The sequence below is a fragment of the Pseudomonas sp. MF7453 genome (assembly GCF_016405455.1).
Classification (GTDB): domain Bacteria; phylum Pseudomonadota; class Gammaproteobacteria; order Pseudomonadales; family Pseudomonadaceae; genus Aquipseudomonas; species Aquipseudomonas paralactis.
This window is the reverse complement of record NZ_JAEKCN010000005.1, coordinates 1-55,828: the sequence shown is the minus strand read 5'-3', so window position 1 is coordinate 55,828 and position 55,828 is coordinate 1. Positions and strand designations below refer to the sequence as shown.

54 protein-coding genes (1 of these 54 cut by a window edge) are annotated in these 55,828 nt (G+C 59.8%); 22 read left to right on the top strand and 32 right to left on the bottom strand.

Annotated elements, in window-relative coordinates:
- On the top strand, positions 1 to 342 hold the final stretch of the coding sequence (locus JFT63_RS09655; protein ID WP_044270265.1) for a cytochrome c oxidase subunit 3. Its footprint begins 546 nt before the window's first position; only the last 342 of its 888 coding nucleotides appear in the window; the start codon falls outside the window, past its left edge; its stop codon occupies positions 340 to 342.
- Between the two features lie 6 nt (positions 343 to 348).
- Here the strand turns inward: JFT63_RS09655 and JFT63_RS09650 are convergent, their stop codons facing one another.
- The gene (locus tag JFT63_RS09650; protein WP_032878566.1) at positions 349 to 552 is read right to left on the bottom strand and encodes a twin transmembrane helix small protein; all 204 of its coding nucleotides are present in this window, start codon (positions 550 to 552) and stop codon (positions 349 to 351) included.
- A gap of 32 nt (positions 553 to 584) precedes the next feature.
- Between JFT63_RS09650 and JFT63_RS09645 the strand changes: the two genes are divergently transcribed.
- Genes JFT63_RS09645 through JFT63_RS09625 form a run of 5 tightly spaced genes read left to right on the top strand, consistent with a single transcriptional unit; the run spans position 585 to position 4,508 of the window.
- Entirely contained in the window at positions 585 to 1,349 is a 765-nt protein-coding gene (locus tag JFT63_RS09645) for an SURF1 family protein (protein WP_186559039.1), read from the top strand.
- Positions 1,315 to 1,899 (top strand): hypothetical protein, encoded by a 585-nt coding sequence (locus JFT63_RS09640; protein WP_186559038.1) that lies wholly within the window; start codon positions 1,315 to 1,317, stop codon positions 1,897 to 1,899. Before JFT63_RS09645 ends, JFT63_RS09640 begins: the two co-directional genes overlap by 35 nt.
- Positions 1,900 to 1,909: 10 nt before the next feature.
- Positions 1,910 to 2,989 carry a COX15/CtaA family protein gene (locus JFT63_RS09635; RefSeq protein WP_057701802.1) on the top strand — a complete coding sequence of 360 codons (1,080 nt, stop codon included), beginning with the start codon at positions 1,910 to 1,912 and terminating at the stop codon, positions 2,987 to 2,989.
- Positions 2,977 to 3,876, top strand: coding sequence for a heme o synthase (gene cyoE, locus JFT63_RS09630; protein ID WP_198843850.1), 900 nt, complete (start codon positions 2,977 to 2,979; stop codon positions 3,874 to 3,876). Before JFT63_RS09635 ends, cyoE begins: the two co-directional genes overlap by 13 nt.
- Entirely contained in the window at positions 3,873 to 4,508 is a 636-nt protein-coding gene (locus tag JFT63_RS09625) for an SCO family protein (protein WP_198843849.1), read from the top strand. Before cyoE ends, JFT63_RS09625 begins: the two co-directional genes overlap by 4 nt.
- A gap of 132 nt (positions 4,509 to 4,640) precedes the next feature.
- Here the strand turns inward: JFT63_RS09625 and JFT63_RS09620 are convergent, their stop codons facing one another.
- Genes JFT63_RS09620 through JFT63_RS09610 form a run of 3 tightly spaced genes read right to left on the bottom strand, consistent with a single transcriptional unit; the run spans position 4,641 to position 7,144 of the window.
- The gene (locus tag JFT63_RS09620) at positions 4,641 to 5,411 is read right to left on the bottom strand and encodes a MetQ/NlpA family ABC transporter substrate-binding protein (protein ID WP_198843848.1); all 771 of its coding nucleotides are present in this window, start codon (positions 5,409 to 5,411) and stop codon (positions 4,641 to 4,643) included.
- 51 nt (positions 5,412 to 5,462) lie between these two features.
- A complete protein-coding gene (locus JFT63_RS09615; protein ID WP_005783435.1) occupies positions 5,463 to 6,137 on the bottom strand; it encodes a methionine ABC transporter permease in 675 nt (224 codons plus the stop codon).
- Entirely contained in the window at positions 6,137 to 7,144 is a 1,008-nt protein-coding gene (locus JFT63_RS09610) for a methionine ABC transporter ATP-binding protein (RefSeq protein ID WP_057701798.1), read from the bottom strand. Before JFT63_RS09610 ends, JFT63_RS09615 begins: the two co-directional genes overlap by 1 nt.
- A gap of 265 nt (positions 7,145 to 7,409) precedes the next feature.
- Here JFT63_RS09610 and katE point away from each other — a divergent pair, with 265 nt between their 5' ends.
- A complete protein-coding gene (gene katE / locus JFT63_RS09605; RefSeq protein ID WP_198843847.1) occupies positions 7,410 to 9,551 on the top strand; it encodes a catalase HPII in 2,142 nt (713 codons plus the stop codon).
- Positions 9,552 to 9,666: 115 nt separating this feature from the next.
- Here the strand turns inward: katE and JFT63_RS09600 are convergent, their stop codons facing one another.
- The 4 genes from JFT63_RS09600 to zur are packed head-to-tail and all read right to left on the bottom strand — an operon-like array spanning position 9,667 to position 12,457.
- On the bottom strand, positions 9,667 to 10,386 hold the full coding sequence (locus JFT63_RS09600; protein WP_005783438.1) for a PA5502 family lipoprotein: 720 nt from the start codon (positions 10,384 to 10,386) through the stop codon (positions 9,667 to 9,669).
- Positions 10,387 to 10,423: 37 nt separating this feature from the next.
- Complete coding sequence (gene znuB, locus JFT63_RS09595; RefSeq protein ID WP_057701796.1) at positions 10,424 to 11,212, bottom strand: zinc ABC transporter permease subunit ZnuB; 789 nt, start codon at positions 11,210 to 11,212, stop codon at positions 10,424 to 10,426.
- Positions 11,205 to 11,975 (bottom strand): zinc ABC transporter ATP-binding protein ZnuC, encoded by a 771-nt coding sequence (znuC, locus tag JFT63_RS09590; RefSeq protein ID WP_005783440.1) that lies wholly within the window; start codon positions 11,973 to 11,975, stop codon positions 11,205 to 11,207. Before znuC ends, znuB begins: the two co-directional genes overlap by 8 nt.
- Positions 11,975 to 12,457 (bottom strand): zinc uptake transcriptional repressor Zur, encoded by a 483-nt coding sequence (zur, locus tag JFT63_RS09585; RefSeq protein WP_005783442.1) that lies wholly within the window; start codon positions 12,455 to 12,457, stop codon positions 11,975 to 11,977. The genes znuC and zur overlap by 1 nt, the downstream gene beginning before the upstream one ends.
- Positions 12,458 to 12,515: 58 nt before the next feature.
- On the opposite strand from zur, the gene JFT63_RS09580 reads away from it, so the two are divergent.
- A complete protein-coding gene (locus tag JFT63_RS09580) occupies positions 12,516 to 13,445 on the top strand; it encodes a zinc ABC transporter substrate-binding protein (RefSeq protein WP_198843846.1) in 930 nt (309 codons plus the stop codon).
- Between the two features lie 124 nt (positions 13,446 to 13,569).
- Here the strand turns inward: JFT63_RS09580 and JFT63_RS09575 are convergent, their stop codons facing one another.
- Positions 13,570 to 14,523, bottom strand: coding sequence for a homoserine kinase (locus JFT63_RS09575; RefSeq protein ID WP_057701794.1), 954 nt, complete (start codon positions 14,521 to 14,523; stop codon positions 13,570 to 13,572).
- 55 nt (positions 14,524 to 14,578) lie between these two features.
- Positions 14,579 to 14,869, bottom strand: coding sequence for a DUF2782 domain-containing protein (locus JFT63_RS09570; RefSeq protein ID WP_057701793.1), 291 nt, complete (start codon positions 14,867 to 14,869; stop codon positions 14,579 to 14,581).
- 74 nt (positions 14,870 to 14,943) lie between these two features.
- Between JFT63_RS09570 and polA the strand changes: the two genes are divergently transcribed.
- Entirely contained in the window at positions 14,944 to 17,739 is a 2,796-nt protein-coding gene (gene polA / locus JFT63_RS09565; protein WP_198843845.1) for a DNA polymerase I, read from the top strand.
- Between the two features lie 268 nt (positions 17,740 to 18,007).
- Here the strand turns inward: polA and yihA are convergent, their stop codons facing one another.
- Positions 18,008 to 18,649 (bottom strand): ribosome biogenesis GTP-binding protein YihA/YsxC, encoded by a 642-nt coding sequence (gene yihA, locus JFT63_RS09560; protein WP_198843844.1) that lies wholly within the window; start codon positions 18,647 to 18,649, stop codon positions 18,008 to 18,010.
- A 192-nt stretch (positions 18,650 to 18,841) separates the two neighbouring features.
- Between yihA and JFT63_RS09555 the strand changes: the two genes are divergently transcribed.
- The 6 genes from JFT63_RS09555 to JFT63_RS09530 all read left to right on the top strand — a co-directional run bounded on the left by JFT63_RS09555 (position 18,842) and on the right by JFT63_RS09530 (position 24,322).
- The gene (locus JFT63_RS09555) at positions 18,842 to 19,063 is read left to right on the top strand and encodes a hypothetical protein (protein ID WP_005783453.1); all 222 of its coding nucleotides are present in this window, start codon (positions 18,842 to 18,844) and stop codon (positions 19,061 to 19,063) included.
- A 33-nt stretch (positions 19,064 to 19,096) separates the two neighbouring features.
- The gene (locus tag JFT63_RS09550) at positions 19,097 to 19,723 is read left to right on the top strand and encodes a c-type cytochrome (RefSeq protein ID WP_057701790.1); all 627 of its coding nucleotides are present in this window, start codon (positions 19,097 to 19,099) and stop codon (positions 19,721 to 19,723) included.
- A 167-nt stretch (positions 19,724 to 19,890) separates the two neighbouring features.
- Positions 19,891 to 20,526 (top strand): thiol:disulfide interchange protein DsbA, encoded by a 636-nt coding sequence (gene dsbA / locus JFT63_RS09545; protein WP_057701789.1) that lies wholly within the window; start codon positions 19,891 to 19,893, stop codon positions 20,524 to 20,526.
- Positions 20,527 to 20,536: 10 nt separating this feature from the next.
- Positions 20,537 to 21,415: an endonuclease/exonuclease/phosphatase family protein gene (locus JFT63_RS09540; RefSeq protein ID WP_057701788.1), complete on the top strand. Its 879-nt coding sequence runs from the start codon at positions 20,537 to 20,539 to the stop codon at positions 21,413 to 21,415.
- On the top strand, positions 21,412 to 23,457 hold the full coding sequence (locus JFT63_RS09535) for a GGDEF domain-containing protein (RefSeq protein WP_057701787.1): 2,046 nt from the start codon (positions 21,412 to 21,414) through the stop codon (positions 23,455 to 23,457). The genes JFT63_RS09540 and JFT63_RS09535 overlap by 4 nt, the downstream gene beginning before the upstream one ends.
- 88 nt (positions 23,458 to 23,545) lie before the next feature.
- Positions 23,546 to 24,322 (top strand): N-acetylmuramoyl-L-alanine amidase, encoded by a 777-nt coding sequence (locus JFT63_RS09530; protein ID WP_057701786.1) that lies wholly within the window; start codon positions 23,546 to 23,548, stop codon positions 24,320 to 24,322.
- 105 nt (positions 24,323 to 24,427) lie between these two features.
- Here the strand turns inward: JFT63_RS09530 and JFT63_RS09525 are convergent, their stop codons facing one another.
- Together JFT63_RS09525 and algB are read right to left on the bottom strand one after the other, a co-directional pair.
- On the bottom strand, positions 24,428 to 26,215 hold the full coding sequence (locus tag JFT63_RS09525; RefSeq protein ID WP_198707108.1) for an ATP-binding protein: 1,788 nt from the start codon (positions 26,213 to 26,215) through the stop codon (positions 24,428 to 24,430).
- Between the two features lie 10 nt (positions 26,216 to 26,225).
- Positions 26,226 to 27,572: a sigma-54-dependent response regulator transcription factor AlgB gene (algB, locus tag JFT63_RS09520; protein ID WP_032878543.1), complete on the bottom strand. Its 1,347-nt coding sequence runs from the start codon at positions 27,570 to 27,572 to the stop codon at positions 26,226 to 26,228.
- 392 nt (positions 27,573 to 27,964) lie between these two features.
- On the opposite strand from algB, the gene JFT63_RS09515 reads away from it, so the two are divergent.
- The 5 genes from JFT63_RS09515 (at position 27,965) to JFT63_RS09495 (ending at position 32,348) form a co-directional block, all read left to right on the top strand.
- Positions 27,965 to 28,249, top strand: coding sequence for a hypothetical protein (locus JFT63_RS09515; protein ID WP_057701784.1), 285 nt, complete (start codon positions 27,965 to 27,967; stop codon positions 28,247 to 28,249).
- Positions 28,250 to 28,326: 77 nt separating this feature from the next.
- Positions 28,327 to 28,491, top strand: coding sequence for a DUF1328 domain-containing protein (locus tag JFT63_RS09510; RefSeq protein WP_003187386.1), 165 nt, complete (start codon positions 28,327 to 28,329; stop codon positions 28,489 to 28,491).
- Positions 28,492 to 28,493: 2 nt separating this feature from the next.
- Positions 28,494 to 28,961, top strand: a complete 468-nt coding sequence (locus JFT63_RS09505) for an inhibitor of vertebrate lysozyme family protein (RefSeq protein ID WP_057701783.1) — start codon at positions 28,494 to 28,496, stop codon at positions 28,959 to 28,961.
- Between the two features lie 727 nt (positions 28,962 to 29,688).
- Entirely contained in the window at positions 29,689 to 31,020 is a 1,332-nt protein-coding gene (gltP, locus tag JFT63_RS09500; protein ID WP_057701782.1) for a glutamate/aspartate:proton symporter GltP, read from the top strand.
- Between the two features lie 98 nt (positions 31,021 to 31,118).
- On the top strand, positions 31,119 to 32,348 hold the full coding sequence (locus tag JFT63_RS09495; RefSeq protein WP_057701781.1) for a nucleoside recognition domain-containing protein: 1,230 nt from the start codon (positions 31,119 to 31,121) through the stop codon (positions 32,346 to 32,348).
- A 92-nt stretch (positions 32,349 to 32,440) separates the two neighbouring features.
- Here the strand turns inward: JFT63_RS09495 and JFT63_RS09490 are convergent, their stop codons facing one another.
- The 19 genes from JFT63_RS09490 to JFT63_RS09400 all read right to left on the bottom strand — a co-directional run bounded on the left by JFT63_RS09490 (position 32,441) and on the right by JFT63_RS09400 (position 52,751).
- Positions 32,441 to 33,052, bottom strand: a complete 612-nt coding sequence (locus JFT63_RS09490) for an ABC-type transport auxiliary lipoprotein family protein (RefSeq protein ID WP_057701780.1) — start codon at positions 33,050 to 33,052, stop codon at positions 32,441 to 32,443.
- Positions 33,049 to 33,987 carry an MlaD family protein gene (locus JFT63_RS09485; RefSeq protein ID WP_198843843.1) on the bottom strand — a complete coding sequence of 313 codons (939 nt, stop codon included), beginning with the start codon at positions 33,985 to 33,987 and terminating at the stop codon, positions 33,049 to 33,051. The genes JFT63_RS09490 and JFT63_RS09485 overlap by 4 nt, the downstream gene beginning before the upstream one ends.
- A 1-nt stretch (position 33,988) precedes the next feature.
- On the bottom strand, positions 33,989 to 34,792 hold the full coding sequence (locus JFT63_RS09480; protein WP_057701778.1) for an ABC transporter ATP-binding protein: 804 nt from the start codon (positions 34,790 to 34,792) through the stop codon (positions 33,989 to 33,991).
- A complete protein-coding gene (locus tag JFT63_RS09475) occupies positions 34,789 to 35,937 on the bottom strand; it encodes an ABC transporter permease (protein WP_186558998.1) in 1,149 nt (382 codons plus the stop codon). The genes JFT63_RS09480 and JFT63_RS09475 overlap by 4 nt, the downstream gene beginning before the upstream one ends.
- Positions 35,938 to 35,991: 54 nt before the next feature.
- Positions 35,992 to 37,023, bottom strand: coding sequence for a DUF5924 family protein (locus JFT63_RS09470; RefSeq protein ID WP_057701776.1), 1,032 nt, complete (start codon positions 37,021 to 37,023; stop codon positions 35,992 to 35,994).
- A gap of 69 nt (positions 37,024 to 37,092) precedes the next feature.
- The gene (locus tag JFT63_RS09465) at positions 37,093 to 38,478 is read right to left on the bottom strand and encodes a M16 family metallopeptidase (protein WP_057701775.1); all 1,386 of its coding nucleotides are present in this window, start codon (positions 38,476 to 38,478) and stop codon (positions 37,093 to 37,095) included.
- Positions 38,479 to 38,536: 58 nt separating this feature from the next.
- Positions 38,537 to 40,195 (bottom strand): Na/Pi cotransporter family protein, encoded by a 1,659-nt coding sequence (locus tag JFT63_RS09460; RefSeq protein WP_057701774.1) that lies wholly within the window; start codon positions 40,193 to 40,195, stop codon positions 38,537 to 38,539.
- A gap of 212 nt (positions 40,196 to 40,407) precedes the next feature.
- On the bottom strand, positions 40,408 to 41,175 hold the full coding sequence (locus tag JFT63_RS09455) for a TerC family protein (RefSeq protein ID WP_005783489.1): 768 nt from the start codon (positions 41,173 to 41,175) through the stop codon (positions 40,408 to 40,410).
- 64 nt (positions 41,176 to 41,239) lie between these two features.
- The gene (locus JFT63_RS09450) at positions 41,240 to 42,547 is read right to left on the bottom strand and encodes a CitMHS family transporter (RefSeq protein ID WP_003187405.1); all 1,308 of its coding nucleotides are present in this window, start codon (positions 42,545 to 42,547) and stop codon (positions 41,240 to 41,242) included.
- Between the two features lie 379 nt (positions 42,548 to 42,926).
- The gene (locus JFT63_RS09445; protein ID WP_186558994.1) at positions 42,927 to 44,888 is read right to left on the bottom strand and encodes a DUF7844 domain-containing protein; all 1,962 of its coding nucleotides are present in this window, start codon (positions 44,886 to 44,888) and stop codon (positions 42,927 to 42,929) included.
- Positions 44,885 to 45,205 carry a DUF2388 domain-containing protein gene (locus JFT63_RS09440; RefSeq protein WP_057701772.1) on the bottom strand — a complete coding sequence of 107 codons (321 nt, stop codon included), beginning with the start codon at positions 45,203 to 45,205 and terminating at the stop codon, positions 44,885 to 44,887. The genes JFT63_RS09445 and JFT63_RS09440 overlap by 4 nt, the downstream gene beginning before the upstream one ends.
- 26 nt (positions 45,206 to 45,231) lie before the next feature.
- Positions 45,232 to 45,540 carry a DUF2388 domain-containing protein gene (locus JFT63_RS09435; RefSeq protein WP_198843842.1) on the bottom strand — a complete coding sequence of 103 codons (309 nt, stop codon included), beginning with the start codon at positions 45,538 to 45,540 and terminating at the stop codon, positions 45,232 to 45,234.
- A gap of 105 nt (positions 45,541 to 45,645) precedes the next feature.
- Entirely contained in the window at positions 45,646 to 45,966 is a 321-nt protein-coding gene (locus JFT63_RS09430) for a DUF2388 domain-containing protein (protein ID WP_032878532.1), read from the bottom strand.
- A 329-nt stretch (positions 45,967 to 46,295) separates the two neighbouring features.
- Entirely contained in the window at positions 46,296 to 46,511 is a 216-nt protein-coding gene (locus JFT63_RS09425) for a DUF1127 domain-containing protein (protein WP_043048367.1), read from the bottom strand.
- Between the two features lie 318 nt (positions 46,512 to 46,829).
- Positions 46,830 to 48,323 carry an acetyl-CoA hydrolase/transferase family protein gene (locus JFT63_RS09420; RefSeq protein ID WP_198843841.1) on the bottom strand — a complete coding sequence of 498 codons (1,494 nt, stop codon included), beginning with the start codon at positions 48,321 to 48,323 and terminating at the stop codon, positions 46,830 to 46,832.
- Positions 48,324 to 48,502: 179 nt separating this feature from the next.
- Positions 48,503 to 49,939, bottom strand: coding sequence for an NAD(P)(+) transhydrogenase (Re/Si-specific) subunit beta (locus JFT63_RS09415; RefSeq protein ID WP_198843840.1), 1,437 nt, complete (start codon positions 49,937 to 49,939; stop codon positions 48,503 to 48,505).
- Positions 49,939 to 50,262: an NAD(P) transhydrogenase subunit alpha gene (locus JFT63_RS09410; RefSeq protein ID WP_005783507.1), complete on the bottom strand. Its 324-nt coding sequence runs from the start codon at positions 50,260 to 50,262 to the stop codon at positions 49,939 to 49,941. Before JFT63_RS09410 ends, JFT63_RS09415 begins: the two co-directional genes overlap by 1 nt.
- 15 nt (positions 50,263 to 50,277) lie before the next feature.
- Positions 50,278 to 51,399: a Re/Si-specific NAD(P)(+) transhydrogenase subunit alpha gene (locus JFT63_RS09405; protein WP_198843839.1), complete on the bottom strand. Its 1,122-nt coding sequence runs from the start codon at positions 51,397 to 51,399 to the stop codon at positions 50,278 to 50,280.
- Between the two features lie 452 nt (positions 51,400 to 51,851).
- Positions 51,852 to 52,751 (bottom strand): LysR family transcriptional regulator, encoded by a 900-nt coding sequence (locus tag JFT63_RS09400; RefSeq protein WP_198843838.1) that lies wholly within the window; start codon positions 52,749 to 52,751, stop codon positions 51,852 to 51,854.
- Between the two features lie 156 nt (positions 52,752 to 52,907).
- On the opposite strand from JFT63_RS09400, the gene JFT63_RS09395 reads away from it, so the two are divergent.
- A complete protein-coding gene (locus tag JFT63_RS09395) occupies positions 52,908 to 54,089 on the top strand; it encodes an acyl-CoA dehydrogenase (RefSeq protein WP_057701766.1) in 1,182 nt (393 codons plus the stop codon).
- A gap of 13 nt (positions 54,090 to 54,102) precedes the next feature.
- Entirely contained in the window at positions 54,103 to 55,323 is a 1,221-nt protein-coding gene (locus tag JFT63_RS09390) for a CaiB/BaiF CoA transferase family protein (RefSeq protein ID WP_057701765.1), read from the top strand.
- Positions 55,324 to 55,828 lie beyond the last annotated feature (505 nt).

Below are 55,828 nucleotides of genomic sequence, written 5' to 3'. Positions count from 1 at the left end.
CTGCGCAAAGGTCATCGCGGTGCGCTCAAGCTTTGGCTGGCGATCACCGTGCTGCTGGGCCTGGCATTTCTTGGGTTCCAGGCTGAGGAATACATCCATGCTTATAAGGAGTTGGGCCTGACCCTGGGCTCAGGTGTATACGGCGCTACGTTCTTCATGCTGACGGGCTTTCACGGCGCCCACGTGACCATCGGCACCCTCATTCTGTTCGTGATGCTGATGCGCATCCTGCGTGGGCATTTCAACGCCGAGCATCAGTTCGGCTTCGAGGCGGCCAGTTGGTATTGGCACTTTGTGGATGTGGTGTGGATCGGGTTGTTTTTCTTTGTTTATGTGCTGTGAGGCGGCTTACCAAGGCGCATGAGAGACCAGTTGGCCGCTGAAAAAGCCCCAGGCGATCAAGCCCACGGTGATCACGGCCAGTACCACACGCACGGTCAAGGCAGTGACGAGGCGGTTGGAGTTGCCCTCGTCCTTGACCAGGAAGAACAGGCCACTGAACAGGCTCACGACAGTCGCGATCAGCATCAGGGCAATGGCTGCTTTGAGCATGGTCTGGCTCCAGGGCTGCAGAGGGAGGGGCGATGAGATCCAGTATAGCCAGTGCCATGCAGCGCTTTCGTCCAGGTGTCGCGCCGACACTGGTGGTGCTGGTGCTGTTACCGCTGATGGTGAGCCTGGGGTTCTGGCAGCTGTCTCGTGGGCATGAAAAACAGCTGTTGGTGGAGCGTTACGCCGAGCGCCGCGTCGCCGAGCCGATCAGCAGTGCGCAGCTCGGTGATATGGCCGACCCGGCCTTTCGCCGCGTCCATCTTCGCGGGCAATTGGACGGCGCGCACAGCGTATTGCTGGATAACCGTATGCGTGACGGCAAGGCGGGTGTCGAACTGCTGCAACCCTTTCAGGATCAGGCCAGCGGCCTGTGGCTACTGCTTAATCGCGGCTGGTTGCCGTGGCCGGACCGGCGTACGCCGCCGGCCTTCTCCACCCCTGAGCAGGCATTGAATCTCGACGCCTGGGTGTACGTCGCCCCCGGCGAGACCTTCCAGCTGCATGCCGACCCTGCCAGCGCGCAATGGCCGCGCTTGCTCACTGCGCTGCACCCCGCCGCGCTGTGGGAAGAGCTGGGGCGCAGCGGCTTTGCCTACGAGCTGCGTGCCGAGGCGGGCCCCGGCACGTACGAAACCACCTGGCCTGTCGTTGCCATGGGCCCGGAAAAACACCTGGCCTACGCCGTGCAGTGGTTCGCCATGGCGCTGGCGTTGCTGGTGCTTTACCTCTACCTCGGATGGCACAACAAAAAGGAGAAGCCCCATGGGAGCGGCCATGAATCCACCCAGCACGTCTGAAGCACCGGACCGGCGCAAAGGGCGCTGGCAGCTGATCTTGATCCTGATGATGGTGATCGGCCCGATGGTGCTGGCCACCTTCATGTACAAATTGCAGTTCTGGGTGCCGGACAGCCGCAGCTATCACGGTGAACTGATCGGTAATGGTCAAACCCGTGCCGATATCGGCGTGCAGGCTGATGAGGATCGTTGGCAACTGCTGGTTACCGCGCCCACCGCCTGCGCCGCCGATTGCCAGCAACTGGTGTACCTGGCGCGCCAACTGCAAATCAGCCTTGGCCGTGATGCGTCCCGCGCCAGCCATGCCCTGGCGGCTGCACAACCGCTGAGCACCGACTACGAGGCCAAGCTAAAAGCTGAATACCCGCAACTGCAGCGCTACCCGCTGGATGTGTCGACCTTTGCCAGGAGCGCCGCCGCGCCCGGCGAGTCGCAGCTGTGGATCGTCGACCCCCACGGCAACCTGGTGCTGCGCTACGACGCCAGGGTCAAGGGCAAGGACTTGCTCAACGACCTGCGCCTGCTGCTGAAACTGTCGAACATCGGATAAGGGCACCGTTATGGCCAAGCCTGGATTTCGCCTCGCGCTGTTTGCCACCTTGTTGGCGCTGATTGTCGTGCTGCTCGGTGCCTATACCCGCCTGACCCACGCCGGGCTCGGCTGCCCGGACTGGCCCGGCTGCTACGGCTTTATCAGCGTGCCGCAAAGCGAAGCCCAGTTGGCCCATGCCGAACTGCATTTTCCGGATGCGCCGGTGGAGGCCGACAAGGGCTGGGCAGAAATGACCCATCGCTACTTCGCCGGCACCCTGGGTTTGCTGATTGCGCTGCTGGCGGCGCGTGCGTGGAGCCATCGACGTGACCCGGGCCAGCCGGTGAAATTGCCACTCTTTGTGTTAGTGGTGGTGCTTGCTCAAGCGGCGTTCGGCATGTGGACGGTGACGTTAAAGCTGTGGCCGCAGGTGGTGACGGGGCATTTGCTGGGCGGTTTTGCGACCTTGAGCCTGTTGTTTCTGCTCACCCTGCGCCTGTCCGGTGTGCTGCCTGCCTTGATTGTGCCCAGGCGCCTGCAATATTGGGCAACGGCAGGGCTGGTGCTGGTGATCGGGCAGATCGCGCTGGGGGGGTGGGTCAGTTCCAACTACGCGGCCGTGGCCTGCGTTGACCTGCCGACCTGCCACGGCCAATGGTGGCCGGCGGCGGACTTTGCCAATGGCTTTCACCTGACCCAGCACATTGGCCCCAATTACCTGGGCGGCCAACTCGACAGCGAGGCGCGTACGGCCATCCACCTGACCCATCGTATCGGCGCAGTGCTGGTGACCCTGGTGCTGTTGGGGCTGGCCTGGCAACTGCGTGCAGTGGGCATGACGCGGCTGGCGGGCTTGCTGTTGATCGCACTGGCGGCGCAAGTCTGCCTGGGAGTGAGCAACGTGGCGTTCGGCCTGCCGCTGCCGGTGGCGGTGGGTCACAACGCGGGCGGAGCGGCCTTGTTACTGAGCCTGGTGCTGGTCAATTACCACGCTCGCACCAGTCTGGTCCGGATTCGCGCCCCGCTGCCGCTCGGCTGGCGGTTCAGCCCGCGCAAACAGGTTTCAGGCCTGATCACCCTTAAAGGAGAGATGCCGTGGCGACCCTGATCGGCGCAGGCCACGATCGGGCAATCTGGCGTGACTACCTGGAGCTGACCAAGCCCAAAGTAGTGGTGCTGATGCTGATCACCTCGCTGGTGGGCATGTTCCTGGCCACTCGTGCCGGCGTGCCGTGGACGGTGCTGGTGTTCGGCAACTTGGGTATCGCCCTGTGTGCGGGCGGCGCAGCAGCGGTGAACCATGTGGTTGATCGGCGGATTGATGCACTGATGGCACGCACCCATAAGCGGCCGCTGGCCGAGGGGCGCGTATCGCCCGCTGCGGCATTGGTCTTTGCGCTGTTTCTGGCAGTGGCCGGCCTGGCGCTGCTGTTAGCGTTCACCAACCCTCTGGCGGCTTGGCTGACATTGGCGTCGCTGCTCGGCTACGCGGTGATCTACACCGGCTTTCTGAAGCGGGCGACCCCACAAAATATCGTCATCGGTGGCCTCGCCGGGGCAGCGCCGCCGCTGCTCGGTTGGGTGGCCGTCACTGGGCATGTGAGTGCCGAACCCCTGCTGCTGGTGCTGATTATCTTCGCCTGGACCCCGCCGCACTTCTGGGCCCTGGCCATTCACCGCAAAGAGGAATATGCCAAGGCCGACATCCCCATGCTGCCGGTCACCCATGGCGAGCACTACACCAAGGTGCATATCCTGCTGTATACCTTCGCCTTGCTGGCGGTGAGCCTGATGCCCTATGTCATCCATATGAGCGGGCTGCTCTACCTGAGTTGTGCGGTGGTATTGGGCGCGCGCTTTCTGCAATGGGCCTGGGTGCTGTACCGTGGCAGCAGGCCGCACGCGGCGATCAACACGTTCAAGTACTCTATCTGGTACCTGCTGCTGCTGTTCATCGCCCTGCTCGTAGACCACTACTTACTGTTGAACCTATGACTCGAACTCAAAAAACCGTCTTCATTCTCGTGGCCCTGGTGGCATTGATCATGGGCCTGACCGTCAACAAAGTGCTCTCGGGCAAAGGCCAGGGCGACCCGACCGCGCTGATCGACGCCGGCATCATCCTGCTGCCGCAAAGCCGTCAGTTGCCCGCGGTGAGCATGACCAACCAGGACGGCCAGCCGGTGCTGGCCAATGAATTGAAAGGCAAGTGGAGCCTGCTGTTCTTCGGCTACACCTTCTGCCCGGACATCTGCCCGACCACCCTCGCCCAGCTGCGCCAGATCAAGAGTGAGCTGCCCAAAGAGGCTGTGGATAAGTTGCAGGTGATTTTGGTCAGCGTTGATCCGAACCGCGATACTCCGGCCCAGCTCAAGCAGTACCTGGGTTACTTCGACCCGCAATTTCAGGGTCTGACCGGCGCGAATGTTGAGGAGGTGCAGAAGGTTTCGAATGCGGTGAGCATTCCCTTCATTCCGGCGGATACCAGCAAGCCGAACTACACCGTCGACCACAGCGGTAACCTGGCGCTGATCGGCCCGGATGGTACTCAGCGTGGGTTTATTCGTGCGCCGTTGAACAACCAGAAGCTGATGGCGCAGTTGCCGGGGTTGCTACAGCGCAAATAGCAGCCACATAAAGCCGATTTTGTAGGAGCGAGCTCGCTCGCGAAGAACTCACAGGCGCCGCGTTTATTCAGGCCGCGCGAGTTATCGTTGACGTTTTTCGCGAGCAAGCTCGCTCCTACAGATCGGGTTGGATCAGAACGCCGGTTTGATCGCGCCTTTGTATTTTTCTTCGATGAATTTCTTCACTTCAGGCGTGTGCAGGGCTGCAACCAGCTTCTTCACTGCGTCCGCATCCTTGTTGTCTTCGCGGGTTACCAGGATGTTCACGTAAGGCGAGTCGCTGCCTTCGATGACCAGGGCGTCCTTGGATGGGTCCAGCTTGGCTTCCAGGGCGTAGTTGGTGTTGATCAGTGCCAGGTCGACCTGGGTCAGCACGCGCGGCAGGGTGGCGGCTTCCAGTTCGCGGAACTTGAGTTTTTTATCGTTGCCGGTGATGTCCTTGATGGTCGACAGGATGTCGGTCGGGTCCTTCAGGGTGATCAGACCGTTCTTGGCCAGCAGCAACAGCGCACGACCGCCGTTGGTGGCGTCGTTAGGGATCACCACGTTGGCGCCGTCAGGCAGGTCGGCCAGTTTCTTGTACTTGCTGGAGTAGGCACCCAGGGGTTCCAGGTGCACGCCGCCAACGCTCACCAGGTGAGTGCCTTTGGCCTTGTTGAACTCATCCAGGTACGGCTGGTGCTGGAAGAAGTTGGCGTCCAGGCGTTTTTCAGCCACCTGTACGTTTGGCTGCACGTAGTCGGTGAACACCTTGACCTGCAAATCCACGCCTTCTTTGGCAAGGGCAGGCTTCACGAATTCGAGGATTTCGGCGTGGGGCACCGGCGAAGCGGCGACCGTAATCGTCTCGGCGTGGGCGGAAAACGCGGCAACGGCGGCGAAAGCAACCAGTAGTTTTTTCATCCAGCAAGCTCCTTGTTCGGGCATCTGCCGGCTTTGAGCCGGCAATGGTCGTTATTTTCGAGAAAAATGCACCACCAGCCTGTCGCCGACGGTTTGCAGAATTTGCACCAGGATCAACAGCATTACCACGGTGACTACCATCACATCAGTCTGGAAGCGCTGATAACCAAAACGGATCGCCAGGTCACCCAGGCCGCCAGCTCCGACTACACCGGCCATGGCCGTGTAGGAAACCAGTGTAATCGCCGTCACGGTAATCGCCGCGAAAATGCCGGGGCGCGCCTCGGGCAACAGGGCGTTGGTGATGATCTGGCGCGTGCTGGCGCCCATGGATTGGGTGGCTTCGATGATGCCGCGGTCGACTTCACGCAGGGCCGTTTCCACCAGCCGCGCAAAGAATGGCGTAGCGCCTACGACCAGCGGCGGGATCGCACCGGCAACGCCCAGCGACGTGCCCGTGATCAGGACGGTGAACGGAATCATCACGATCAACAGGATGATGAACGGTAGCGAGCGCAGGATATTTACGATCAGCGATAACAGCGCGTACAGGCCTTTTTGTTCGAACAATTGGCGCGGGCTGGTCAGAAACAGCAGTACACCCAGAGGCAGGCCCAGCAGCACGGTGAAAAACAGCGAGCCGAACAGCATGGTCATGGTGTCGCCGGTGGCGAGCCAGATTTCGGACCAGTCGATGTTGGCGAAGAAACTCAGGAAAACGTCCATCAGCGCAGCACCTCCATATGAACGTCGGCGGCGGTGAAGCGTGCAAACGCAGCTTCCATGTCACCGCCGGTGACGGCGAGGGTCAGTTGCCCGTAAGGGATGTCTTTGATGCGGTCGATACGACCGGCCAGGATGCTGTAGTCCACGCCCGTTTCGCGAGCGACTGTCCCCAGCAATGGCGCGTAGGTCGCATCGCCCTGGAACGTCAGCCGCACGATGCGGCCCGGCACATGGGCGAAGTCGTCGCGCTGCTCGCCTTCGTCAACCTGCTCGGCTTCCTGCACGAAACGCTTGGTGGTCGGATGCTTGGGGTGCAGGAACACGTCGGCGACCGAACCTTGCTCGACGATCACGCCAGCATCCATCACCGCGACCTGGTCACACACGCGGCGGATCACATCCATTTCATGGGTGATCAGCACGATGGTCAGGTTCAACTCGCGGTTGATCTCGGCCAACAGTTGCAGGACCGACGCGGTGGTCTGTGGGTCTAGCGCGCTGGTGGCTTCGTCGCACAGCAGGATCTTCGGCTTGGTCGCCAAAGCGCGGGCGATGCCGACGCGCTGCTTCTGGCCGCCGGACAACTGCGCCGGGTACTTCCTGGCGTGGTCCGACAAACCGACGCGGGCGAGCAGCTCAGCCACGCGCTGGTCGATTTCCTTGCGCGACAGTTCACCGGCAAGCGTCAGCGGCAGCGCGACGTTGTCGGCCACGGTCTTGGACGCCAGCAGGTTGAAGTGCTGGAAGATCATCCCGACCTGCTGACGGAAGCGGCGCAGGCCGTTGGCATCCAGGGCGGTGACTTCTTCACCGTCGACCGTGATCTGCCCGCCGCTGGGTTCTTCCAGGCGGTTGATCAGGCGCAGCAGTGTGCTTTTACCCGCACCCGAGTGGCCAATCAGGCCAAACACCTGGCCGTTGGCGACACGCAGGCTGGTGGGGTGCAGTGCGGGAATATCCTTACCGGCGACGCGGTAGGTTTTATGGACGTTTTGAAACTCGATCACGTAGCGAACCTTGTGGGGCGCATTGAAAAGGGATCAGCGGTTAGCCGGGCGCGCATTTTAGCCTGTCCATCTAGTGTTTCTTAGCATTTATTTCGTATCCATCCAGCGATTTGGCAATAACGAGACCAAAGGTCATAAAAAAGGAACGGCCCAAAACCCCATCAGTCACTACATAAGCAATTCGATGTCCCGGGTGCCGTGCCTGGGGTTTCGCTCAAACGAGCCGGGGACCGCTCTGGCCACTTTGACTAAGGAGTTTTGACTGATGAGTACCAAGAAGCCAGCCACCCCGCCCAAGAGTGAACTCGCGGGTACCGATACCCTGGACCGAGGCAATACCAACGCCAAACTGCAGGCGTTGGAAGAATTCCGTTCCGATGCAACCGGCCAGGCCCTGCGCACCAACCAGGGTGTGAAGATTTCCGACAACCAAAACAGCCTGAAAGTCGGCGCCCGCGGCCCTTCGCTGCTCGAAGACTTCATCATGCGTGAAAAGATCACGCACTTTGACCATGAGCGTATCCCTGAGCGCATCGTGCATGCCCGGGGTACCGGCGCCCATGGTTACTTCCAGAGCTATGGCGACCATTCGGCGCTGACCAAGGCCGGTTTCCTGCGCACGCCTGAGCATAAAACCCCGGTATTCGCGCGTTTTTCCACGGTGCAGGGCCCGCGCGGTTCTGGCGACACCGTGCGTGATGTGCGTGGGTTTGCCGTGAAGTTCTTCACCGACGAAGGCAACTTCGACCTGGTGGGTAACAACATGCCGGTGTTTTTCATTCAGGATGCGATCAAGTTCCCTGACTTTGTACACGCGGTAAAACCTGAGCCGCACAACGAGATTCCTACCGGCGGCTCGGCACACGACACTTTCTGGGATTTCGTCTCGTTGCAGCCGGAGTCGGCGCACATGGTGATCTGGGCCATGTCTGACCGGGCCATCCCAAAAAGCCTGCGCACCATGCAGGGCTTTGGCGTGCATACCTTCCGCTTGATCAACACCGAAGGTAAATCCAGCTTCGTGAAATTCCACTGGCGCCCGACAGTAGGCACGTGCTCCCTGGTATGGGACGAGGCGCAAAAGCTGGCCGGCAAAGACACCGACTATCACCGCCGTGACCTGTGGGAATCGATTGAGAGCGGCGATTACCCCGAGTGGGAACTGGGTGTGCAGATCGTGGCCGAAGAAGACGAACACAAGTTCGATTTCGACTTGCTCGACCCGACCAAAATTATCCCTGAAGAGTTGGTGCCGATCACCCCGCTGGGCAAGATGGTGCTCAACCGTAACCCGGACAACTTCTTCGCTGAAGTTGAGCAGGTCGCGTTTTGCCCGGGCCATATCGTGCCGGGCATCGACTTTACCAACGACCCGCTGCTGCAAGGCCGCTTGTTTTCCTACACGGACACGCAGATCAGTCGATTGGGTGGCCCGAACTTCCATGAGCTGCCGATCAACCGCCCGGTTGTGCCTTTCCATAACGGCCAGCGCGACGCTCAGCATCGCACCGTGATTGATAAGGGTCGTGCGTCCTACGAGCCAAACTCCATTGATGGTGGCTGGCCGAAGGAAACCCCTGTCGCGCCTGCCGACGGTGGCTTTGAGTCCTACTACGAGCGCGTCGATGCCAATAAAGTGCGCGAGCGCAGCGAATCGTTCGGCGACCATTTCTCACAGGCCACGCTGTTTTACAACAGCATGAGCCACCACGAGAAAGAGCACATCATCGCGGCCTATAGCTTTGAGCTGGGCAAGGTCGAGCGCGAGTTTATTCGGGCGCGCCAGGTCAACGAGATCCTGGCCAATATTGATCTGGAACTGGCCAAGCGCGTGGCGCAGAACCTGGGCTTGCCAGCGCCGACCAAGGGTACGGTTGCGCCAGTGAAAACATCGCTTAAAGAATCACCGGCGTTGAGCCAGGTGAATTTGCTGTCGGGCGATATCAAGACACGTAAAGTGGCGATTCTGGCGGCGAACGGCGTTGATGGTGCGGCGATTGATGCGCTTAAGGCCGCGCTGGAGGCTGAGGGTGCTCATGCCAAGTTGCTGGGGCCGACGTCGGCGCCTGTGACCACCGCCGATGGCAAGACGCTGCCGGTAGACGCTTCGATGGAAGGTATGCCGTCCATTGCCTTCGACGCCGTGTTTATCCCGGGCGGAAAAGAGTCGGTGAAAGCGCTGAGCGGCGATGGCGTGGCGTTGCATTACGTACTGGAGGCGTACAAGCACCTCAAGGCGATTGCGGTGGCCAGTGATGTGAAGCCGTTGCTGGATTTGTTGAAGCTGGAGGCGGATGCGGGGTTGATCGTGGGCGCGGATGCCAAGGCGTTCAAGGCGTTCTTTGCTGCGATTGCTCAGCATCGGGTTTGGGAGCGGGAGCCGAAATCGAAGGCGATTCCGGCTTAAATCTTCGGTTGCTTTCTAAACTGCTATCGGGGGCAAGCCCCCTCCCACACTTGAATGTATTCACAATTCAAATGTGGGAGGGGCGGTGCGACGATTCGACTTGCCCCCGATGCTTTTAGTCCGCCTTGCGTGGAATCAGCACAACCTGTGCCGGAATGTGTTTCAGAATCTGCCGGTGAATTTTCAGGTCATACCCCGAATCAATCCGCTTTACCCGTTTGGTCAGCAGCGTGGCCAGCCACGGGTAATCCTGGGTGCGCGGCACCTGGATGCTGACATCGCATTGATAATTCACCACGTCGGTGGCGATGGCATCCAACTGATGACGCATGTCTTCGACATCCGCGAGGTTCAGCGCCACGGTGGTGCTCGGCGCTGCGGGGTCGATGACCTTGGCCGCAGGCTTGGCTTCGGCGGCTTTCAACGCGGCTTCTGCTTGATCCAGTTCGGCCTTGCGCGCATGACTGATCGCGCTGTTGACGCCACCGGTCAGTGCGGGGGCCTTGGGCATCAGTGCGCGGGCACGGCTCAGGGCAGTGGCAGCGGCGTTGACATCACCTTTTTGCAGCACGATCTGGCTGCGCTGCAGGTAGGCTTCGGCCAGTTGACGCTGGTAGGCCTCAAGTGCGGGATCGTTGGGCGACTGGGCCTGCAACGCCGCCAGTTGGTCTTCGGCGGTTGCCAGCTCGCTGCTGGCCAGGTTTTGCTCCAGCTGCGCGATGGCCACAGCGCGTGCGTCCGGGGCCTCGGGGGCAGCGGGCGGCGTGCTTTGACAGGCGCCCAGCAGCAGGGAAAATGCGGCAAGGAGCAGATAACGGGAGGTGAACGGCTTCATTCCTGCGACTCTCTATTTGCGCAAAAAGCGAGCAAGTCTACACCCCTCGACGGGGCAGGACAAAACTCAGCAGAAACAGGGCGGCCGCCGTAACCACAATCGACGGCCCGGCCGGTGTGTCCTTGAACCAGGACAGCGCCAGGCCACCACACACTGCAAGCATCCCCAAGAGGCTGGCGCCAATCGCCATCTGCTCCGGAGAGCGGGCGTGGCGCTGGGCAGCGGCGGCAGGAATGATCAGCAGCGACGTGATCAACAATACGCCGACTATCTTCATCGCGACAGCAATCACCACGGCGATGAGCAACATCAGGGCCATGCGCAGGCCTGCGACGGGCAAGCCTTCCACCCTGGCCAGCTCTTCATGCACGGTGATCGCCAGCATCGGGCGCCACAGGGCTACCAACAACGCCAGTACGCCAGCACTGCCGCCGAGGATCCAGGCCAGGTCAGTGGGGCTGATCGCCAACAGGTCGCCGAACAGGTAGGCCATCAGGTCGATACGCACTTCATGCATGAAGCTCAATACCACCAGGCCCAAAGACAAGGTGCTTGGCGCGAGGATGCCCAGCAACGTATCGGAGGCCAGCGGCTGGCGTTGTTGCAGGGTCACCAGCAGTACCGCCAGCAGCAGGCAGCCGACGGTCACGGCGATGGTCGGGCTTACGTCCAGCAGAAAACCCAGGGCCACACCCAGCAACGCGGCATGGGACAAGGTGTCGCCAAAATAGGCCATGCGCCGCCAGACCACAAACGAGCCCAGCGGGCCCGCCACCAGTGCCAAAGCCAAGCCTGCCAGCAGGGCGTAGAGCAGAAAATCAGCCATGCTTGCAGCTATCTCCATGAACGTGGGGAGTATCGACCACGGCACCATGCAGGTCATGGGCGTGGTCGTGATGATGGTGGTAGATCGCCAGGCTCTGAGCGTTTTTGCCGAACAGCTCCACAAACGCCGGGTCGCCACTGACCTGTTCCGGGTGGCCGGAGCAGCACACATGACGGTTAAGGCAGACCACCTGGTCGGTGGTGCTCATCACCAGGTGCAGATCATGGGAGACCATCAGCACGCCGCAGCCGTGGCGGTCGCGCAGGCGGGTGATCAGGCTGTAGAGCTCGGCCTGACCGGCGACGTCGACGCCTTGTACCGGCTCATCGAGTACCAGCAGCTCTGGCTCGCGCAACAGCGCGCGGGCCAACAGTACGCGCTGCATTTCGCCGCCGGAGATGCTTTGTACCGGGCTGTCGATGACCTGCTCGGCGCCGACTTCCTTGAGCGCGGCCTGTGCACGGGCGCGGTCGACACCGGGCACCAGGCGCAGGAAGCGCAATACGGACAGCGGCAGGGTCGGGTCCACATGCAGCTTTTGCGGCATATAGCCCACGCGCAGCTTGGGCTTGCGCCATACGCTGCCGCTGTCGGGCTTGAGCAGGCCAAGTACGGCGCGCACCAGAGTGGTCTTGCCCGCGCCATTGGGGCCGATCAAGGTGACGATTTGCCCCGGCTCCACGCTCAGTGCAATGTTTTCCAGCACGTTTTGCCCGGCGAACGTGACGCCAACCTGCTCCAGACGGATCAACGCGTTGCTCATCAAGCCCCCTGGCAGCCCGCGCACAGGCCGACCACTTCGACCGTTTGCCCCTCGACCTTGAAGCCTACGTCGGCAGAGCTTTGGATAATGGCGTCACTGATGCTTTTTTGTTCAAGCTCAATGGCTGCGTGGCACTCGCGGCAGATCAGGAACTGGCCCTGATGCGCGTGCTCCGGGTGGTTGCAGCCGACAAAGGCGTTGAGCGATGCGATGCGATGGACCAGGCCGTTTTCCAGCAGGAAATCCAGTGCGCGGTACACGGTAGGCGGCGCGGCGCGGCGGCCGTCCTGTTCGCTGAGTACGCCAAGAATGTCGTACGCACCCAGCGGCTTGTGGCTCTGCCACACCAATTCCAGCACCCGGCGACGCAACGCGGTCAGGCGCAAGCCCTTTTGTGCGCACAGGGTATCGGCCTCTGACAATGCGGTGTGCACGCAGTGAGAGTGGTCGTGGGGACGGCTGGCAAGCGGTGTTTTAGGCATGAGCGGCGACAGATATTTGATAGAGACGTTATTATGTTACCCGTTCCTACGCCATTGAGTGGTCATCGTGTCCCGACTTTTTCCCGTTTTTGTCGTTTTTGTCACCAGCTTGTTCGCTGCGGGTGCCGCTCAGGCCGACGTGAAGGTGCTCACCAGCATCAAGCCGTTGCAGCTGATTGCCGCGGCGGTGCAGGACGGTGTGGCGGTTCCGGAGGTATTGCTGCCGCCGGGTGCCTCACCGCATAACTTCGCGCTGCGCCCATCCGACGTACGGCGCGTGCAGTCGGTCGACCTGCTGTATTGGATCGGCCCCGACATGGAGACCTTTTTGCCGCGCGTGTTGAAAGGCCGTACGGCGACGACCGTAGCCGTGCAGGACCTGCCGGGCATGAAGCTGCGCATTTTTGGCGAAGATAGCCACTCTCACGCTGAAGAAGCCGACGACCATGATCACGATCATCGCCCTGGCAGTGTCGATGCACACTTGTGGCTGTCGACAGTCAATGCGCGGGTAATCGCCAATCGGATGGCTGCCGACCTTGGCGCGGCCGACCCTGCAAATGCGGAGCGTTACCAGACGAATGCCAAGGCATTCGATGGTCGCCTTGACGCGCTGGATGCACGCCTGAAAAAGCGTTTGGCGGGTGTCGAAGGCAAGCCTTACTTCGTGTTCCACGAAGCCTTCGATTACTTCGAAGAGGCTTACGGCCTCAAGCACGCCGGCGTGTTCAGCGTGGCCGCCGAGGTGCAGCCAGGCGCCCAGCATGTGGCGGCGATGCGTGCGCGGTTGCAGGAAGTCGGCAAGACGTGCGTGTTCAGCGAGCCGCCGTTGCGCCCGCGCTTGGCCGAGACATTGGTTGCTGGGTTGCCGGTGAAGCTGGCGGAGCTGGATGCGTTGGGTGGCTATACCCCGGCGACCGCGCAGGGCTATGAACAGGTACTGGAAAAACTCGGCAATGACCTTGCCGGATGCCTAGAGTCTCTATAGCGCTGCACTGCCTCGCTGTAGGAGCGAGCTTGCTCGCGAAGAACGTCAACGGTGACGCGTTCTTGCTGGATAAACGCGTCGTTATCAGGTTTTTCGCGAGCAAGCTCGCTCCTACAGGGGCTGGTTACAGCGCGAACGGCAGGTGGACGGTGACCTGCTGACGTTGCACCAGCCTGTGTTCGAACTCTGCCGGGTCATGAATCAACACATCCTGCCCGGCAAACGACTCCGCCGCGATCAAGCGCGACAGCCAGAACCGCACGCACGCCACGCGCAGCATGGTCGGCCATAGCTCGGCCTCCTTCGCGGTAAACGGCCGCAGCCCTGCATAAGCACCCAAAAGCGCCCGGGCGCGTTGCCCGTCAATTACACCATCGGCATCCGAGCACCAGTCATTCAAGGCAATCGCCACGTCGTAGAGCATCGGCCCCGAGCAGGCGTTGTAGAAGTCGATCAAGCCCGTCAGGTGCGTGCCTTCAAACATCGCGTTGTCGCGAAACAGGTCGGCGTGAACGTTGGCCCGTGGCAGGCCGAGGATGTCAGCTTTATGGGTTTCGATCTCGCTTAGCGCGTCTTGCAGCAGGCGCTGCTGTGCGTCGTTGAGGTGCGAAATCAGCTGCGCGCCCTCATTGAGCATCCAGTTCAGCCCGCGGTCGGTCTTGCGCTCCAGCACTTTTTCACCCTGAGTCGCCAAGTGCAGGTGACCGAGCAGGTCGCCGACCTGGGCGCAGTGTTGGGCGTTGGCGTCCTTGATGTGCTTGCCAGCCAGGCGCGGTTGCAGCAAGGCCGGTTTGCCCTTGAGTTCGCGCAAGGCGACGCCGTCGGTGGTACGCAGGGCGTACGGCACGGGCAGGTCGGCAGCGTGAAGCACGTCGAGCAGTTCGATGAAGAATGGCATTTCTGCCACTGGGCCGCGCTCAACCAGGGTCAGCACAAACTCGCCCTGCTCCAGGCTGATAAAGAAATTGGTGTTTTCGCTGCCGGCGGCAATCCCCTGGAAATCAAGCAGGCGGCCGAGCCCGTAAGGGGCGAGAAAGGTTTCCAGCTCGGGCCGAGCCAGGGGGGTGAACACAGACATGGTTAAAACTGCCGTTACGGGCGCTGCCGTAGCAGCGCCGGTTAAAATTAAGAAATCATTTCCATTCGAAGATCTTCCATGACGGGATCAGCATATCCGGCTGGTCAGAGCGGATGAAGTTCGCGTCGGTTCCGTCCGCACGCACCAGGAAATACGCTGGAGCACCCTTCGGGGTGACCTTGATGGCGTACAGGAAGCCGTTCTGGCGGTACTCCTGGATAGTCTTGTCGCCTTCCGTGCGAATGGTAACTTCCGGGTCTGCCGAAGGGGCATCGTCTGCCGCCATGGCAGCCATCGGAGCGAGTGCAAACAAGCCGGTCAACAGCAGGCGATTGAATGTACGCATGATAACCTTGTCCCTTTGTTTTCATTGGTCCGGCTATTCTAGCGCCTGACCCGCCGAAAAGGTTGATCCTGCTCATGAGCCAAGCGCCCCTCGTCCTGGTGGACGGTTCTTCTTATCTGTACCGCGCCTTCCACGCGTTGCCACCGCTGACCACCTCCAAAGGCCTGTCGACCGGTGCGGTCAAGGGCGTGTTGAACATGCTCAAAAGCCTGCGCAAGCAGTACCCGGACAGCCCGTTCGCGGTGGTGTTCGACGCCAAGGGTGGGACCTTTCGCGATGAGATGTACGCCGAATACAAGGCCAATCGCCCGAGCATGCCCGATGACATGCGCCTGCAAATCGAGCCGCTGCATCAAAGCGTGATCGCCCTGGGCTTCCCGTTGTTGTGCGTCGAAGGCGTTGAGGCTGACGACGTGATCGGCACCCTGGCCCGCAGCAGCGCGGCCGCCAGCCGCCCGGTGGTGATTTCGACCGGTGATAAAGACATGGCGCAGTTGGTGGACGGGCACATTACCCTGGTCAACACCATGACCGGTAGCTCGATGGACGTTGAGGGCGTAAAAGAGAAATTCGGCGTCGCTCCCGAGCAGATCATCGACTACCTGGCATTGATGGGCGATTCGTCCGACAACATCCCAGGCGTTCCGGGCATTGGCCCTAAGACCGCTTCGGGCTTGTTGGTGGGGGTCAATGGCGGTCTCAAAGAGCTTTATGAGCAGCTCGATATTGTGCCAACCCTGCCTATCCGCGGAGCCAAAACCCTGCCGGCCAAGCTGGAAGAACACAAGGAAATGGCATTCCTGTCCTATCAGTTGGCGACGATCAAGATCGATGTGCCGCTGGACGTGGGCCTGGATGACCTGCACCTGATCGAGCCGGACCGCGAAAAGCTGCTGGAGCTGTACACGCTGCTTGAGTTCAAGAGCTGGTACGACGAAATCCAGCGCGATGCCAAGCGTGTGGAGCTCAAGTCGGCGAGCGAGGTTGCGCCTGCCGCCGACACGCCGGTTGAGGCCGTTATATCGGTGCCGGTAGAGGCGGTTTACACCACTATCCTGGACCAGGCCACGTTCGACGTGTGGCTGAAGAAACTCCACGATGCGCCGTTGTTTGCCTTCGACACCGAAACCACCGGCATCGACGCCCAGCAGGCGCAACTGGTCGGGGTCTCGTTCGCTGTGCAGCCCCATGAGGCCGCCTACATTCCGCTGACCCACTCCTATATCGGCGCGCCGGATCAATTGGACCGTGACACCGTGCTGCTGGCCTTGAAACCGCTGCTGGAAGACCCGACCAAACTCAAGGTTGGCCAGCACGCCAAGTTCGATATGAACATCCTCGCCAACTGCGCCATCGGTGGCGACCCTGCGCAGGGCATCACTGTGCGGGGCATCGCCTTCGACACTATGCTCGAATCCTACGTGCTGAACTCCACGGCGACCCGCCATGACATGGACAGCCTGGCGAAGAAGTACCTGGACCACGACACGGTCAGTTTCCAGGACATTGCCGGCAAAGGCGCCAAGCAGCTGACATTCGACCAGATTGCCCTTGAGCAAGCAGGCCCTTATGCGGCCGAAGATGCCGATGTGACCTTGCGTCTGCACCAGGCGCTGCACGCGAAGCTGGCCGCGATCCCGAGCCTGGCCAGTGTGCTGACCGATATCGAGATGCCGCTGGTGCCGGTTCTGGCACGTATCGAGCGCCAGGGCGCATTGGTAGACAAGGAGCTGCTGGGCATCCAGAGCATTGAGTTGGGTAACAAGATGGTCGAGCTGGAGCGCCAGGCCTTCGAGATTGCCGGTGAAGAGTTCAACCTCGGTTCACCCAAGCAGCTTGGTGCAATCCTCTACGAGAAGCTGGGGATGCCGGTGTTGAAAAAAACCGGCAAGGGGCAGGCGTCCACTGCCGAAGAAGTACTGGCCAAATTGGCCGAAGATGATTTTCCGTTGCCCAAGGTGCTGATGCAGTACCGCAGCATGAGCAAGCTCAAAAGTACCTATACCGACCGCCTGCCGGAACAGATCAACCCACGCACCGGGCGCATTCATACGTCTTATCATCAGGCGGTAGCGGCCACCGGGCGCTTGTCCTCCAGCGATCCGAACCTGCAGAACATCCCGGTGCGCACCGCCGAGGGGCGGCGCATTCGCCAGGCGTTTGTCGCGCCCAAGGGCTACAAGCTGCTGGCGGCTGACTATTCGCAGATCGAGCTGCGGATCATGGCGCACCTGTCCAGGGACGAAGGACTGATGAACGCTTTCCGAAACGATCTGGACGTGCACACCGCCACGGCTGCCGAGGTATTCAAGGTTGAGCTGGCTGAGGTCACGTCCAACCAGCGCCGCAGCGCCAAGGCGATCAACTTCGGCCTGATCTACGGCATGGGTGCCCAGAAGCTGGGCAAGGACATCGGTGTCGACACCAAGACCGCCAAGGCGTACATCGATGTGTACTTCGCCCGCTATCCCGGTGTTCGCGAATACATGGAGCGCACTCGCGCCCAGGCAGCGGACCAGGGCTATGTAGAAACCTTTTTCGGGCGACGCCTGTACTTGCCGGATATCAACTCCAACAAGCCTCAGGAGCGCGCCGCTGCAGAACGCACGGCTATCAACGCGCCCATGCAGGGCACGGCGGCGGACATCATCAAGAAGGCCATGGTGCAGGTGGATAACTGGCTGACCGAGTCAGGCCTGGATGCCAAGGTGATCCTGCAAGTGCACGATGAACTGGTACTGGAAGTGCGTGAGGACCTGATCCCACAAGTCAGCGAGAAGATTCGCGAATATATGAGCGCCGCGGCCCAGCTGGACGTACCGCTGGTAGTGGATGTGGGCGTAGGCGATAACTGGGACGAAGCGCACTGAGGCCAAACCTGCGCCAACACCGCGGGTGCTGGCGCAGTGCTTTAGAGCACAAATCGCCGACGGTTATTTCCAATAGTTTTTTGGAGCTGCCGGAACTTAACCTGTGAACTGCCACTCAGAGTTACTGAATGGGTGGTGAAGCCCTTCAATGCTCCTATGTTGTGTTAAGTGTTGGCAGATATCTGGACCCCGCCCTAGCGGTCCGGAACTTGAACCCCGAACTTCCCTCCCCATACGAAGTCCGGGGTTTTTTTTGCCCGCAGAAAAGTTACTCGGTGACTTCCGCGCCTTTGTCCGCCAATTCCATCCAGCCGGCCAGCACGGTGTAAGCCTCTTCCAGGCCCATGCGCTTTGGCGCCGAGAACAGTTGGATAGTGATGGTATCGCCCCAGCCCTTACGGATCTCGGACTGCACTTTGAGCAGGGTGTTCTTGGCTGCGCCGTAGGTGAGCTTGTCGGCTTTGGTGAGCAGGATATGCATCGGCATGCCGCTGGCGACCGCCCAATCGAGCATCAGCAGGTCGAAGTCAGTCATCGGATGGCGGATATCCATCATCAGAATCAGACCCTTCAAACTCTCCCGGCCACCCAGGTAAGCCTCCAGGTGACGCTGCCAGTGCAGCTTCAGCGGGATAGGTACTTTTGCATAACCGTAGCCCGGCAGGTCGACCAGACGCCGATCATCGTCTAGCTTGAAGAAATTGAGCAGTTGCGTGCGACCCGGGGTTTTCGAGGTGCGCGCCAGGCTGGCGTGGGTCAGGGTGTTCAGTGCGCTGGATTTGCCAGCGTTGGAACGGCCGGCAAAGGCGACTTCAAAGCCCTCGTCATCGGGGCATTGGTCCACTTTGGCGGCGCTGAGCATGAACGTGGACTGTTGGCACAGGCCGAGGATGGGATTCTTGAGTTGCATGAGATTTCCGATGTGGGCGGTGCCGAAAAAGGGTGCGGCAAGCGGTGTCGTTTCCGTTTCAGTAGCGCCAGTATATAATGCCGCAGATTTTGTGTGTGCTTTGTCCCAGCGAAGGATGAAGCTCACGGGAGCGAAAGACCTTTATTGCGCATTAGAACGCAAAACGCTCTCAAACCCTGAAAAGGTCGATGTATGGCCTCAATGGTTGCCGCTTTTGGTGTCCTGAACCCGCTTTACGGCGCTCAGGCTACACAGGATCCACAAGCGCTGTACAACCGAGTTTGTGTGGTCACGCTGATGCAGCGCGTGACCCAGGGTTTCAAGGCAATGCCGCCGCGTGGTTTGTGCATGGACTGCAGTACTGAGGATTACCAGGCCGTCATTGAGTTGGCGGTGAGTAAACCCGGTAGATAACTCTTAAACCCTTAGCCGTAGTTGGATTAGCTGATGAACAAACTGATCGTGAGTCTGCTGTTGACCTTGGGCATCACAGGCGCTGGCGTCGCTGCAGAGGGCCCCGTCAAAGGTGATGCCACTGCCGGTCAAGCGAAAGCCGCCGTGTGTGGTGCCTGCCACGGGCCGGATGGCAACAGCCCGGCGCCGAACTTCCCCAAACTGGCCGGCCAGGGTGAACGTTACCTGACCAAGCAGATGCACGACATCAAGGACGGCAAGCGCACGGTGCTGGAAATGACCGGCCTGCTGACCAATCTCAACGATCAGGACCTGGCGGACCTCGCAGCGTATTTTGCCAGCCAGAAAGGCAGTGTGGGAGCTGCTGATCCTAAATTGGTAGCCCGCGGAGAGAAGCTGTTCCGTGGTGGTGACCTGGAAAAAGGCTTGCCTGCTTGCACCGGTTGCCACTCGCCAAATGGCGCAGGCAACGCCGCCGCGGGCTTCCCGCACCTGAGCGGACAGCACGCCACCTATATCGCCAAGCAATTGACTGACTTCCGTAAAGAAGAAGCCGGCCGGGCCAATGATGGTGACGCAATGACCATGCGCACCATTGCTCGCAAGCTGAGCGATGAAGACATTGCAGCCCTCTCCAGTTATATCCAGGGCCTGCACTGACGGGGCTCGACGTTAACGCTCGATTAATCCCGCGATGCAAGCATAAAAAGGGTGGCTATGGCCGCCCTTTTTTGTGGCCGCTGCCGTTACACTAACGAACTCATGCCCGCGTAGACCTGTCACAACAAAGGTCGCGTGAGGCGACTTTATTTGTCCAGGAGTAAAGCATGCGTAATCTGATCCTCAGCGCCGCTCTCGTCACTGCCAGCCTCTTCGGCATGACCGCACAAGCTGCCGACGTGCCGCTTGAAGCCGGTAAAACCTACGTTGAATTGGCTAACCCTGTACCGGTTTCGGTACCCGGCAAGATCGAAGTGGTGGAGCTGTTCTGGTACGGCTGCCCGCATTGCTACGCTTTTGAGCCGACCATCAACCCATGGGCCGAAAAGCTGCCCAAGGACGTTAACTTCCGTCGCCTTCCCGCCATGTTCGGCGGCCCATGGGATGCCCACGGCCAACTGTTCCTGACCCTTGAAGCCATGGGTGTGGAACATAAGGTTCACAACGCCGTCTTCGAAGCCATCCAGAAACAAGGCAAGCGCCTGACCAAGCCGGACGAAATGGCTGACTTCGTCGCCACCCAGGGTGTGGACAAGGACAAGTTCCTGGCCACGTTCAACTCCTTCGCCATCCAGGGCCAGATCAAGCAGGCCAAGGAACTCGCGCAGAAGTACGGTGTGCAAGGCGTTCCAACCCTGATCGTCAACGGCAAATACCGTTTCGACCTGGGCACTGCCGGTGGTCCTGAAGCGGTCCTCAATGTTGCCGACCAATTGATCGCCAAAGAGCGCGCAGCCAAGTAAGGGGCCCGCCATGCGCCGTTGGGGTACCGAACGCGTCGTTGGCCTGCACGAGCCGCAGGTCAACGAACACCACCTGCAAGCCACGGACCTGCCGGCAGACAGCCGCTTGCGCCTGCTCAGCTTCAATATTCAGGTGGGCAACAGTACCGAGAAATATCGGCACTACCTCACCCGTGGCTGGCAGCACGTTCTGCCGCACAAGGGGCGTACCGGTAACCTGCAAAAGATCGGCGACCTGCTCAGCGACTTCGACCTGGTCGCCTTGCAGGAGGCCGACGGCGGCAGCCTGCGCTCGGGCTACATCAACCAGGTGGAGCATCTTGCCCAACTTGGCGCGTTCCCCTACTGGTACCAGCAGCTCAACCGCAACCTGGGGCGCCTGGCACAGCACAGTAATGGTGTGCTCAGCCGCTTGAAGCCGACCGTCATCGAGGATCACCCGCTGCCGGGGCCCAAAGGCCGCGGTGCGATCCTGGTGCGTTTCGGTGAAGGTCCCGAAGCCTTGGTGGTAGTAATGATGCACCTGGCACTCGGCGGACGTACCCGCAACCTGCAACTTGCCTATGTGCGCGACCTGATTGGCCATTACAAGCACCAGGTGTTGATGGGTGACATGAACACCCATGCCAACGACCTGTTGCAGAATTCCCCGCTGCGCGACCTGGGCCTGTTGGCTCCGCAAGTCGAAGCCACATTTCCCAGCTGGCGCCCGCAGCGCTGCCTTGACCACATCCTGCTCAGCCCGAGCCTTACACTGGAAAGTGTGCGGGTACTGGCGCAGCCCATTTCCGATCACCTGCCCGTCGCGGTAGAGATTCGTCTGCCGGGTTCGCTTACGGCTGATGCATTACCCGCGTTGAGCCCAGGCCCTCGCGGACCTCTTGCATGAGCGACGACGCCCAGCGCTGGAAAGAGAAATACCTTAAGAGCATCGAGCAACAAGACAAGCTCGAACGCCGCTGGGCCGCCCGCCTCGACCTGCTGCGCCGCGGCCTGGTACGCAGCACCCTGGCCGCTGAAGGGACTGACCGCGCTGTTGATCAATGCATGAAGGAAATGCGTGATGTGGTGCGTACCGACGACATGGACGCCGCCCTCGCCGCACTGTTGCCGCGCCTGGAAAAGGCCGTGCTGGATTCCGAGCAGCGTCGCGAAACCCGGGTTGACCAGATCAGCACCGCACTCACGGCCCTGGTTGCTCAGTTGCAAAAGCTTGCCTTGCCGCGCGAGGTAGCCCGCCCGCTGAAAGCCTTCGCCAAGCAGCTCGATAGCCGCGTCGGCCAAGCGCGGGAGATACCGCTGTTGCTCAGCGAGCTAAGCAGCCTGCAAGGGCAGGCGCTGAATAATCTGGAGCCTGAAAGCGATACCTCGCGCGCAGGTCCTGGGCTGCTGCAACGGCTGTTTGGCAGCAAGGATGGATCGAGTGAAGCGCCGCAGGTTGACGCTGCGCCATTGCCCACAGCGCAGTCGGCGCCGTCAAAGCCAGCTGCGCCGCCACCGGCGCCCGAACCGCAGGAGCCCGCACAGTCCGAAGAATTGACCCAGGCCTTGCGTGCCTTTGCCCCGCAACCACAAACGCCGCTTGCTCCCACCTCTGAGCCGGTAGTGCAGGCCCCGCTGGAAGCGGCCCGCGACACCTTTGTATTCGAGGCACCGCCTCCAGTAGAGCCGATTGCTTCACCTGCGCAGACCCCTGAGCCGCCGATAGAAGAGCCGGCCCCTGAAAGCGCGCTCGCCGCCTTTATTGAAGCACCGCCGGTTCAAGTCGAGGCGCCGGATCAAACCAGCATAGGTAGCCTGTCTCTCCCGCCTGTGTTGGAAACTCCCGAGCCAGACGAGCTGCAGTCCGATGCAATATACGCCCTGCCCGACTCGCCTGAGCCGTCCTACAGCTCGGTAGCCAAGCACATCGAAGATACGTTACTGGGTCTGTTGGAAGACCTGTCCCTGCCTGAACGTCATCGGCCCCAGGCGCAAGCCATGCGCGAGCGTCTTGCCCACGGCTTGAATTGGTACGAGCTAATCCCAATTCTGGATGACCTGGCTGTGCTGATGCTGGCGATCACCGACAGTGGCCAGCATGAGTTCGAGGCTTATCTCAAGCAACTCAACGAGCGCCTTGAGGCATTCCAGGGCCACCTGCAGGTCGCCAGCGAGGGCCACGCCGATAGCAGCCTGGCCGCGCGGGAGCTGGATACGCAGATTCGTGAACAGGTCGACGGCTTGCAAAGCAGCGTGCAGGAAGCCGCCGATCTGGACAGCCTCAAGCAGGTGCTTGAAAGCCATCTTGAGGGCTTGCTCGGGACGATGGACGAGCATCAGCAGCAGCGTGATCAACGTGAACAGGAAGTGGCTGCGCGCCTCAAAGCCCTGGCTGAGCGTGTGGCCAACATGGAGCAGGAAGCCCAGGGCTACCGTGAGCATCTGGAGGTACAGCGTCAGAAGGCCTTGCTCGATCCACTGACTGGTTTGCCCAACCGGGCAGCGTGGAGTGAGCGCCTGGATCACGAGGTCAACGCCTGGCATCAGCAGGGCAACAGCCTGTCGCTGGCCATGCTCGACCTGGATCATTTCAAGCGCATCAACGATGGCTATGGTCATCTGGCGGGCGACAAGGTGCTCAAGATCATCGCCAATGTGCTGAGCAAGCGCCTGCGGCCCAGCGACTTCATCGCGCGTTTTGGCGGTGAAGAGTTCGTGCTGTTGATGCCCGACTCAACCCTGGCGGATGCCTTGGCCGTCGCTCAAGTAATGCGCGCTGCCATCGAAGCTTGCCCGTTCCACTTCAAAGGCGAGCCGGTGACGATCACAGTGTCCATGGGCGTGGCGCAGTTTCAACCTGGCGAGCGCAGCGACATGGCCCTCAAGCGTGCCGATGAAGCGCTTTACAGGGCCAAGGCAGCGGGACGCAATCAAGTGCAGGCGGCCTAAAAGATGTTCCATTTTGTAATTTGACCGCCGCGCGAATTACGTTACGTTACACTGTTGCATTATCGTCTCTCAGTGTAATGCTCCTGCCATGAAATCCTTGTCTATTGCTTTTGTGTTTCTCCTGCTCGCCGGTTGCGCCAGCGGCCCGCGTCTGAATACCAGCCACCCGTCGGTGAACCACGACAACCGCGTGCAGTTCGTCGTCGTGCATTACACCTCGACCAACCTGGAACGCTCGCTGGCCTTGCTGACCCATGGCCAGGTGAGCAGCCATTATCTGATCGGCGACGACGCCTCAGGCACCATCTACAAGCTGGTGGATGAAAGCCAGCGCGCCTGGCACGCGGGGGAAAGCGAGTGGGCGGGACGCACCTGGCTCAATTCGAGCTCCATCGGCATCGAAATCGTCAATCCGGGGTTCCGCGATACGCCGACAGGGCGTGTGTGGTACCCGTATTCCGAAGCACAGGTGCAGTCGCTGATCGTGCTGCTCAAGGACATCAGCAAGCGTAATGGCATCGACCCCAAGAACATCATCGGGCATAGCGACATTGCCCCACTGCGCAAACTCGACCCAGGGCCGCTGTTCCCCTGGAAGCGTTTGGCCGCAGAAGGCCTGGCCGTATGGCCGGATGCCCAGGCCGTGGCACGGTTCCAGGTGCAGTACGCCGCTCAGCTGCCGAGCATCACCTGGTTCCAGGAAGAACTGGCTCGCCTGGGCTACCAGACGCCGCAGACCGGGGAGCTGGATGTGGCCACGCGACACGTGATCGCCGCGTTCCAGATGCGCTTTCGCCCGTCACTGTTTGATGGCACCCCGGATGCTGAAAGCGCCGCGATCCTGCGGGCCTTGAATCACCGTTGATGGCGTACAGGCAGGAGCGAGCTTGCTCGCGAAGAACGCATAGACGACGCGGGCTGCCTGACAGCACAGCGTTATCGTTGAGGTTCTTCGCGAGCAAGCTCGCTCCTACAGGGGTAAGGCCATATAGAACTGCGTACCCTGCCCCGGCCGTGAATACACGCCCATGCGGCCGCCGTGCAATTGCACGATCTCCTTGCACAAGGCCAGCCCCAGGCCCGCGCCGCCTTTCTTTCGACCCACCTGCACAAAGGGCTCGAAGATTCGCCCTTGTTGCCCATAGGCGATGCCTTCGCCGTTGTCCTCAACACTGATAATCACCCGCTCGCCATGACGCCGTGCCTGCAGGCGGATCTGTCCGCCTTCGGCGGTGTGGCGCAACGCGTTGCCGAGCAAATTGTCGAGCACGCGCTCCAGTTGCACCCGGTCGGCATACAGTCGCGGCAGCTCCGGCTGGGCTTCCACCAGCAATTCAATGTGCTGTGCATTGGCGGGTTCGGCGAATCGTGCCCGGGCATGTTCCAGCAGGTCGGTCACATCGCAGGCGCCCAGGGTGAGTTTTTGCAGGCCGTTCTGGTAGCGCGAGAAGTTGAGCAAATCGTTGATCAGCTGCATCAGGCGCTGCATTTCTTCGTTGACCGTATCCAGCAGGTCCGCTTCACGGGACTCCGCGGGGAACTTGGCTCGCTCGCGAAACAGCCCGAAGGCCATGTGCATGCCGGTCACCGGTGTACGTAGCTCGTGAGAGGCGCGTAACACGAACTCGCTGCGTACTCGCTCGAAAGCGCGCTGTTCGGTAACGTCGTGCAGCACCATCACCGCCCCCAGAATATGGCCCTGGGTATGGCTCACAGGGGTCAGGCTGTAGGTCAGCAGGCGCAGTTCGCCCTCGACTTCCACTTCCAGATCCTCCGGCGCCCGCTCCAGGTTGCCGCCGCGCAGCACCAGTTGCAGTTGTTCATCCATCTCTGCGCGACCCAGAGCTTCGCCCAGGCCTTGACCGAGGCGTTCCTCGTCCCAGCCCAGTTGGCGCTGTGCAACCGGGTTGAGGTGCTCCAGGCAGCCCTGGCGATCAATCATCAGCAGGCCGTCATCAATGCTGTCGAGCACCGCTTGCAGGCGCTGTTGGCCGGCCAGCAGTTCATCGACATTGGTGGCCTGATGCTGGCGCAACGCTTCGGCCATGATGCCGAAACGGCGGGTCAGCTGATTCATCTCCGCTGCCGAGGAGATAGGCAGGGTCACTTCAAAATCGCCCTGCCCGATCTTGTCGGCGGCTTTGGCCAGTGCCTCGATCGGCCCGCCAAAGCGTCGCGCGATGCCATGGGCCGTCACAAAGCCAATGATCAGCACTGCAAGGCCCACCAACCCGAGCAGCCCTGCGATCAATAGCGCACGCTCACGGGACTTGTGCTCGCTGGCGCTGATGTTCTCCAGCGCCTGCTTGTGATCGGCGATCAGTCCGTTGCGCAATATGTTGAAGGTTTCAGTGATTTTTTCCTTGCTGCCCGGCGGCGGTGGTTCCTGTTGGGACTGGTCGAATGCGTCGAGCAGGTTCTGGTAATCGGAGCGTGCCTGGCCGAAGCCATGGCTTATACCGGCCGACTGTTCATGGGCGATGCCTTGGTCCAGCAGGTCGAAATAATGCTGCTTGGAGGCCCGCAGGGCCTCAGGGTCGGGGCGTTTCTCCAGCATCATGATCAGCTGGTCGCCCAGGCTCTGACGCAACTTGAGCCCCAGGTCCAGGGTGATGAAGTTACTGCGGATCAGCGATTCCTGGGTCTTGGCCATTTGCATGACGCTGACCAGGCCCAGGATCAACCCCAGCAAGGCCACGGTGATCAGCGCTGAAATGCTCAGAAATAACCGAGTGCGCAGTTTCATCGCGAGCTTCATAAGGTCCTGCTCACAGGTTGTACTGTTTGCGTTTGCGGTACAGGGTCGACGCGTCGATGCCGAGGGTGCGGGCTGCTTGATCCAAGGTGTCACTGGTAGCGAGCACGGCGCCGATATGGGCTTTTTCCAGCTCGTCCAGGCTCAACGCCGCACCGATACGAGGTGCATTGTTGGTCGGTTGCTCGGCCATCCCCAAATGACTGATCTCTACCTTTTCCTGGGGGCAGATGATGCTGGCGCGTTCCACGACGTTACGCAGCTCGCGGATATTGCCGGGCCAACGATAGTTGAGCAGCGCTTCACGGGCCTGATCACTGAAGCCACGCGCGGGGCGCGCGTATTCCTTGACGAAGCGTGCCAGGAAGCGGTCGGCCAGGGTGAGGATGTCTTCACTGCGTTCGCGCAACGGTGGCAGGTGCAAGGTGATGACGTTGAGGCGGTACAACAAGTCTTCCCGGAAGCGGCCGTCGCGCACCATGTCTTCCAGGTTCAGGTTGGTGGCCGCGAGAATACGCACGTCGGCGCGGCGGGTGACCGGGTCGCCCACACGTTCATATTCCTTATCTTGAATAAAGCGCAGCAACTTGGGTTGCAACGTGAGTGGAAAATCGCCGATCTCGTCAAGAAACAACGTGCCGCCATCGGCCTGGTTAACTCGACCCAGCGTGCTTTCACTGGCGCCGGTGAACGCGCCGCGGCTGTGGCCGAACAGTTCGCTTTCCATCAGCTCGGCGGTCAAAGACGGGCAGTTGATGGTCACGCAAGACTTCTTGGAGCGTTTGCTCCAGCCGTGAATGGCGCGGGCCAGCTCACCTTTACCGGTGCCGGACTCGCCGAGGATCAAGATATTTGCATCGGTCCCGGCCACTTGGCGGGCGGTTTCCAGTACCACCATCATCGATGGGCTGTGAGAGTCGAGGCCATCCTTGGGTTGGCGCACGGCGCCTTCCAGAGCTTCGAGTCGCGCAGAGAGCTGGCGTACTTCCAATTGCTTGGCGGTCGCCAGGCGCAATTGGTCGGGGCTGCAGGGTTTAACGAGATAGTCGGCGGCACCGGCCTGGATGGCGTCCACGGCGGTATCCACGGCGGAGTGGGCCGTGACGATCACCACACGCATCCACGGCGCCTGGATACGCATCTGCGCGAGTACGTCCAGGCCGTTGTCCTCTCCCAGACGCAAGTCCAGAAAGCACAGGTCGAACACCTGGCGCTGCATCAGGGCATCGGCCTGGGCGGCGCTGTTGGCGGTGGCAACGGTGTAGCCCTCGTCTTCCAGGCAATAACGGAACGTGCGCAGAATTGCGGATTCGTCATCCACTAAAAGAATGCGGCCTTGAAGCTCCTTGGCTGAATCCATCTGTCCTGCGCTCCTTAACTATTAAATAAGATGGTGTTTAGTCCCGGAATAATCGGGCAAGTTGCATGGTTTATTCTGATTCATAAAAGGCATCTTCGTGTAGGTATCTGCAGGCCTTCCTACAAGGTTCCAGCTAATGGCCTTTTCATGCCCTCTCGCCACTTCGGCAACTGGACAGGCGCATTCGATCCCTTGACCCGACCACCGACCATCGTGCATTTCGCACGGCATCTCTACAGGCATCGTGCAGGATGCTGGGTGGCGAATTGTGGATTGATTGGTAACTCATTGATTTTATTGTGTTTTATTTTGCAATAAAGCTGGCATGTACTCTGCAATATCTCTCCCAAGAGCGTCATGAACGAATAATCAGAATGCGGGAGAAATACAGCATGACTCGCCAAAGCCTAAGCCAATTGCGTGTATCGCCGCTGCGTATGCAGCAGGGCCTGTTTGCCAGCCTGGCCTTGATGGTCACGCTGATTGGCGGTCAGCAGATGCAGCACTGGCAGCAGAGCGAGCAGCCAACCCCGCAATTTGAGCGTCCGGTGATGACCCAGACCCACTTCCGTTCCATTGGCAGCGCCAGCGCTAATGTAACCGCCCCGCAATTGAGCCTGGTCGACCAGGATTCGACTCTGGACGAGCTACCTGCTCAAGAACGCTGGGTGTTCTAGGCACTAAACGCCGCTTGTGTTGAGCGGCTGCACGGCACTACCGCTGTTACCTCTATAGAAGCATAAGGAGAATCACCATGTTGAGTTGGGCAATCACCTTTCTGATCATCGCCATTGTCGCTGCAGTCCTGGGCTTCGGTGGTATCGCTGGCACCGCCACCGGCATCGCCAAGATCCTGTTTGTCGTCTTCCTGGTGATGTTCATTGCTTCGTTCTTCTTTGGCCGCAAAGGCCGAGGTTGAATATGACCTCTCTGCCTTTTAAAGCCATGGCTGCCGCCCTGCTCTTGGGTGGCAGCGGCCTGGCAATTGCCGCCAATGACGGGCAATCCCGGGCAAACGAATTGCTCAGTGCGGATGCGCAATACCGTGAAACCTGGCAAGGCGTGGTGAAGAAAGAAGAGCGTATGCCGGAATGGGTGATGAACCTGTCCGGTTCGGCCGAGCAGATGAATGCTGTTGAGGAAGATGGCGACAAGTACTTGGTCGGGCCGCTCTGCGAAACCGCTGACACCTGCCTGAACAAGCGTCTGATCGTTGCTTTCAGCCTGGACAAGGAAGATGCCTACGCCATGTTGGTGGAAGTCCCGGCAGGTTTGCCGGCAGACAAGTCCCCGACGCGGCACGCCGATTACCGTTTTATCGGTAAACCGGACGAAGGCATGCAGAAGCTGCTGATGGAGCAGTTAAAGAAAGATCCGAATTGGTACTAGGTTCCGTCTGACGGAGCCGGCGTCCATAGAAAGGAGCCCCTCGCTTCTTTCTGTTTGCATCACTCGCCAAGGGTGGTGCATGACCAGGGGGCCGGGTTGCTCTGATCAATCAAGATCGGCGTGACCTACGGGTACAGGGAGTGCCTGCGAAAGGGCCGGGTCAGGCAAAAAGCTGCGACGCAAGTTCACAAGACCTCAAGCTTGCTGAACTTGCGGCGGGCTTACGACTCTGATGCCCGCGCTTCATGTGTCTTGCTTCATGCCTCTCATAGTCTCAATTTTGCTTTTTGCCTTTCGCCAACCATTACCGGGTATGTCGGCGCGACCATCTATCGAGAAATTTTCATCCGCACCATAGGAGATTTCTGGTGCTAGGTGGTGGATTTCTCACGCATTTTTGCCAACCGCGGCAAGTCGTTCAGCATCACTGAGCGAGCCTGATTTGGCAGCCTCACGGCATATTCGCCCGCCTTAATGGCGTATTCGAACTGACCGTTTGGACAATTATTTTTAAAAAAAGCCATGCCGATTCGGCATAGGGTAGGCGTTTACGGCATTAGACGTCGCTCCCTTGCATGGGAATAGTTGCGCCTTTTTTCGCCTACCAGTAAGCCATTTCGGCCACGCTGCGGTGACCTTCCATGGAGGCAGATGCACACACTTTTTCGCTTTCGGGCGTTGCAGCTGGCGCATTTGCCATAAGTCCACTTGAAGTAAGGGTAATGACATGAAGAAGGCAAAGCTAAGCCTCGCCTGGCAGATCCTCATCGGTTTGGTACTGGGCATCGCAATCGGTGCAGTGCTCAACCATTTCAGTGCTGAAAAAGCCTGGTGGATCAGCAACGTATTGCAGCCGGCGGGCGATATCTTTATCCGCCTGATCAAGATGATCGTGATCCCGATTGTGATTTCCTCGCTGATCGTCGGCATTGCCGGAGTGGGCGACGCGAAAAAGCTCGGTCGCATCGGCGTCAAAACCATCCTTTACTTCGAAGTAGTCACCACCATCGCCATCGTGGTTGGCCTGTTGCTGGCCAACCTGTTCCATCCGGGCGCCGGCATCGACATGAGTACCCTGGGTACTGTCGACATCTCCAAGTACCAGGCGACCGCCGCCGAGGTGCAGCATGAACATGCGTTCATCGAAACCATCCTCAACCTGATCCCCTCGAACATCTTCGCGGCGGTTGCCCGTGGCGAAATGCTGCCGATCATCTTCTTCTCGGTGCTGTTCGGCCTGGGCTTGTCGAGCCTCAAGCCCGAGCTGCGAGAGCCGCTGGTGACCATGTTCCAGGGCGTGTCCGAGAGCATGTTCAAAGTCACCCACATGATCATGAAGTACGCCCCTATCGGCGTGTTTGCCCTGATCGCAGTGACCGTCGCCAACTTCGGCTTTGCCTCGCTGCTGCCGCTGGCCAAGCTGGTCATCCTGGTTTACGTCGCCATCTTGTTCTTCGCCTTTGCGGTACTGGGCCTGATCGCTCGTCTGTTTGGCTTCTCGATCCTGAAAGTGATGCGCATCTTCAAGGACGAGCTGGTACTGGCTTACTCCACTGCCAGTTCCGAAACCGTGCTGCCACGGGTGATCGAGAAGATGGAGGCCTACGGCGCGCCGAAGGCGATCTGCAGCTTCGTGGTGCCGACCGGTTACTCGTTCAACCTCGACGGCTCGACCCTGTACCAGAGCATCGCGGCAATCTTTATCGCCCAGCTGTATGGCATTGACCTGTCGATCGGCCAGCAGCTGATGCTGGTACTGACCCTGATGGTCACCTCCAAAGGTATCGCCGGCGTGCCGGGTGTTTCCTTTGTGGTGTTGCTGGCTACCCTGGGCAGCGTGGGCATTCCGCTGGAAGGCTTGGCGTTTATCGCCGGTGTCGACCGTGTGATGGACATGGCGCGTACCGCACTGAACGTGATCGGCAACGCTCTGGCCGTCCTGGTCATCTCCCGTTGGGAAGGCATGTACGACGACGCCAAGGGCGAGCGCTACTGGAACTCCCTGCCGCACTGGCGCAGCAAGGAAACTTTGCCGGCCGGCGAGACCACTCGCGGCTGATCGCACGAATGCGCTGACACGAACCCCGGGTAATTCCGGGGTTTGTCGTTTCTGTCAGCCCCGCTATCATTCGCCCCATCTTTCGGGGGATTCAACTGATGCTAAATGGCCTGTGGCTTGGCTTCTTTGTCGTGGCAATGGTGTCAGCACTGGCGCAATGGCTGGTGGGCGGTAACGCCGGGATTTTTGCGGCGATGGTGGAAAGCATTTTCGCAATGGCCAAATTGTCGGTGGAAGTCATGGTGCTGCTGTTCGGCACCCTGACCTTGTGGCTGGGCTTTTTGCGTATCGCTGAAAAAGCCGGGATCGTCGATTGGCTGGCCAAGGCGCTCGGCCCGTTGTTTCGAAGGCTGATGCCAGAAGTGCCTGCCGGTCACCCTGCTATCGGCTTGATCACCCTCAACTTCGCCGCCAACGGCCTGGGCCTGGACAACGCCGCCACGCCCATCGGCCTGAAGGCCATGAAGGCCTTGCAGGAACTCAACCCCATCCCCAACACGGCGAGCAACGCGCAGATCCTGTTCCTGGTGCTCAATGCATCCTCGCTGACGCTGTTGCCGGTCACCATCTTCATGTACCGCGCCCAGCAAGGCGCCGCCGACCCGACGCTGGTGTTTCTGCCGATCCTGCTGGCCACCAGCGCCTCAACGCTGGTGGGCCTGCTGTCGGTGGCGGTGATGCAGCGCCTGCGGTTGTGGGACCCGGTGGTGCTGGCTTATCTGATTCCGGGCGCATTGGTGCTGGGCGGCTTTATGGCGCTGCTGGCGACCTTGTCTGCAACGGCGCTGGCCGGCTTGTCGTCGATCCTGGGCAACCTCACGTTGTTTGGCCTGATCATGCTGTTCCTGGTCATTGGCGCCCTGCGCAAGGTCAAGGTGTACGAGGCTTTTGTCGAAGGCGCCAAGGAAGGTTTCGACGTGGCCAAGAACCTGTTGCCCTACCTGGTGGCGATGCTGTGTGCGGTGGGCGTATTGCGGGCCTCGGGCGCGTTGGACTTCGGCCTGGAGGGGATTCGCCACGTGGTGGCCTGGACGGGCATGGATACGCGGTTTGTCGACGCGCTGCCGACTGCGATGGTCAAGCCGTTCTCCGGCAGTGCAGCACGGGCGATGTTGATCGAGACCATGCAGACCCAGGGCGTGGACAGCTTCCCGGCGTTGGTGGCGGCGACGGTACAGGGCAGTACCGAGACCACGTTCTATGTGTTGGCGGTGTACTTTGGTTCGGTGGGGATTCAGCGGGCGCGACATGCCGTGGGCTGTGCGTTGCTGGCGGAGTTTGCCGGTGTCGTGGCGGCTATTGCGGTGTGCTACTGGTTCTTCGGTTAAGCCTTGGATTGCTATCGGGGGCAAGCCCCCTCCCACATTTTGATTTGTGAATACATTCAAAAGTGGGAGCTGGCTTGCCTGCGATGAGGCCCTCAGCGTCTAGGTGCTGTATTGCCCTGCGCCACTACCCAATCCACCACCTGCTTGTTCAACTGATCCCCGGCCTTACCAAAGGCTGCCACCACTACTGGCACCTTGGTGTCACCCACCGGCTGCCTTACCTCAAACCGCCGGCTGGCAATAATCCGCTGATCGCTGCCGCGCACCAAACGCGCATCCAGGCGAATCACCACATCCACCGCACCACCCCGGTATTCACTTTGAAACGCCTGCAACTGCCCGCCCAGCTCATAGTCGGCTTGCAGGTTGGTCTCGTCGGTACTCAGCAGCGTTACCCGTCCATCGCGTTGGAAGCCGTCCAGCAGGCGGTTGCGTAAGAGTACCGGTGCCGGGTCGCTCCAGCGTGAGTTCGCATAGCTGCTGATCAGGTTGCCGTCAGGCACCACGGCAATGCGTGGACTGTCGAGAAACTCGCTGGTCTGGGGTTTGGCTACGCGCAGCGACCAACTCACCGGCGTGCCTTGGGTGGTTGGTTGGGTGGACACCAGGCGGTACACGTCTGACGGGTCAGGCTTGGGCAGAATCGAGCAGGCGCTGAGCAGTGCCAGGGCCACAGGGGCGATCATCAGGTAAGCACGCTTCATGGCGTGAACTCCTTGTTCTTGTCACTGCCCAGCAGGTAACCGCTGGGGTTGGCTTCCAGGCGGCGAGAGATGGCGCGCAGCGAACCGAGGGTTTCACGCAGCTCGCGCACCGCTGGCGCCAGTTCGTTGAGGCCCTGCATACCGCTGTTCACCGAGTCCTGGTTGTTGGTCAGCAAGCTGTTGATGGTGGCGGTGCTTTGTTCCAGGGATTTCATCGCTTGCTCGGCGCTGCCGAACGCTTGCTTGCCTTGCTCGTTGAGCAGGCCATTGGCGCTGCGCATCAGTACGGTAGTTTGCTCCAGCGCGGCACCGGCCTGTTTGCTCACCTGCATCAGTTGCTGCATCACCACCTTGATGTCGCCGCGTTGCTCGGCGATGGCACCGGTGGTTTGTTGCAGGTTATCCAGGGTGTTGCTCAAGCGTTCGACGTTTTCCCGGGAAAACATGTGGTTGGCGTTGTGCAGCAGCAAGTTGACGCTGGTCATCAGGTCGTTGCTGTTATTGAGCAGGCGCGCGATGGGCGATGGGGACGCGATGATTTCCGGCAGGTTGCCGTTCTTGCCCTTGAGTTCCGGGCTTTGCGGGGTGCCACCGCTGAGCTGGATGATGGAGGTACCGGTGATGCCGGTCAGCGCCAGCTTGGCCTGGGTGTCTTCCTTGATCGGCGTTTGCCCGGCCAGGCGGATGCGCGCGAGGACGCGGCGCGGGTCTTTGGGGTCCAGGCGCAGGCTGGTGACGTCGCCCACCTTGATCCCGCTGTACTGCACCGCACTGCCCTGGGACAGGCCGCTGACCGCTTCGTTGAACACCACTTCGTAATCCTGGAAGGCGCTGTCGACGCTGGACTTGGCCAGCCACAGGCCGAAGAGCATAGCGCCGACCACCACAATTACGCTGAACAGTCCGATCATCACATGATGGGCTCGGGTTTCCATGTCATACCTCGTTGAGCGATTGAGCGGCATCCAATGCCGCGCGGCCTCGGGGGCCGTGGAAATATTCGTGAATCCAGGCGTCGTCCGTTTCCGAGACGACATCAATGGCGTCGGCCACCAGCACTTTCTTCTGCGCCAGCACCGCCACGCGGTCGGTGATGGTGTACAGCGTATCGAGGTCGTGGGTAACCAGGAACACGCTCAAGCCCAACGCATCGCGCAGGGTCAGGATCAGTTGGTCGAATTGCGCTGCGCCAATCGGGTCGAGGCCGGCGGTGGGTTCGTCGAGGAACAGGATGTCCGGGTCCAGTGCCAGCGCACGAGCCAGGGCCGCCCGCTTGATCATGCCACCGGACAACGAAGCCGGGTATTTGTCGGCCGCCGACAAGGGCAGCCCGGCCAGTGCCAGCTTGACCGCCGCCAAGTGCTCGGCGTCGGCGCGGCTGAGGCCGGCGTGTTCGATCAATGGCAGGGCAACGTTCTCGGTAACGGTCAGCGAGGAAAACAGCGCGCCTTTCTGGAACAGCACACCAAAGCGCCGCTCCACCAGCGAGCGTTCGTGCTCAGGCAGGCTCGGCAGGTTCTTGCCCAATACCCGCACTTCACCTTCGCTGGGCCGACGCAGGCCGACGATGCTGCGCAACAGCACCGACTTGCCGCTGCCGGAGCCGCCGACCACTGCCAGAATCTCGCCTTTGTATAAATCCAGGTCGAGGTTTTCATGCACACTCTGGCTACCAAAGCGGTTGCACAGGCCGCGTACCTCAATGACCGCCTCAGTGGGCGCACGGTGTAGACGACTCACCAGCCCATCTCCATGAAAAACATCGCGGCGACCGCATCCAGCACGATCACCACAAAAATTGACTGCACCACGCTGGAGGTGGTGTGCGCGCCGACTGATTCGGCGCTGCCGCTGACCTTGAAGCCTTCCAGGCAACCAATGGCCGCGATCAGGAAAGCAAAGATCGGCGCTTTCACCATACCCACCAAAAAGTGCTGAACGCCGATGTCCGATTGCAGCAGCGAGAGGAACATCGCCGGTGAAATATCCAGCGCGACGGCACACACCACGCCACCGCCGACAATCCCCGAGAGCATCGCCAGGAAAGTCAGCATCGGCAGTGCCACCAGCAGCGCCAGAACCCGCGGCAGTACCAGCAGCTCCATCGGGTCCAGGCCCAGGGTGCGGATGGCGTCGATTTCTTCGTTGGCTTTCATTGAGCCGATTTGCGCGGTGAACGCACTGGCGGTGCGGCCAGCGATCAGGATCGCGGTGAGCAGCACGCCGAATTCACGCAGGAAAGAAAACGCCACCAGGTCCACGGTAAAAATCGTCGCGCCAAAACTCTTGAGCACGGTGGCGCCCAGAAACGCCACCACCGCGCCCACCAGAAAGGTCAGGAGGGCCACGATAGGTGCGGCGTCGAGACCGGTCTGTTCGATATGGGCGACCATCGGTGTAAGGCGCCAGCGCTTGGGTCGAAACATCCCGCGTACGAGGGTTTCAAGAATCAGCCCGATAAAACCCAGGAGTTTCTTGGCGTCTTGCCAGACGGTGTCCACGGCGCGGCCGATACGTGCCAGGACTTGGATGCCGGCGCTTTCTTGCGGCTCTTTGAGCGGGACGCAAAAATCATTGAGGGAGCGGTAGACCGTCTTGAGCAGCGCCCGGTCGGCAGCCGACAGGCTGCAATCGGTCTGCTCGGCGGAGTGCTCGATGCGGTCGGGGCCCAGCAGCTCTACCAGCAATGACGCACCGGCGGTATCCAGCGCACCGAGGCCGTTAAGGTCGATGCGGGCGCCGGCGTCGTATTGGCCGTCGAGTTTATCCGACAGTTTTTTCAGGCTGGCGTAGTGGGTAAGCGTCCAGTCACCGGTAATCCGCAGCGAGGGCGGGGTGCTGGACGTATCAAGATGGGCTGCGCCTGCGGTCGTGCGAGTGGTCATAAGCTCCGAGCTTGTTTGGCTATCCACAATGGCTACGTAATAGCACGATCTGACCTACTTTGGGTTGTCCGCTTGTGCTGTGTCGATCACCTTGAAGCGCAAGACGCCGATCACTTGGCCGTCCTCGGTGAGGACCTGCACTTGCCAGCGCCCGGCTGCGTCGCCCGGGAAATTCTGCTTGTGGGTCCAGGCGCGATAGCCTTCCTTGCGTCCACCATGGATATCCAGGGCAATGCGGTCGACTTCCTTGCCGTTGAATTTCCACACATGATAGATCCGCTCATCCAGCCCGCGTGGCGCGTTGATCGCGGTGTAGGCGTAGAGGCCACCGCTGCGCAACTGGGCGGCAGTGACCTCCTTGAGGTCATCGCCCGGGGTGCGGTCTTGCAGTTGAGTACTGATGGCGACTTCGGTCATCCACAGGGTGGCCGGCGGTACCCAGCTGCGCAGGAACCAGCCGGCGCAGCCGATCGCTGCCGTTACCCCCAGCAGCATTGCCCAGCCCTTGAGGCTGCGCAGCGGCAGGCTGACCGCCAGGCTGGGGATCGACAGGGCCATGGCCACGCCCAGCGCCAGCTTGTAACTCTGGGCAGTGGTCAGGTGCATGATGATTGGCAGCGCGGTGAGCAATGCGGCAAACAAGGTCAGGGTGTGCAGGGCCAGGAACAGCGAGCGCTTGGGCGCCAGCCACTTGTAGTACAGCGGGTCGATGATCGACACCAATGCTGCCGCGCCCAGCAGGCCAGTGAACAGCGATTGGCCACTGTTCCAGGCCGTGGTGACGAAAAAGAACGGCAGCACAAAGAACAGGCTTTCCTGGTGGATCATCTGCGTGGCGTAGCGCAGCAGCGGTTCCGGGATCTCGCGCTTGAAGAGCTTGGCAAACAGTTGGGTAAAGCTGTTTTCCAGCATCAGCCACAGCCAGCTCACCAGCATGATGACAGCGATCCAACTGGCCATGCCTTGCTGGCGGTCCACCAGGATGAAGCTGCCCACACCCGAGATGAAACCGCCGAGTGCAATGACCCCTGGGTAGCGCTTGATCAGTTCGAGGATGCGCTGGATTAGATGGGTCAGGTTTGGCATTCGGCGGTTCGCAGTCTTTGTAGGAAAAAATCCCAGACAGAATAACGTCTTAGCGCTGGGCCCGTTGCTTCATTCCACGATCCGTTGGCGATAACGCCGAACGCCCATCAACACGATGGCGATGAGCCCAAGCACGCCTGCGCCGATCCAGGTCAGGGCGTCATAGCTTAACAACGGCTTTTCGATGCGCCAGTAGCCCGGTTGCTTGAACACTTCGCGCATTGCCTGGTTGGTTTGCGAAAGACTCACCGCCTTGATGCGCTTGACCGGGTCGCCGAAGCGGCCGTCAGCGTAGTCGCCGGCTGCACTCCAGTAGTAATCGGCCAACGCACTGTTGCCCTGTACCGCCCAGGCTTGGCGAGCAATGGCGGCCTGTTGCAGGCGGGCGAACACCTTCGCGTCGAGACCATCCTTGAGCAGTTGTGCCTTGAGGTCTTGCAAGACTTGCTCGGCTTCAGGGAGATTTTCCCGTTCCAGGTCGGCGTTCAGGCTCAGGAAGCCTACGCCGCCGAGTACTTCGCGTTCGCTCCACGGGCCGTAGGACAAGCCGTGTTTGAGACGCAGCTGTCGGTACAGTGCCCAGTCGATGTAATCCTTGAGCAGGTCGTAGGTTTCGTCATGTTGGTCGTCCAGCACTGGCTCTGGGAACAGCCAGTGCAGCTTGGCGCCATCGCCGACCCAGCCATGCACCAGATCGCGGTGGCTGGCGGCGGTGTGTTGGATCTGCGGCAGTGGGCGGTGTTCGCTCGGGTCTACCGGGTCGAGTTGGCCGTAGGTGCGTTCCAGGTAGGCGGGCAGCAGTTTATCCAGATCGCCGACGACGATCAGCGTCATATTGTTGGGGGCGTACCACGCTTTGCGTAGCGTCTCTAATTGATCGCGGGTCAGGTGGCCGACCTGCGCGCGTTCGGCGCATTTGAGTCCCAGCTCGACGGCCAATTGGTTGCTGGCGCTGTGGCCGAGGTCCTGACGGTCCAGCAGGCGTTGCAAATGCGAATAGTGGCCGCCGTCTTCACGCTCGACCACCTGCTTGGCGGCGTTGATATTGGCGTCGGTCAGCTGCGTGCGGGTGAGGATGGCCAGCAGCAAGTCCAGTACCTTGCGCTGGTTGTGCGCGGGGGCCTCGATGACGAATGTGGTGTCGGCGTTGCTGGTGTAGGCATTCCACTCGCCGCCCAGGGCTTGCATGCGGTCTTCGAGGTCGCCTTCGCCACCGCCGTCGATGCCGCTGAACAGCAGGTGCTCGAACAGGTGGGGAAGCTCTTTGTCTTCGCAACCGAAGTCATCCAGGCCTACGCCGACCACCAGGCGGATGGCCACGTGCCCGCGTTCGGTGCCCGGTTTGAGCAGCAGCTGCAGGCCATTGGGCAAGGTGTAGCCCTCGACTTGCTGGCGGTCGAAGGCAAAGGTGTGTGCCGATCCTAGAAGCAGGCAGGCGAGTAACAGGCGACGCATAACAAGCTTCCTGGCAAGTGAGGTCCATTGTTAACTGACTTCACTGGCCGTCGTACGTTCAGGGCGAATGGGTGATGTCGGCAATATCTTCGGTGGAGAGTGCGCCAGTGTCGGACGTTTCCAAGACTACATAAGCGCTGCTGCAAAACAACGAGTTCAAGCGTTTCATGTCGGCGATCAGCTCCAGGTGCAGGGAGCTGGTTTCCAGGCTCTGTACGATCTTGCGCTGCAGGCGGCTGACATGGGCGTGAGCCAGGCGACGTTCCTGGGCGCGGAAGCGGCGCTTTTCACGCAGCAATTGGCGAGCGCTTTCCGGGTCACCGCTGAGGAACACCGACAGACCCAGGCGCAGGTTGGAGATCAACTGGCTGTGCAAACCGCTGAGTTCTTCCAGGCCCACTTCGGAAAACTGCCGTCGCTGCGAGGTTTTCTGCTGCTGGACCTTGCGCAACATGCGTTCGATCAAGTCACCCGCCAGTTTCAAGTTGATCGACAACTCGATGATCTCCGCCCAGCGGCGGTTGTCTTGTTCGCTCAGATCTTCACGGGGCATTTGCGCCAGGTAGAGTTTGATCGCGCTGTAGAGCGCCTCGACATCATCGCTGAGGCTGCGCATTTGCTGGGTGATTGCGGTTTGATTACCGCGCAGCACCTCCTGCATGGAGGTGAGCATATTGTCGATCAGGTCACCCAGGCGCAGGGTTTCTCGCGCGGCGTTGGCTAAGGCCAGGCTCGGCGTGGTGAGTGCGGCCAGGTCGAGGTGGCGTGGTTTGGCCTTGCCATTGGTTTCTTCGCGCTCGGGCAACAGCCAGGCGCACAGCCGCGCCATAGGGCCAATGGTGGGCAACAGAATCAAGCAGCGCGTGACGTTGTAGAGCAGGTGAAAGGTGATGACCATGCCTTGGGCGCTGTAGTCCAGGCCGTCCATCCAGCCTACGAGCGGGTCAAGCACTGGAATGATCAGCAACAGGCCGATCAGTTTGTACAACAGGCTCCCCAGGGCCACTTGGCGACCGGCAGTGTTTTGCATGCTGGTGCTTAGAAATGCCAGCACACCGCTGCCGATATTGGCGCCGATCACCAGGCCGATGGCCACGTGCAAACCGATCACGCCGGCGCCGGCCAGGGTGGCCGTGAGCAGCACGGCGGCGAGGCTGGAGTAGGAAATCATCGCGAACAGTGCCCCGACCAGGGCGTCGAGCAAAATATCGCCGGTCAGCGAGGCGAAGATCACCTTGACGCCCTGGGCATGGGTGATGGGCCCGGCGGCTTCAACGATCAATTGCAGCGCGAGAATGATCAGCCCAAGACCGATCCCTACCCGGCCCAACTGCCCTGCACGCGTCTGTTTTCGCGACAGGAAGAAAATCACCCCGAGAAAGATCAGCAGCGGCGACAGCCAGGACAAGTCGAAGGTCAGCACCCGCGCCATCAGTGCGGTACCGACGTCGGCGCCCAGCATGGTGGCCAAGGCCGGCGTAAGGCTCATCAACCCCTGGCCGACAAAGGACGTGACCAGCATCGCCGTGGCGTTGCTGCTTTGCACCATGGCGGTCACCAGGATCCCGGCGATAAAGGCCAGCCAGCGCTTGGACATGTTTTGCCCGATGACTTGGCGCAAGTTGGAACCGTAGACCCGCAGGATGCCGGTTCGGACGATGTGCGTGCCCCAGATCAGCAGGGTCACGGCGGAAAGCAGATTGAGCAAGGTCAGCATGCTCGGCCCCCCGTGTGGGTGCGCTCCAATAGGAGCGAAGTAAAGTTACCGCGTGCCGTTCTACGTCTTGTACTTAAGCTGTAGTTGGCGAATGGGCTCTGCGCCAGCATCGCATAGCTAAACTCGGGATTGAAACAAAACTGTCATGAAATCAACTTTTTGACAGACGAAAAAATGGGGCGCAAGCGCCCCATTTCAGCAGCGGGTCAGGTTTATTGACCCGGAATATCTTTACGCAGTTTCACTGGATCCTGTTGCTTCTTCTTTTTCGCGATGGCGGTCCGCATTTTGATGTTGACCGCTTCCACTGCCAGCGAGAACGCCATGGCGAAGTAGACGTAGCCTTTTGGCACGTGCACGTCGAAGGATTCGGCGATCAGCACGGTACCCACCACCAGCAGGAACGACAGCGCCAGCATTTTCAGCGACGGGTGCTTGTCGATGAACTCGCTGATGGTGCCGGCGGCCAGCATCATCACCAGTACGGCCACGACGATTGCAGCCACCATCACCGGCACATGGGAAACCATGCCGACGGCGGTGATCACCGAGTCCAGGGAGAACACGATATCGATGATCGCAATCTGGATGATGGTGTAGATGAACTTGCCGCCGGCGCCTTTGGGCTCGTCGTTGGTTTCGTCTTCACCTTCCAGAGCGTGGTACATCTCCTGGGAGCTTTTCCACAGCAGGAACAGGCCACCGAAGAACAGGATCAGGTCACGACCGGAGATGCCCTGGCCAAACACCACGAACAGGTCGGCGGTCAGTTGCATCACCCAGGTGATCGACAGCAGCAACAGGATGCGCGTGACCATGGCCAGTGCCAGGCCGAAGATCCGGGTGCGCGCCTGCATATGCTTGGGCATGCGGCTGACCAGGATCGAAATCATGATGATGTTATCGATGCCCAGGACGATCTCGAGAGCCGTCAGGGTGAAGAAGGCAATCCAGATTTCCGGATTGGTCAGCCATTCCATGTGTATTCCTTTGAGCAAGTGTTAAACCGCGCAAGCTGTAGCGCCGCGCGGTGAGTCAGTACGATTATAGAGTGCTGAACAGCGGAAAAATCCCCATCAGCAATGCGGCGAACATTATGCACAGGCATACCAGCACTGCCCACTTCAAGGTGAAGCGCTGGTGATCGCCGAATTCGATGCCTGCCAGAGCCACCAGCAAGTACGTCGAGGGTACCAGCGGGCTGAGCAGGTGTACGGGTTGCCCGACGATCGATGCGCGGGCCATTTCTACTGCAGTGATGCCGTAGTGGCTGGCGGCTTCGGCCAATACCGGCAGTACGCCGTAGTAGAAGGCATCGTTGGACATGAAGAAGGTGAACGGCATGCTCACCAGCGCAGTGATCACTGCCAGGTACGGGCCCATGGCTTCCGGGATGACCGCCAACAGGCTCTTGGACATGGCGTCGACCATGCCGGTGCCCGACAGGATGCCTGTGAAGATCCCGGCGGCGAAGATCAAGCCCACCACCGCCAATACGCTACCGGCGTGAGCCGCGACGCGGTCCTTCTGTTGCTGCAGGCACGGGTAGTTGACGATCATGGCGATACTGAACGCCACCATGAACAGCACCGGCAGCGGCAACAGGCCGGCAATCAGGGTGCACATCAGGGCCAGCGTCAGGGCGCCGTTGAACCAGATCAGTTTTGGGCGGCGGGCGTCGGGGAATTGCGACACGCTGATTTCGCTGTGATCGATCTCGTCGCCTTGCAGGTGCAGTTCACCCAGGCGTGCACGCTCGCGCTTGCCGTACATGTAGGCAATCACCAGGATCGCCACCACACCGGCGGCCATGGCCGGGATCATCGGTACGAAGATGTCGGACGGATCCACATGCAACGCACTGGCAGCACGCGCCGTCGGGCCACCCCAGGGCGTCATGTTCATCACGCCACCGGCGAGAATGATCAGGCCGGCCATGATCCGCGGGCTCATGCCGATACGCTGGTACAGCGGCAGCATGGCGGCGACGCAGATCATGTAGGTAGTGGCGCCGTCACCGTCCAGGGACACCACCAACGCCAGCACGGCAGTGCCGACCGAGACTTTCAGCGGGTCGCCCTTGACCATCTTGAGGATCTTGCGCACGGCCGGGTCGAACAGGCCGGAGTCGATCATCAAGGCGAAGTAGAGAATGGCGAACATCAGCATCACGCCGGTCGGCGCGAGCTTGGTGATGCCTTCGAGCATCATCGGGCCGATCTTCGGTGCGAAACCGCCGAACAGCGCAAACAGGATGGGCACGATGATCAAGGCGATCAGCGCAGACAGGCGCTTGGTCATGATCAGGAACATGAACGTGATGACCATGGCAAAGCCAAGGAAAGTCAGCATAGGAATACTCCAGGCGTAGCGCGGCTAGGGAATGGCGAACCGGGTGAAGGTCAGCGCAGAACGAAAGGCACGAGGCTTACGGGCGGAGTGGGTGCGAACAGGCGGGTACGAGCGGACATCGGGAATCACCATTGTTGTTGTTTACAGCCGGTCTGTTGCCGGCAGTTGGGGCGATCCTAGACGGGTAAGCTTTCAGCCAGCTTTCGCTGAGAAAACAGCTGATGAAGGGTATGCACCCGTTCTTCAGGTTGACGCAGAACAAAATGTGGGAGCTGGCTTGCCTGCGATAGCGGTGTGTCAGCCAATATCTTTCATGGCTGTGCCACTGTCATCGCAGGCGAGCCAGCTCCCACATTTGCAAGGTGGTGGCTAACAAAATTCAGGGGAGTTCGAGGCCACCGGCGGCTTTATGCAGCGCTCGTAGGTGTTCACCGATTTGCTTGAGGTTGGCTTCACTGGCGGCAATCTCGGCAGCACGGGCCGGATCGAGCAGCGCCCTCACCTCCTTATCCAGCTCGCCGGTCAACGATTGCAACTGCTTTTGACGTTCGGCGCTTTCTGATTCCAGGCGCTTGGCTTCCGAAGGCTGTGGCAGGCCATAACCTCCACTGTCCAGCAACTCGGCCGGGCGACTCAGGAAGCCGCTGTTGGCGAGAATTTGCTGCAGCGTGTTGTTGGCCTTCTCCATGCCGCCGTTTTTCAGCTCGCGGGCATTGAGATAGCGCTGTTTGACTTCGTCCTGGGCGAGCATCAGTTGCTTGCGATAGCTGGCTTGTTCAAGCAACAACAACGCAGCGCTGGTGCGCAGGTCGGCCTGGCTGAACCACTGGCGGCGCGCTTGCGCATCCAGCGCCAGCCAGTCTTCGACCTGGGTCTGCTTGATCGGCAGACGCTTGCGCAGCACATCGAACATCGCCTGGTAGCGTTCGCGGAACGAGTCGAAGTGATACCCCAGGCGCAACGCCTCGCGCTTGTCATTCAATACGCTGGTATCGGCGAGCCCGCGGGCGCTGAGCACTTCCAGCAAACCGTTGGGCGTGATGTTGTCCAGGCCGGTCAATTGCGGGTTGGCGCTGCCACTGCGTAACAGTTTCAGGCTTTCGACCGCGCAGTTGTTGGAGATAAAGAAGTAGTTGCCGTCATAGCTCCAGTGCATCTGGGCAGCATGTTCGACGGTGTCGTTGATTTCCTGGCGGCTAAGCTTCAGCGGCACAGACGCCAGGCCACGCAATTCTGTCTTGGTGTATTCATCGATGACCTGAGCCAGGGGCAGTACAAACAGCCGTGACGGGTACTTGCCCACCAGGCCATCCCAGCTCGACAGCTGTACGTCACCGACGAAGGCGCGGTAGGACAGCACCAGGTGGCGGTCCAGATCCAGTCGACAATCGGGGCCACGCGGGCGACCAGGCGCGCAGATCACCAGGCGCAACATGCTATGGCCCCAGCGGCTCACCAGGTTTTGGTTGGCTTCGGCGAGCAGGTAGTCGATTTCGTACACCCGCTCCGGATCAATTTGCCCCAGTGGCGTTTTGGCGAAGTCGTTGCCGGCGTTCAGGAAGGGGTAGGTCTTGGCACAGGCTTGTTGTTCGGGCGGTGCCCAGCCGAAATGTTCTTTGTAATAGCGGAACAGCGCGGGGCGTCGGCAGGCGTAGCTGGGGTCCAGGAGGAAGTACTCCATGTTGACCGCCACAAACTCCAACGGGCTGGTGGTTTCGTAGATGTCCGGGCTGCGCACCACTTGATTGTTGTGCTGCTCGCGCTCGCCGCGGCGGCCGACGTATTGTGGCCAGCCGGCGAGGTCCAGCAGGCGTGGGTCATCACTGAGGGTAAAGCGCCGGTCGTTCTGGCCACGGCATTGATCGGGCAGGCCGATCAAGCCGGTGATGCTGTTCTGGCGACTGCAACGCTGGATCAGTGCGCGCTCGTCTTTGGGCCACAGGCGTGCCCGGTCGTAGATGTGGGTCAGCTCATGCAGCACGGTGGCGAGCAATTCCTTGCGCACTGTGCCGTGAGGTCGATTGGTTTTGTGAGTGGCGGCACTGCCGTCGGTCAGGCTGGCGAGCAGGTTCTGGTTAAGGTCCAGTTCGGACACCAGGGAGGCCTGGCCGTAGGCATTTTCAGGCATTTTGTCGGTCCAGCCGACATCAATGCGCCGATCCAGTTGCTCGACAAAACGTGGCGGCAAGGCGTGCAGCGCTTCATCGAGCAATGCCTGGCTGGCCTGTTGTTCGGCCGGGCTCAAACCTTCGGTTTTGAGCCGCAGTTGCAGGCTGGCCTGGGCTGTAGTTGCGCACAGCAGCACAGCCCCGGCCAGGAGCCATGTTTTGATGCGCCTCACAGAGCGAGGATAGCTTCGGCGAGGGTCTGGTCGCTGGCATCACGGGCTTCTGGCACGCGGGTGCGAAGGGTATCGAACGCGGCTTCCAGCTGGGCACCACGGATCTCGCCATTGGTGGCGACGAAGCTGGCGGCATCATCGTGGGCTTCGCGCACGATTTTGGAGTCGCGGATGGAAGTGGTGGTGTCCGAGGTGAAATCAATGGTGCGCGCCGATGCACGCACAATGATATTGCTGGTGGCTTTCAAGGTTTGCGCCTGGGCGACATCGGCCAAAAACAGCAGGCCGAGGGCGGCGACGATCAGCGGGCTACGCATCGAGTGACTCCGAAATACAAAGATAGCTATTGGACGAGAATTGCTCGCGCCAGTTCAAGGTCGCTCGCATGAAGTTTTGGCTGGCTGCGGCGCAGATAATCCAGCGCGGACTCCAGGCGCGCGCCCCGCCATTGACCATCAGTGGCAATAAATGCGGCAGCATCATCCTGGGCGGCCATGACCAACTTGTTGTCGAACGGCGCAGAGGTCACCTTGCCGGTGGCGTACACGCTGACGACGGAGCTCTGGGTGGACACGTCCAGGGCCGAAACCAAGGGTGACCAGCAGGCGCAAAACAGTACGGGAACAATCAACAGGCGGTATGAAAAAACCATGGGACTCGACAACTGAAAACGAGCGCCAAGGCTAGCGCAATGGCCGGGCGAGGGCCAGCGCCGAGGCATCCGGGAGCGGCTGGCGCTCCCGTCTGTTGCCGCCGATCAGATCGCCAGGATTGCCTGTGCCAGCTGTGCATCGGTAGCGATGGCCAGTTGCGGAGCTTGCTGGCGGATGTGAGCCAGGGCGCTTTCCAATTTCACGCCACGGATAGCACCTTCGCTGGCGACAAAGCTGGCGGCGTCATCACGGGCGGCCTGGACTACCTTGTTGTCGCGCAACGAGGACGTCGCATCGGAGGTAGCATCGGAAGTGGCTTTCAGGGCGCCGACGATCGAGTCGGTGGTCATGATGAAGCTGCTCGCGTTGGCGTTAGCGGCCAGGGTCAGCACAGCGGCAGTGCACAGCAGGCGAAGACGGGACATGGGATAACTCCTGTAGACGAAATAAGGTGGCGCGAAGCGGCCACAGTTAAACGGACTGGGACTGTTGAGCATCAGACGCTCGCTCTACAGGGTTCGCCACGTGGTGGGTGGATATTAGGCTCGCGCCGTTGCAACAGGAAGCCTGTAATTTAACTGTACTGGTTAATTGTAACTATATTAAAACTGTACCTGTTCGCGCAATCTGTACTGATTCAATGCCCTTTGCACAGAAACAACAAAGCCCGCCTCCGGTTACCCGGGGCGGGCTTTGTTTTGACAAGTCAGAGTGCTGGCGGTGGACCCGACGGGTCAGGGCCAGCGGGCGCTGCTTAGCGCCAGAACGGCTTGCTCAGCTCTTCGTAGCGTTGAGCTTCGCTGATACCGGCGTCAGCCAGCAGACGCGAATCCAGGCGAGCCAACTGGTGGCGGCTGGAAATGCGGCGCTGCCACAACATCAGGTTGGCGAGAACGCGCAAAGGCAGGGAAGCGTTGGTGTTTACAGCTTTATCTTCGAAGAACAGTTCGGAACTGAGTGTACGTTCCATGATGACATCCTTCCGCTTGTGGCGGGATTAGGTAGTGGTTTAACTGATGCCAATGATCCTCTTCCAGCACAAGACTCTCTAGATACAGTTCACCTGTATTGTGAGGGGCCAGTTAACTGTTTAATGCGGCTGTACGGTACGGAAATGGGGCAACTGTACCTGTGTGCACCTAAAGGGTGCGAAATGACCGGTTTCAAGGCGAGGTGTGGGATATTTCGGTAGGAATGGAGCGGTACAGTAGTACAGTTTTTGCTATTTGTGCCGATTGGTCGATCGAGCTGATGAAACTGTAGTTGCATCAGCCCGGATCTGTATTCATCAAGCCTTGAGCATATGCCCGGTTTCTTCCAGGTTGATGTGCCAACTCAGTGCCTGGCGCAGAATATGTGGCGTGTGCCCACCGATTGCGCAGGCTGCTTCGAAGTAGGTATTGAGCGCGTCGCGGTAGGCCGGGTGCACACAGTTGTCGATGATCACCCGTGCACGTTCCCGCGGTGCCAGGCCCCGCAGATCGGCCAAGCCCACTTCGGTCACGAGAATGTCCACGTCATGTTCGGTATGGTCCACATGGCTGACCATCGGCACCACGCTGGAAATCGCGCCGCCCTTGGCGATCGACTTGGTGACGAAGATTGCCAGGTGCGCGTTGCGCGCGAAATCCCCGGAGCCGCCAATCCCATTCATCATCCGCGTGCCGCAAACGTGGGTGGAGTTGACGTTGCCGTAGATATCGAACTCCAGTGCGGTGTTGATACCGATGATGCCCAGGCGGCGTACCACTTCAGGATGGTTGGAGATTTCCTGTGGACGCAGCACCAGTTTGTCCTTGTAGTGCTCCAGGTTGCCGAAAACATCGGCATTGCGGCGCTCCGACAAGGTAATCGAGCTGCCGGAAGCGAAGCTCAGCTTGCCGGCGTCGATCAGGTCGAATGTCGAATCCTGCAGCACTTCGGAGTACATCGTCAGGTCTTCGAAGGGCGAGTCGATCAAGCCACACATCACCGCGTTGGCAATGTTGCCGATCCCGGCTTGCAGCGGGCCAAGCTTGTTGGTCATGCGCCCGGCGTCTACTTCCTGCTTAAGGAAGTTGATCAAGTGGTTGGCGATGCCTTGAGTGTCATCATCGGGCGGCGTCACGGTTGAGGCAGAGTCGGCCTGGTTGGTGACCACGATGGCAACGATTTTCTCTGGCGGGATCGGAATCGCAGCGCTGCCAATGCGGTCGTCGACTTTCACCAGCGGGATCGGCGTGCGCGTCGGCCGATAGGTCGGAATATAGATGTCGTGCAGCCCTTCCAGGTTCGGATTGTGCGCGAGGTTGATCTCGACGATCACATGCTTGGCAAAAATTGCAAAGCTGGCTGAGTTGCCCACGGAGGTGGTAGGCACGATGTGCCCTTGTTCAGTGATGGCGACCGCTTCGATGACCGCAATATCCGGCAACTTGAGCTGATTGTTGCGCAGCTGTTCGACGGTTTCCGACAGGTGCTGGTCGATAAACATCACCTCGCCGGCATTGATTGCCTTGCGCAGGGTGCTGTCGACTTGAAACGGCATGCGTCGCGACAGTACGCCAGCTTCAGTCAGTTGCTTGTCCAGGTCGTTGCCCAGGCTGGCGCCGGTCATCAGCGTGATTTTGAGAGGCGAAGTCTTGGCGCGTTCGGCCAGGGCGTGGGGGACGGCCTTGGCTTCACCGGCACGGGTGAAGCCGCTCATGCCGACGGTCATGCCGTCCTCGATCAGTGCGGCGGCGTCTGCCGCGCTCATGACCTTGTTCAACAACGAAGGCAAGCGGATACGATCACGGTACATGAATTGTTATCTCAGGCTACGGAAGCAAGGTGGGCAGTGTAGTGATTTCAAAAAGTTTCGGCCCGCTACCATGGTCGAATGCCAGGTGGCGATTTAGAGCCTTTGGTCGGGTTTCATCCGCTAATAAAAAACCCCAGCCTACTGGAGGCCAGGGTTTCGGGTATTGCGCTGGCGCAGTGTTATTCGACGGCTTTGACCATATCTTCGATGACCTTTTTGGCATCACCGAAGACCATCATGGTCTTGTCCAGGTAAAACAGCTCGTTATCCAGGCCGGCATAGCCGCTGGCCATCGAGCGCTTGTTGACGATGATGGTCTTGGCCTTGAACGCTTCGAGAATCGGCATACCGGCAATCGGTGAGTTTGGATCGTTCTTGGCCGCCGGGTTGACCACGTCGTTGGCGCCCAACACCAGCACCACGTCGGCCTGGCCGAACTCGGAGTTGATGTCTTCCATCTCGAACACCTGGTCGTAAGGCACTTCAGCCTCGGCCAGCAGCACGTTCATATGCCCAGGCATACGGCCCGCCACCGGGTGGATCGCGTACTTCACGGTGACCCCGCGATGGGTGAGCTTTTCGGTCAGCTCTTTAAGCGCGTGTTGTGCCCGCGCAACGGCCAAGCCATAGCCCGGCACGATGATGACCGTGTCGGCGTTGGTCAGCAGGAAGGTAGCGTCGTCGGCAGAGCCGGACTTCACCGGGCGCGCTTCTTTAGAGCCGGCTGCTGCGCCGACGTCTGGCGCATTGCCGAAACCGCCCAGCAGTACATTAAAGAAGGAGCGGTTCATCGCCTTGCACATGATGTAAGACAGGATCGCGCCGCTGGAGCCGACCAGGGAGCCGGCGATGATCAGCATCGAGTTGTTCAGCGAGAAGCCAATGCCTGCCGCTGCCCAGCCGGAATAACTGTTGAGCATCGATACCACTACCGGCATGTCTGCCCCGCCGATCGGGATGATGATCAGCACGCCCAGCACGAAGGCCAAGGCCAGCATCAGTGCGAACGCAGTGAGGTTGCCGGTGAACATGAACGCCAGGCCCAGGCCCAGGGTGGCCAGGCCGAGCACCAGGTTCAGTTTGTGTTGCCCACCAAACTGTACCGGTGCGCCCTGGAACAGGCGGAACTTGTACTTGCCCGACAGCTTGCCGAACGCGATCACCGAGCCGGAGAAGGTGATAGCACCGATGGCGGCACCGAGGAACAGCTCCAGGCGGTTACCGGCCGGGATCGAGTCGCCCAGGTGTTTGACGATGCCCAGGGATTGCGGCTCGACAACCGCTGCAATCGCGATAAACACCGCCGCCAGGCCGATCATGCTGTGCATGAACGCTACCAGCTCCGGCATCTTGGTCATCTCTACACGCTTGGCCATGATCGAGCCGGCGGTGCCGCCGACCAGCAGGCCGACGATGACGTAGCCGATACCGGCTGTCGCCAGCTCCGCGCCGAGCTTGTAGATCAGGCCGACGGTGGTTAGCACCGCCAGCGCCATGCCGAGCATGCCGAACAGGTTGCCGCGTCGGGAGGTGGTGGGGTGCGACAGGCCTTTGAGGGCCTGGATGAAGCAGATCGACGCGATCAGGTAGAGCGTCGTCACCAGATTCATGCTCATTACTTCTGCACCTCTTCTTTCACAGCTTTGGGCGCTTTCTTCTTGAACATCTCAAGCATCCTACGCGTAACCAGGAAACCGCCGAACACGTTAACCGCAGCCAGCGCTACCGCCAGAGTGCCCATCGTTTTGCCCAATGGCGTTACGGTGAGTGCGGCGGCCAGCATGGCGCCGACAATCACGATCGCGGAAATTGCGTTTGTTACTGCCATTAACGGCGTATGCAGCGCGGGGGTAACGTTCCAGACCACGTGGTAACCGACATAAATCGCCAGCACAAAGATGATCAGGTTGTAGATACCTGGGGAGATAAGCTCTTCCATCGTCTGAATCCCTGCTTAGGCGTTTTTGCGGATGACTTGGCCGTCGCGGCACATCAGGCACGCGGCGACGATGTCGTCTTCGAGGTTGATTTCAAACTGCCCTTCCTTGGTGAAGACCAGCTTCAGGAAGTCCAGCAGGTTACGCGCGTACAAGGCCGAAGCATCGGCGGCGACAGCGCCTGCCAGATTGGTCGGGCCGCAGATGATCACACCGTTTTCCACCACGACCTGGTCGGCGACGGTCAGTGGGCAGTTGCCACCCTGGGCTGCTGCGAGGTCAATGACCACCGAGCCGGGTTTCATCTGCGCGACGGTATCGGCGCTAAGCAGGGTCGGCGCCTTGCGGCCGGGGATCAGTGCGGTGGTGATAACGATGTCGGCCTGCTTGGCGCGTTCGTGCACGGCCAGGGCCTGGCGCTGCATCCAGCTGGTGGGCATCGGGCGCGCATAGCCGCCGACACCGACGGCGCATTCACGCTCTTCATCGGTTTCGTAGGGAACGTCGACGAACTTGGCGCCCAGGGATTCGATTTGCTCTTTCACCGCCGGACGGACGTCGGACGCTTCGATGACCGCGCCCAGGCGTTTTGCCGTAGCGATGGCTTGCAGCCCCGCCACACCGGCGCCAAGGATCAACACGCGCGCAGCTTTTACAGTGCCGGCGGCGGTCATCAGCATTGGCATGAAGCGCGGGTAGTGATGAGCGGCCAGCAACACAGCCTTGTAACCGGCGATGTTGGCTTGCGAAGACAGCACGTCGAGGCTTTGGGCCCGGGAGGTGCGCGGCGCGGCTTCGAGGGCGAAGGCGGTGATGCCGTGTTCGGCAAGCTTGGCGATGGTTTCGTTGCTGAACGGATTGAGCATGCCCGCCAATACGGTGCCGCTTTTGATCAGCGCCAGTTCGCTGTCGTTGGGGGCCACCACCTTGAGGATCAGCTCGGCACCGAACGCATCGCTGGCACTGCCAATGGTTGCGCCTGCCGTTTCATAAGCACTGTCGACGATGCTGGCGTTGATGCCTGCGCCGCTTTGTACAGTGACCTTATGGCCCTGGCCGATCAGTTTCTTGATGGTTTCCGGGGTGGCAGCCACCCGCGTTTCACCGGTCTGGGTTTCGAGAGGAACACCAATGTGCACGTCAAATCTCCTGCATGATCTTTTTGCTTTTGATCTTTTTGTAAAAAGGCCAGTGCACCGCGAGTGGCGCAACTGGGGCGACCGATCAGCACGATCCCGCTGAAATGACAGCGGGGCGCGGCATTTTGCAGGCGAACTTTACGGCCTTCAAGAGATTATGACGGGTGACGAAAAATTAACTACAAGTCACCCTGTGACTGATTGTCGCAATGCACGGAAATAACCGCTTTAAATACAAGCCTTTAAAGGGGGTATGGTGTTTATCGGCTCTTTTTCAATGGTCGTTGTGAATGGTCGCTTATAGGTTGTTAATAGTCGCTACACGCCATGTAAATCATGGCCTTGAACCTTATTTTTGCTCGACCGGTACAGACTGTTTAAATGCGACATATACGTATATCTGTAGGATTAAAAATAAACTGACTACAAGGTCAGTAATTGGAGTTTGTCCTTTAAATGCTAGGGCTATAGCGTTTTGACTGCTCAATCAGCCAGTCTCTGAAGGCGTGCAGCGAAGCCGATTCGACCTTTTTATCGGGAATCATGAGGTAGTAAGCCTTTTCGCTGCTTAGCGTTTCGGTGCTCGCGATCACTAGTCGCTTCTCCTTCAGTTCGCGCTGGATGAGGAAGGGAGGTATCAGTGCGATGCCCATGTCATGCATGGCCGCTTGGGACAACATCGAGAATAGCTCGTATCGAGGGCCTGTCATGTCGCGAGGCAGGCTCAGCTGCTGCGCGTTGAACCACTGACGCCAGGCATAGGGGCGGGTGGTCTGTTGTAGCAGTGGCAGTTCGGCGATCTCTTGAGGGCTGAAGTGCGCGCGGTCTCCAAGTAAGCGTGGGCTGCACACCGGGACAGGGTTCTCTCCCATCAGCCGGTGTGACTCTGTGCCGGACCAGTCGGCATCGCCGAAGTAGATCGCGGCGTCGAACGCCGTGTCGGCGAACAGGAACGGGCGTGTCCGATTGGTCAGGTTCACCGTCACCTCCGGGTGCCGGTCCTGGAAGTCCTTGAGGCGTGGAATCAGCCATTGCGTGCCGAAGGTCGGTACCACCGCCAGCTCGATGGCGTTGGCGCCCTGCTGGCCCATGACCGACAAGGTGTCGCGCTCTACGGCGTCCAATTGTGTGGCAACTCTGCGGCTATAAGAGAGCCCTGCCTCTGTCAGCTTCACCCCGCGACGCGAACGGCGAAACAGTTCGACACTTAAAAACTCCTCCAGGCTGGCGATCTGTCGACAGATGGCGCCCTGGGTGATGGAAAGCTCCTGCGCCGCCTTGGTGAAGCTTTCGTGACGGGCTGCCGCTTCGAAGCTGATGAGCGCGGTGGTGCTGGGGATTTTTCTGCGCATGTACGTTGTCCTCACAGATAAGGCGCCTTTATGGGCTTTCCGAGTGTTACGAAGTGAGAAATTAGCACAACCCTATGCAGAAACCTCGTTTGCCCTCTGCGCGTGCCCGGCCTAGTCTGAATCACGACTTCTGTTTTTATCCGCGAGGACTTATTCATGGCTGGCAAGGCAAGCTTCAACTGGATCGATCCACTGCTGCTGGATCAACAGCTCACCGAAGAAGAGCGCATGGTGCGTGACAGCGCCGAGCAGTTTGCTCAGGACAAGCTGGCTCCTCGCGTGCTTGAAGCCTTCCGTCATGAAAAGACCGATCCCGCTATCTTCCGTGAGATGGGAGAGACCGGTTTGCTGGGCGCGATGATTCCCGAGCAGTACGGTGGCAGCGGCTTGAACTACGTCAGCTACGGGCTGATTGCGCGTGAGGTAGAGCGTGTCGACTCCGGCTATCGTTCGATGATGAGTGTTCAGTCGTCACTGGTCATGGTGCCGATCAATGAATTCGGCACCGAAGCGCAAAAACAAAAATACCTGCCGAAATTGGCGTCCGGCGAATGGATTGGCTGTTTCGGGCTCACCGAACCCAACCATGGCTCTGATCCGGGCGCGATGATTACCCGTGCGCGAAAGGTAGATGGCGGCTACAGCCTGACCGGCGCGAAGATGTGGATCACCAACAGCCCGATCGCTGATGTATTTGTGGTGTGGGGCAAGGACGATGCAGGCGATATCCGTGGGTTCGTCCTGGAAAAAGGCTGGAAGGGCCTGAGCGCCCCGGCGATTCACGGCAAGGTCGGCCTGCGAGCGTCCGTTACCGGCGAAATAGTCATGGATAACGTGTTTGTACCCGAAGAGAACATTTTCCCGGATGTGCGTGGCTTGAAAGGGCCTTTTACCTGCCTGAATTCGGCGCGCTACGGTATCTCCTGGGGGGCGTTGGGGGCTGCTGAGTTCTGCTGGCATACCGCGCGCCAATACACCCTGGATCGTCAGCAGTTTGGTCGACCATTGGCCGCAACGCAGTTGATCCAGAAGAAGCTGGCCGATATGCAGACCGAGATCACCCTGGCGCTGCAAGGTTGCCTGCGTCTGGGGCGGATGAAAGACGAGGGGACTGCAGCGGTCGAGATTACATCGATCATGAAGCGTAACTCGTGTGGCAAGTCCCTGGACATCGCCCGTATGGCCCGTGACATGTTGGGCGGCAACGGCATCTCCGACGAGTTCGGGGTGGCGCGTCACTTGGTCAACCTGGAAGTGGTCAATACCTATGAAGGGACCCATGACGTGCATGCCTTGATCCTTGGGCGTGCGCAAACCGGTCTTCAGGCGTTCTATTAATAGGAGCATGGGCATGGGCGCGCTGTCGCATCTGCGGGTACTGGATTTATCACGAGTACTGGCGGGCCCTTGGTCCGGGCAGATTCTCGCGGACCTTGGGGCTGAAGTGATCAAGGTCGAAAGGCCGGGCTGCGGTGATGACACACGCGCCTGGGGGCCGCCTTTCCTCAAGGACGCGTACGGCGAAAATACCAGTGAGGCGGCGTACTACCTGTCCGCCAACCGAAATAAAGAGTCGGTGACCATCGACTTCACTAAGCCTGAAGGGCAGAAGCTGGTGCGTGATCTGGCGGCCAAGTCGGACATTCTGATCGAGAACTTCAAAGTGGGTGGTCTGGCAGCTTATGGGCTGGATTACGAGTCGCTAAAGGAGATAAACCCGGAGTTGATCTACTGCTCAATCACGGGTTTTGGTCAGACCGGGCCTTATGCCGCGCGTGCCGGCTATGACTTCATGATTCAAGGGCTGGGTGGGTTGATGAGCCTGACTGGCCGGCCTGAGGGTGATGAAGGCGCGGGGCCGGTGAAAGTTGGCGTGGCATTGACCGATATTCTCACGGGGCTCTACTCGACCGTCGCGATCCTGGCCGCGTTGGCTCACCGGGACCATGACGGCGGTGGGCAGCATATCGATATGGCGCTGCTGGATGTGCAGGTGGCTTGTCTGGCTAATCAGGCAATGAATTACCTGACCACCGGAGTTTCGCCAAAGCGCCTGGGTAATGCGCATCCGAATATCGTGCCGTATCAGGACTTTCCCACGGCTGATGGTGATTTCATCCTGACGGTTGGTAATGACGGGCAGTTTCGCAAGTTTGCCGAGGTGGCCGGGCAGCCGCAGTGGGCGGATGATCCGCGGTTCTCTACTAACAAGATGCGGGTTGCCAATCGTGCGGCGTTGGTTCCGTTGATTCGTCAGGCAACAGTCTTCAGGACTACGGCGGAATGGGTGTCGCAACTGGAAAAAGTCGGTGTGCCGTGCGGGCCGATCAATGATTTGGCGCAGATGTTTGCTGATCCGCACGTCAAGGCGCGCGGGTTGGCTATAGAGTTGCCTCATGCTTTGGCGGGGATGGTGCCTCAGGTTGCCAGCCCAATCCGGCTTTCGAAGACGCCCGTGGAGTATCGCAGTGCACCTCCGTTGCTGGGCGAACACACGCTCCAGGTGCTGCAAGGGGTGCTGGGGCTATCGCCAGCCAATGTGGCTGTATTAAAGGAAGCCGGGGTTATATGAATACTCTCTTCTATATAGAGAGGTGTCTGCTGTGCGTTTTCTGATCAATCCTAACTATTTGATAAGAAAACGAAATTAGAAGTTGACGGCAGATTCTGGAGGCCTATAATTCGCCCCACTTCCGGCGCAGTCGAAACGGAAAACTCCTTGGTAAACAATGAGTTACGCGGTTTTCGGCAGTAGGTTGCTTCAGTTCATCGAAGCCAAAAGGAAGTTGAAAAAGAGGTGTTGACAGCAGCGTGTAACGCTGTAGAATTCGCCTCCCGCTTCGGAGAGATCCTAAGCGCAAGTGGTTGAAGTTGTTGAAGAAATCTTCGAAAGCTTCTGAAAATAATCACTTGACAGCAAATGAGGCTGCTGTAGAATGCGCGCCTCGGTTGAGACGAAAGATCTTAACCAACCGCTCTTTAACAACTGAATCAAGCAATTCGTGTGGGTGCTTGTGGAGTCAGACTGATAGTCAACAAGATTATCAGCATCACAAGTTACTCCGCGAGAAATCAAA

What these genes read in the sequence shown, in the direction of transcription:
- JFT63_RS09650 (WP_032878566.1), bottom strand. Translation starts at nt 552, where the DNA reads ATGCTCAAAGCAGCCATTGCCCTGATGCTGATCGCGACTGTCGTGAGC.
- JFT63_RS09645 (WP_186559039.1), top strand. Translation starts at nt 585, where the DNA reads ATGAGATCCAGTATAGCCAGTGCCATGCAGCGCTTTCGTCCAGGTGTC.
- JFT63_RS09640 (WP_186559038.1), top strand. Translation starts at nt 1,315, where the DNA reads ATGGGAGCGGCCATGAATCCACCCAGCACGTCTGAAGCACCGGACCGG.
- JFT63_RS09635 (WP_057701802.1), top strand. Translation starts at nt 1,910, where the DNA reads ATGGCCAAGCCTGGATTTCGCCTCGCGCTGTTTGCCACCTTGTTGGCG.
- JFT63_RS09625 (WP_198843849.1), top strand. Translation starts at nt 3,873, where the DNA reads ATGACTCGAACTCAAAAAACCGTCTTCATTCTCGTGGCCCTGGTGGCA.
- JFT63_RS09620 (WP_198843848.1), bottom strand. Translation starts at nt 5,411, where the DNA reads ATGAAAAAACTACTGGTTGCTTTCGCCGCCGTTGCCGCGTTTTCCGCC.
- JFT63_RS09615 (WP_005783435.1), bottom strand. Translation starts at nt 6,137, where the DNA reads ATGGACGTTTTCCTGAGTTTCTTCGCCAACATCGACTGGTCCGAAATC.
- katE (WP_198843847.1), top strand. Translation starts at nt 7,410, where the DNA reads ATGAGTACCAAGAAGCCAGCCACCCCGCCCAAGAGTGAACTCGCGGGT.
- JFT63_RS09600 (WP_005783438.1), bottom strand. Translation starts at nt 10,386, where the DNA reads ATGAAGCCGTTCACCTCCCGTTATCTGCTCCTTGCCGCATTTTCCCTG.
- znuB (WP_057701796.1), bottom strand. Translation starts at nt 11,212, where the DNA reads ATGGCTGATTTTCTGCTCTACGCCCTGCTGGCAGGCTTGGCTTTGGCA.
- znuC (WP_005783440.1), bottom strand. Translation starts at nt 11,975, where the DNA reads ATGAGCAACGCGTTGATCCGTCTGGAGCAGGTTGGCGTCACGTTCGCC.
- zur (WP_005783442.1), bottom strand. Translation starts at nt 12,457, where the DNA reads ATGCCTAAAACACCGCTTGCCAGCCGTCCCCACGACCACTCTCACTGC.
- JFT63_RS09575 (WP_057701794.1), bottom strand. Translation starts at nt 14,523, where the DNA reads ATGTCTGTGTTCACCCCCCTGGCTCGGCCCGAGCTGGAAACCTTTCTC.
- JFT63_RS09570 (WP_057701793.1), bottom strand. Translation starts at nt 14,869, where the DNA reads ATGCGTACATTCAATCGCCTGCTGTTGACCGGCTTGTTTGCACTCGCT.
- polA (WP_198843845.1), top strand. Translation starts at nt 14,944, where the DNA reads ATGAGCCAAGCGCCCCTCGTCCTGGTGGACGGTTCTTCTTATCTGTAC.
- yihA (WP_198843844.1), bottom strand. Translation starts at nt 18,649, where the DNA reads ATGCAACTCAAGAATCCCATCCTCGGCCTGTGCCAACAGTCCACGTTC.
- JFT63_RS09555 (WP_005783453.1), top strand. Translation starts at nt 18,842, where the DNA reads ATGGCCTCAATGGTTGCCGCTTTTGGTGTCCTGAACCCGCTTTACGGC.
- JFT63_RS09550 (WP_057701790.1), top strand. Translation starts at nt 19,097, where the DNA reads ATGAACAAACTGATCGTGAGTCTGCTGTTGACCTTGGGCATCACAGGC.
- dsbA (WP_057701789.1), top strand. Translation starts at nt 19,891, where the DNA reads ATGCGTAATCTGATCCTCAGCGCCGCTCTCGTCACTGCCAGCCTCTTC.
- JFT63_RS09540 (WP_057701788.1), top strand. Translation starts at nt 20,537, where the DNA reads ATGCGCCGTTGGGGTACCGAACGCGTCGTTGGCCTGCACGAGCCGCAG.
- JFT63_RS09535 (WP_057701787.1), top strand. Translation starts at nt 21,412, where the DNA reads ATGAGCGACGACGCCCAGCGCTGGAAAGAGAAATACCTTAAGAGCATC.
- JFT63_RS09530 (WP_057701786.1), top strand. Translation starts at nt 23,546, where the DNA reads ATGAAATCCTTGTCTATTGCTTTTGTGTTTCTCCTGCTCGCCGGTTGC.
- JFT63_RS09525 (WP_198707108.1), bottom strand. Translation starts at nt 26,215, where the DNA reads ATGAAGCTCGCGATGAAACTGCGCACTCGGTTATTTCTGAGCATTTCA.
- algB (WP_032878543.1), bottom strand. Translation starts at nt 27,572, where the DNA reads ATGGATTCAGCCAAGGAGCTTCAAGGCCGCATTCTTTTAGTGGATGAC.
- JFT63_RS09515 (WP_057701784.1), top strand. Translation starts at nt 27,965, where the DNA reads ATGACTCGCCAAAGCCTAAGCCAATTGCGTGTATCGCCGCTGCGTATG.
- JFT63_RS09510 (WP_003187386.1), top strand. Translation starts at nt 28,327, where the DNA reads ATGTTGAGTTGGGCAATCACCTTTCTGATCATCGCCATTGTCGCTGCA.
- JFT63_RS09505 (WP_057701783.1), top strand. Translation starts at nt 28,494, where the DNA reads ATGACCTCTCTGCCTTTTAAAGCCATGGCTGCCGCCCTGCTCTTGGGT.
- gltP (WP_057701782.1), top strand. Translation starts at nt 29,689, where the DNA reads ATGAAGAAGGCAAAGCTAAGCCTCGCCTGGCAGATCCTCATCGGTTTG.
- JFT63_RS09495 (WP_057701781.1), top strand. Translation starts at nt 31,119, where the DNA reads ATGCTAAATGGCCTGTGGCTTGGCTTCTTTGTCGTGGCAATGGTGTCA.
- JFT63_RS09490 (WP_057701780.1), bottom strand. Translation starts at nt 33,052, where the DNA reads ATGAAGCGTGCTTACCTGATGATCGCCCCTGTGGCCCTGGCACTGCTC.
- JFT63_RS09485 (WP_198843843.1), bottom strand. Translation starts at nt 33,987, where the DNA reads ATGGAAACCCGAGCCCATCATGTGATGATCGGACTGTTCAGCGTAATT.
- JFT63_RS09475 (WP_186558998.1), bottom strand. Translation starts at nt 35,937, where the DNA reads ATGACCACTCGCACGACCGCAGGCGCAGCCCATCTTGATACGTCCAGC.
- JFT63_RS09470 (WP_057701776.1), bottom strand. Translation starts at nt 37,023, where the DNA reads ATGCCAAACCTGACCCATCTAATCCAGCGCATCCTCGAACTGATCAAG.
- JFT63_RS09465 (WP_057701775.1), bottom strand. Translation starts at nt 38,478, where the DNA reads ATGCGTCGCCTGTTACTCGCCTGCCTGCTTCTAGGATCGGCACACACC.
- JFT63_RS09460 (WP_057701774.1), bottom strand. Translation starts at nt 40,195, where the DNA reads ATGCTGACCTTGCTCAATCTGCTTTCCGCCGTGACCCTGCTGATCTGG.
- JFT63_RS09455 (WP_005783489.1), bottom strand. Translation starts at nt 41,175, where the DNA reads ATGGAATGGCTGACCAATCCGGAAATCTGGATTGCCTTCTTCACCCTG.
- JFT63_RS09450 (WP_003187405.1), bottom strand. Translation starts at nt 42,547, where the DNA reads ATGCTGACTTTCCTTGGCTTTGCCATGGTCATCACGTTCATGTTCCTG.
- JFT63_RS09440 (WP_057701772.1), bottom strand. Translation starts at nt 45,205, where the DNA reads ATGCGTAGCCCGCTGATCGTCGCCGCCCTCGGCCTGCTGTTTTTGGCC.
- JFT63_RS09435 (WP_198843842.1), bottom strand. Translation starts at nt 45,540, where the DNA reads ATGGTTTTTTCATACCGCCTGTTGATTGTTCCCGTACTGTTTTGCGCC.
- JFT63_RS09430 (WP_032878532.1), bottom strand. Translation starts at nt 45,966, where the DNA reads ATGTCCCGTCTTCGCCTGCTGTGCACTGCCGCTGTGCTGACCCTGGCC.
- JFT63_RS09425 (WP_043048367.1), bottom strand. Translation starts at nt 46,511, where the DNA reads ATGGAACGTACACTCAGTTCCGAACTGTTCTTCGAAGATAAAGCTGTA.
- JFT63_RS09420 (WP_198843841.1), bottom strand. Translation starts at nt 48,323, where the DNA reads ATGTACCGTGATCGTATCCGCTTGCCTTCGTTGTTGAACAAGGTCATG.
- JFT63_RS09415 (WP_198843840.1), bottom strand. Translation starts at nt 49,939, where the DNA reads ATGAGCATGAATCTGGTGACGACGCTCTACCTGATCGCGTCGATCTGC.
- JFT63_RS09410 (WP_005783507.1), bottom strand. Translation starts at nt 50,262, where the DNA reads ATGGAAGAGCTTATCTCCCCAGGTATCTACAACCTGATCATCTTTGTG.
- JFT63_RS09400 (WP_198843838.1), bottom strand. Translation starts at nt 52,751, where the DNA reads ATGCGCAGAAAAATCCCCAGCACCACCGCGCTCATCAGCTTCGAAGCG.
- JFT63_RS09395 (WP_057701766.1), top strand. Translation starts at nt 52,908, where the DNA reads ATGGCTGGCAAGGCAAGCTTCAACTGGATCGATCCACTGCTGCTGGAT.
- JFT63_RS09390 (WP_057701765.1), top strand. Translation starts at nt 54,103, where the DNA reads ATGGGCGCGCTGTCGCATCTGCGGGTACTGGATTTATCACGAGTACTG.